This is a genomic window from Bacteroidota bacterium, assembly GCA_019637975.1.
Lineage (GTDB): Bacteria > Bacteroidota > Ignavibacteria > UBA10030 > UBA6906 > CAADGV01.
In genome coordinates this window covers 57,672-115,342 of the sequence record JAHBUR010000009.1, presented here as the reverse complement: position 1 = coordinate 115,342, position 57,671 = coordinate 57,672, and the positions used below count along the sequence as shown (strand labels likewise).

At 51.4% G+C, this 57,671-nt stretch carries 48 protein-coding genes (2 of these 48 cut by a window edge); 38 read left to right on the top strand and 10 right to left on the bottom strand.

The genetic code is table 11. The features are described from left to right. The 5 genes from KF749_06870 to KF749_06850 all read left to right on the top strand — a co-directional run. Positions 1-317: the end of a D-alanine--D-alanine ligase gene (locus tag KF749_06870; GenBank protein MBX2990879.1), read on the top strand. It extends 820 nt beyond the left edge of the window; 317 of the gene's 1,137 nt are visible here — the last part of the coding sequence; the start codon falls outside the window, past its left edge; the stop codon is at positions 315-317. Between the two features lie 254 nt (positions 318-571). Next, the gene (locus KF749_06865) at positions 572-1,708 is read left to right on the top strand and encodes a hypothetical protein (protein MBX2990878.1); all 1,137 of its coding nucleotides are present in this window, start codon (positions 572-574) and stop codon (positions 1,706-1,708) included. A 110-nt stretch (positions 1,709-1,818) separates the two neighbouring features. Continuing rightward, complete coding sequence (locus KF749_06860) at positions 1,819-2,160, top strand: septum formation initiator family protein (protein MBX2990877.1); 342 nt, start codon at positions 1,819-1,821, stop codon at positions 2,158-2,160. 66 nt (positions 2,161-2,226) lie between these two features. Then, entirely contained in the window at positions 2,227-3,549 is a 1,323-nt protein-coding gene (locus KF749_06855) for a replication-associated recombination protein A (GenBank protein ID MBX2990876.1), read from the top strand. Next, positions 3,549-6,209 carry an LPS-assembly protein LptD gene (locus KF749_06850; protein ID MBX2990875.1) on the top strand — a complete coding sequence of 887 codons (2,661 nt, stop codon included), beginning with the start codon at positions 3,549-3,551 and terminating at the stop codon, positions 6,207-6,209. Before KF749_06855 ends, KF749_06850 begins: the two co-directional genes overlap by 1 nt. A 71-nt stretch (positions 6,210-6,280) precedes the next feature. On the opposite strand, the gene aceB is transcribed toward KF749_06850, so the two are convergent. Together aceB and aceA are read right to left on the bottom strand one after the other, a co-directional pair. After that, positions 6,281-7,900, bottom strand: coding sequence for a malate synthase A (aceB, locus tag KF749_06845; protein ID MBX2990874.1), 1,620 nt, complete (start codon positions 7,898-7,900; stop codon positions 6,281-6,283). Positions 7,901-7,984: 84 nt separating this feature from the next. After that, positions 7,985-9,271: an isocitrate lyase gene (gene aceA / locus KF749_06840; GenBank protein ID MBX2990873.1), complete on the bottom strand. Its 1,287-nt coding sequence runs from the start codon at positions 9,269-9,271 to the stop codon at positions 7,985-7,987. A gap of 216 nt (positions 9,272-9,487) precedes the next feature. Here aceA and KF749_06835 point away from each other — a divergent pair, with 216 nt between their 5' ends. Continuing rightward, on the top strand, positions 9,488-10,993 hold the full coding sequence (locus tag KF749_06835) for a helix-turn-helix domain-containing protein (protein ID MBX2990872.1): 1,506 nt from the start codon (positions 9,488-9,490) through the stop codon (positions 10,991-10,993). A gap of 47 nt (positions 10,994-11,040) precedes the next feature. Then, positions 11,041-11,760: a metal-dependent hydrolase gene (locus tag KF749_06830; protein ID MBX2990871.1), complete on the top strand. Its 720-nt coding sequence runs from the start codon at positions 11,041-11,043 to the stop codon at positions 11,758-11,760. Positions 11,761-11,764: 4 nt separating this feature from the next. On the opposite strand, the gene KF749_06825 is transcribed toward KF749_06830, so the two are convergent. Then, entirely contained in the window at positions 11,765-12,157 is a 393-nt protein-coding gene (locus KF749_06825) for a hypothetical protein (protein ID MBX2990870.1), read from the bottom strand. Positions 12,158-12,233: 76 nt separating this feature from the next. On the opposite strand from KF749_06825, the gene KF749_06820 reads away from it, so the two are divergent. Next, positions 12,234-13,412: an MFS transporter gene (locus KF749_06820; protein MBX2990869.1), complete on the top strand. Its 1,179-nt coding sequence runs from the start codon at positions 12,234-12,236 to the stop codon at positions 13,410-13,412. A 132-nt stretch (positions 13,413-13,544) separates the two neighbouring features. Here KF749_06820 and KF749_06815 read toward each other — a convergent pair whose 3' ends face one another. Then, on the bottom strand, positions 13,545-16,043 hold the full coding sequence (locus KF749_06815) for an ATP-dependent Clp protease ATP-binding subunit (GenBank protein MBX2990868.1): 2,499 nt from the start codon (positions 16,041-16,043) through the stop codon (positions 13,545-13,547). A gap of 302 nt (positions 16,044-16,345) precedes the next feature. On the opposite strand from KF749_06815, the gene KF749_06810 reads away from it, so the two are divergent. Further along, positions 16,346-17,569: an SGNH/GDSL hydrolase family protein gene (locus tag KF749_06810; protein MBX2990867.1), complete on the top strand. Its 1,224-nt coding sequence runs from the start codon at positions 16,346-16,348 to the stop codon at positions 17,567-17,569. An 81-nt stretch (positions 17,570-17,650) separates the two neighbouring features. Here the strand turns inward: KF749_06810 and KF749_06805 are convergent, their stop codons facing one another. Next, positions 17,651-18,841, bottom strand: a complete 1,191-nt coding sequence (locus tag KF749_06805) for a sigma-54-dependent Fis family transcriptional regulator (protein ID MBX2990866.1) — start codon at positions 18,839-18,841, stop codon at positions 17,651-17,653. Between the two features lie 616 nt (positions 18,842-19,457). Here KF749_06805 and KF749_06800 point away from each other — a divergent pair. The 11 genes from KF749_06800 to KF749_06750 all read left to right on the top strand — a co-directional run bounded on the left by KF749_06800 (position 19,458) and on the right by KF749_06750 (position 31,598). Then, positions 19,458-22,763: an exodeoxyribonuclease V subunit gamma gene (locus tag KF749_06800; GenBank protein MBX2990865.1), complete on the top strand. Its 3,306-nt coding sequence runs from the start codon at positions 19,458-19,460 to the stop codon at positions 22,761-22,763. Continuing rightward, entirely contained in the window at positions 22,760-22,987 is a 228-nt protein-coding gene (locus KF749_06795) for a hypothetical protein (GenBank protein MBX2990864.1), read from the top strand. The genes KF749_06800 and KF749_06795 overlap by 4 nt, the downstream gene beginning before the upstream one ends. Before the next feature lie 32 nt (positions 22,988-23,019). Beyond that, entirely contained in the window at positions 23,020-24,048 is a 1,029-nt protein-coding gene (locus tag KF749_06790; GenBank protein MBX2990863.1) for a zinc-binding dehydrogenase, read from the top strand. Continuing rightward, a complete protein-coding gene (locus KF749_06785) occupies positions 24,045-24,656 on the top strand; it encodes a methyltransferase domain-containing protein (protein MBX2990862.1) in 612 nt (203 codons plus the stop codon). The genes KF749_06790 and KF749_06785 overlap by 4 nt, the downstream gene beginning before the upstream one ends. Before the next feature lie 14 nt (positions 24,657-24,670). After that, positions 24,671-25,279 (top strand): leucyl/phenylalanyl-tRNA--protein transferase, encoded by a 609-nt coding sequence (gene aat / locus KF749_06780; protein ID MBX2990861.1) that lies wholly within the window; start codon positions 24,671-24,673, stop codon positions 25,277-25,279. A gap of 284 nt (positions 25,280-25,563) precedes the next feature. Continuing rightward, complete coding sequence (locus KF749_06775) at positions 25,564-25,965, top strand: hypothetical protein (protein MBX2990860.1); 402 nt, start codon at positions 25,564-25,566, stop codon at positions 25,963-25,965. A gap of 104 nt (positions 25,966-26,069) precedes the next feature. Beyond that, positions 26,070-26,969 carry a phosphoribosylaminoimidazolesuccinocarboxamide synthase gene (locus KF749_06770; protein ID MBX2990859.1) on the top strand — a complete coding sequence of 300 codons (900 nt, stop codon included), beginning with the start codon at positions 26,070-26,072 and terminating at the stop codon, positions 26,967-26,969. Positions 26,970-27,003: 34 nt separating this feature from the next. Next, positions 27,004-28,254: a DUF4032 domain-containing protein gene (locus tag KF749_06765; GenBank protein ID MBX2990858.1), complete on the top strand. Its 1,251-nt coding sequence runs from the start codon at positions 27,004-27,006 to the stop codon at positions 28,252-28,254. A 4-nt stretch (positions 28,255-28,258) separates the two neighbouring features. Beyond that, positions 28,259-28,558: a DUF971 domain-containing protein gene (locus tag KF749_06760; GenBank protein MBX2990857.1), complete on the top strand. Its 300-nt coding sequence runs from the start codon at positions 28,259-28,261 to the stop codon at positions 28,556-28,558. A 141-nt stretch (positions 28,559-28,699) separates the two neighbouring features. Further along, positions 28,700-30,055 carry an insulinase family protein gene (locus KF749_06755; GenBank protein MBX2990856.1) on the top strand — a complete coding sequence of 452 codons (1,356 nt, stop codon included), beginning with the start codon at positions 28,700-28,702 and terminating at the stop codon, positions 30,053-30,055. Position 30,056: 1 nt separating this feature from the next. Beyond that, complete coding sequence (locus KF749_06750; GenBank protein MBX2990855.1) at positions 30,057-31,598, top strand: insulinase family protein; 1,542 nt, start codon at positions 30,057-30,059, stop codon at positions 31,596-31,598. Positions 31,599-31,688: 90 nt separating this feature from the next. On the opposite strand, the gene KF749_06745 is transcribed toward KF749_06750, so the two are convergent. After that, positions 31,689-31,889, bottom strand: a complete 201-nt coding sequence (locus KF749_06745; protein MBX2990854.1) for a helix-turn-helix transcriptional regulator — start codon at positions 31,887-31,889, stop codon at positions 31,689-31,691. 108 nt (positions 31,890-31,997) lie between these two features. Between KF749_06745 and KF749_06740 the strand changes: the two genes are divergently transcribed. The 7 genes from KF749_06740 (at position 31,998) to KF749_06710 (ending at position 43,263) form a co-directional block, all read left to right on the top strand. Then, positions 31,998-35,543: a UvrD-helicase domain-containing protein gene (locus KF749_06740; GenBank protein MBX2990853.1), complete on the top strand. Its 3,546-nt coding sequence runs from the start codon at positions 31,998-32,000 to the stop codon at positions 35,541-35,543. 185 nt (positions 35,544-35,728) lie between these two features. Then, positions 35,729-38,155: a response regulator gene (locus tag KF749_06735; protein MBX2990852.1), complete on the top strand. Its 2,427-nt coding sequence runs from the start codon at positions 35,729-35,731 to the stop codon at positions 38,153-38,155. Between the two features lie 151 nt (positions 38,156-38,306). Then, positions 38,307-38,927 (top strand): response regulator, encoded by a 621-nt coding sequence (locus tag KF749_06730; GenBank protein MBX2990851.1) that lies wholly within the window; start codon positions 38,307-38,309, stop codon positions 38,925-38,927. Between the two features lie 78 nt (positions 38,928-39,005). Beyond that, on the top strand, positions 39,006-39,236 hold the full coding sequence (locus KF749_06725) for a hypothetical protein (protein MBX2990850.1): 231 nt from the start codon (positions 39,006-39,008) through the stop codon (positions 39,234-39,236). 74 nt (positions 39,237-39,310) lie between these two features. Next, positions 39,311-40,753: a tetratricopeptide repeat protein gene (locus tag KF749_06720; GenBank protein ID MBX2990849.1), complete on the top strand. Its 1,443-nt coding sequence runs from the start codon at positions 39,311-39,313 to the stop codon at positions 40,751-40,753. 84 nt (positions 40,754-40,837) lie between these two features. Next, on the top strand, positions 40,838-42,037 hold the full coding sequence (locus KF749_06715; protein MBX2990848.1) for a multidrug effflux MFS transporter: 1,200 nt from the start codon (positions 40,838-40,840) through the stop codon (positions 42,035-42,037). Positions 42,038-42,384: 347 nt separating this feature from the next. Next, positions 42,385-43,263 carry a restriction endonuclease gene (locus KF749_06710; GenBank protein ID MBX2990847.1) on the top strand — a complete coding sequence of 293 codons (879 nt, stop codon included), beginning with the start codon at positions 42,385-42,387 and terminating at the stop codon, positions 43,261-43,263. Between the two features lie 114 nt (positions 43,264-43,377). Here the strand turns inward: KF749_06710 and KF749_06705 are convergent, their stop codons facing one another. After that, on the bottom strand, positions 43,378-44,037 hold the full coding sequence (locus KF749_06705; GenBank protein MBX2990846.1) for a hypothetical protein: 660 nt from the start codon (positions 44,035-44,037) through the stop codon (positions 43,378-43,380). Between the two features lie 22 nt (positions 44,038-44,059). On the opposite strand from KF749_06705, the gene KF749_06700 reads away from it, so the two are divergent. The 8 genes from KF749_06700 (at position 44,060) to KF749_06665 (ending at position 53,918) form a co-directional block, all read left to right on the top strand. Beyond that, complete coding sequence (locus tag KF749_06700) at positions 44,060-45,559, top strand: hypothetical protein (protein MBX2990845.1); 1,500 nt, start codon at positions 44,060-44,062, stop codon at positions 45,557-45,559. Between the two features lie 100 nt (positions 45,560-45,659). Further along, complete coding sequence (locus KF749_06695; GenBank protein ID MBX2990844.1) at positions 45,660-46,079, top strand: cupin domain-containing protein; 420 nt, start codon at positions 45,660-45,662, stop codon at positions 46,077-46,079. Next, positions 46,066-47,232 carry a pectate lyase gene (pelA, locus tag KF749_06690; GenBank protein ID MBX2990843.1) on the top strand — a complete coding sequence of 389 codons (1,167 nt, stop codon included), beginning with the start codon at positions 46,066-46,068 and terminating at the stop codon, positions 47,230-47,232. Before KF749_06695 ends, pelA begins: the two co-directional genes overlap by 14 nt. Then, positions 47,229-48,197 (top strand): alpha/beta hydrolase, encoded by a 969-nt coding sequence (locus tag KF749_06685; protein ID MBX2990842.1) that lies wholly within the window; start codon positions 47,229-47,231, stop codon positions 48,195-48,197. The genes pelA and KF749_06685 overlap by 4 nt, the downstream gene beginning before the upstream one ends. Positions 48,198-48,218: 21 nt before the next feature. Next, positions 48,219-48,950, top strand: a complete 732-nt coding sequence (locus KF749_06680) for a ThuA domain-containing protein (protein ID MBX2990841.1) — start codon at positions 48,219-48,221, stop codon at positions 48,948-48,950. Continuing rightward, positions 48,922-49,173 (top strand): DUF933 domain-containing protein, encoded by a 252-nt coding sequence (locus KF749_06675; GenBank protein MBX2990840.1) that lies wholly within the window; start codon positions 48,922-48,924, stop codon positions 49,171-49,173. Before KF749_06680 ends, KF749_06675 begins: the two co-directional genes overlap by 29 nt. A 139-nt stretch (positions 49,174-49,312) precedes the next feature. After that, entirely contained in the window at positions 49,313-51,832 is a 2,520-nt protein-coding gene (locus KF749_06670) for a TonB-dependent receptor (protein ID MBX2990839.1), read from the top strand. Between the two features lie 271 nt (positions 51,833-52,103). Continuing rightward, entirely contained in the window at positions 52,104-53,918 is a 1,815-nt protein-coding gene (locus KF749_06665) for a peptidase M14 (GenBank protein ID MBX2990838.1), read from the top strand. 24 nt (positions 53,919-53,942) lie between these two features. On the opposite strand, the gene KF749_06660 is transcribed toward KF749_06665, so the two are convergent. Next, the gene (locus KF749_06660) at positions 53,943-55,118 is read right to left on the bottom strand and encodes a glycosyltransferase family 4 protein (protein MBX2990837.1); all 1,176 of its coding nucleotides are present in this window, start codon (positions 55,116-55,118) and stop codon (positions 53,943-53,945) included. A gap of 274 nt (positions 55,119-55,392) precedes the next feature. Here KF749_06660 and crcB point away from each other — a divergent pair, with 274 nt between their 5' ends. From crcB to arsC, 3 genes are read left to right on the top strand one after another with little or no spacing between them, the layout of a single operon-like run. Further along, positions 55,393-55,764, top strand: a complete 372-nt coding sequence (gene crcB / locus KF749_06655) for a fluoride efflux transporter CrcB (GenBank protein ID MBX2990836.1) — start codon at positions 55,393-55,395, stop codon at positions 55,762-55,764. A 15-nt stretch (positions 55,765-55,779) separates the two neighbouring features. After that, complete coding sequence (locus KF749_06650) at positions 55,780-56,127, top strand: DUF190 domain-containing protein (protein ID MBX2990835.1); 348 nt, start codon at positions 55,780-55,782, stop codon at positions 56,125-56,127. A 17-nt stretch (positions 56,128-56,144) separates the two neighbouring features. Then, entirely contained in the window at positions 56,145-56,495 is a 351-nt protein-coding gene (arsC, locus tag KF749_06645) for an arsenate reductase (glutaredoxin) (protein ID MBX2990834.1), read from the top strand. Between the two features lie 131 nt (positions 56,496-56,626). On the opposite strand, the gene KF749_06640 is transcribed toward arsC, so the two are convergent. Next, positions 56,627-57,013 carry a hypothetical protein gene (locus KF749_06640; protein MBX2990833.1) on the bottom strand — a complete coding sequence of 129 codons (387 nt, stop codon included), beginning with the start codon at positions 57,011-57,013 and terminating at the stop codon, positions 56,627-56,629. A 33-nt stretch (positions 57,014-57,046) separates the two neighbouring features. After that, positions 57,047-57,671, bottom strand: partial view of a T9SS type A sorting domain-containing protein gene (locus tag KF749_06635; GenBank protein ID MBX2990832.1) — the final stretch only. It continues 1,337 nt past the right edge of the window; the window shows 625 of its 1,962 coding nt (coding positions 1,338-1,962); the start codon falls outside the window, past its right edge; its stop codon occupies positions 57,047-57,049.

Here is a 57,671-nt window from a genome sequence, read left to right as displayed (position 1 = left end):
TTCCGGCAAAGATGCCGAAAGAAATTGCAAGACGTCTGCGTCGACTAGCCGTCAATGCGTTTACTGTATTGGATTGTGCCGGGATGGCGCGGGTGGATTTCTTTGTGACGAAAAAAACAAACAACATCTATCTGAACGAAATCAATACCATCCCCGGATTTACGGCCATCAGCATGTATCCGAAACTGTGGGAGGCATCGGGCATCTCTTACTCACAACTTCTTGACCGGCTCATTCAACTTGCACTGGACCGTTACAAAGAAAAGAGCAAAAGCCGGACATCCTACCGTCCGCGTGAAGAGTGGTACATTTCGTAGTTCAAACCGAAATTCATCATAAGTCTGTTCTCTCGCTACTTCGCTCAAGCGGCTGGTGAGTGTTGAATACTGCAACATCCTTTCTCGCTTTCGGTGAGATACACATCACACGACCTTGACACTTAAGTCGACCTTGACTATACTGCATCAGCGTACAACGCAGTAAAAACCGTTCTCATAAAAACGCACGAATATTCATCAGAATGTTCGTGCGTTTTTTTTTCTCATACCAACAATTTTTCAGGGGAGGTAGTATGAAAAATGCTGTTCTCATCTTTGGTGTCTGTTGTACATTGTTGATTGCGGGTTGCAAGAAAGATGGTTCCGGTTCCGAACCGTCAGGAGGCATAAACGTATCGGGTACTGTGCAGGCGTTTGGCGGTCAGGCAATTTCAGGGGCTGCGGTTCAGTGCTACGCGGGCACGGCAGTTGCGGGTTCACCGGCAGCATCGGGAACGAGCAACGCTTCGGGTGTGTGGCAAGTAGCGGTGAATGCCGCGGGACGCTATACCGTCGTGATTTCCGCGGCCGGGCGTCCCACAGCATACATCGATGTTGTTATTCCTTTGGGGCAAACGAGTGTTGCGGCGGGGACAACAATTCTTGCAGCGCAACAGATTACCGGTACCGTGAATGATGCCCAAACAGGATCGGCCATTTCCGGCGCGACAGTCCGATTTTTTGTCGGATCCGGCAACGATACATCCGCGTTTCGGTTCCCTGATCTGACAACAGACTCTCAAGGTCGTTTCACTACTTCACTCACGATCGGCAACTATGTGTATGTGATTCACGCCGCCGGACGTGTGCCGCTGGTTGCAAACCGATCCGTTACGGATACGACTGCAACGCAATTCACGACAACAGTCACGCAACCGGTTCCGCCCGGCCAAATACGGATCGTGCTAAATTGGGGATTGAAGCCCTCCGATCTTGACTCGCATCTGACAGGTGACAGTACTGCAGTCGCGGGAAGACCACGGTACCATGTTTTCTACGGGAACCGTGTTGTCCAGGCGGCGAACGGCGATACCATTGCATTCCTCGATCACGATGATGTCACCTCGTACGGGCCGGAGACAATCACGATTTTCAAGTTCTTCCCCGGAACGTTGCGGTACAAGATTCATGATTACAGCAACCGCAACTCGACAGGCAGTCACTTCATGTCGGACTCCTCAGACGCAACAGTCCGCGTGTACACTTCCGCGGGGCTTGTGCGTGAAGATCGCATCGTGCGCGGAATTGCCGGCAATCAGTGGTACGTGTACGATATCAATGGCACCACTCAAGCGGTATCAGTTATAAACACCATACGGGATGGTGTTTCCAGTCCGACGGATTCATCGTTCAGACCCGTTGCTCTGCCGCCTAAACGGATTGCGCAGTAGCAGTCTTTGCGTCTGATTTGCGGCCGGACCCTATACGGGTTCGGCCGCTTTGTTTATCGGCAGTTCATTCGGTTGCAAACCCCTGAAAATATTGGTACATTGCGTGCGCTATGGACAGTCTTTTCTACCGCAAGAGCAGCAAAAGCTCGAACGTCAAGGCGAAGCTGGTTCGTTTGTTGAAGAACAAGCGGTTTATGGTACGATTCATCCTCGGATCGGCCGTTGTTCTCTACGCGCTGTTGGGAAGTCATGGAGTTGTTCAACGCATCCGTTTACAAAGCCAGAAAGCAGAGCTTGTTTCGAAAATTCAGGCGGCGGAAGAAGAGACAAAGCGCCTGCAATCCGAAGCAAAGGCGCTCGAAGGTGATCCGCGGGCGGTCGAGAAGGTTGCCCGCGAAAAATACGGGATGATCCGCGAAGGAGAAACCGTCTACAAGGTGAACAGAAAATGATGTGAGATTGCGGATTGCAGATTGCGGCCCGTCGTAATCCTGATCGGTAATCTGCGATCGAACCGAATGGAACTCTTCGACTCTACACCTCAATCCAACCCACCATCAACGTATGCCCCGCTTGCCGAACGCGTCCGTCCGCAATCACTGGACGAGTTTGTGGGACAGGAACATCTGTTGGGAGAAGGAAAACCGCTGAGCGTTCTGATTGAAAGCGACCGGCTTCCCTCAATGATCTTCTGGGGTCCGCCGGGCAGCGGCAAAACAACGCTTGCCCGCATAATTGCCGGACATACGCAAGCCGACTTCTATCAACTGAATGCCGTTTCGTCCGGCGTAAAGGATGTTCGCGAGGTTCTGGACAAAGCTGCTGTGAACCGGAAACACTTCCAGCGGAACACCATTCTGTTCATCGATGAGATTCACCGCTTCAACAAAGCACAGCAGGATGCCCTCTTGCATAGCGTCGAAGACGGCCTCATCACGCTGATCGGAGCCACAACGGAGAATCCTTCGTTCGAAGTGATCTCACCGCTTCTCTCTCGCTCGCGCATCTATGTTCTTCAATCCCTCTCGACAGAACATCTCACAATCATCATTGATCATGCTCTGAAAACGGATCACGTATTGAGCAAGCTGGATATTCAGATAGAAAACCGTGACTATCTGATCCATCTTTCGGGCGGGGATGCGCGCATGTTGCTGAACGGACTCGAAACCGCAATCAACCTGACGAAGCCTGATGTTCACAAGCGACGGGTTATCGCCAAGAAGCATATCGAAGAGGCATTTCAACGAAAATTTGTGAAGTACGATAAAGGCGGTGAAGAGCATTACAACATCATCTCCGCCTTCATCAAGAGTGTCAGAGGAAGCGATCCCGATGCTGCCGTGTACTGGCTTGCGCGCATGCTCGAAGGGGGAGAAGATCCGAAATTTATTGCGCGCCGGATGATCGTCCTTGCGTCGGAAGATATCGGGAATGCCGATCCGTATGCCTTGACGCTTGCAACGTCTTGTTTCACGGCAGTTGATTACATCGGAATGCCGGAGGCGCGGATCGTGCTTGCACAGACTGCTGCGTATCTGGCGTCTTGCCTGAAAAGCAACGCATCGTATATGGCCATCAACGAAGCGATGAGTGATGTGAAGACAAAGCCGGATGAACCTGTACCATTGCATTTGCGGAACGCCCCGACCAAGCTCATGAAAGATCTCGACTATGGCGCCGACTACAAGTACAGTCATGATTTTGAGACGCATTTCGTCGAGCAGCAGTATCTGCCGGACGGGTTGAAGAACCGCGTCTACTACCGTCCGACGGAACTCGGCGGCGAGATGAAGATCCGTGAGAGGCTGCTCAGTTGGTGGAAATCGAAGAAACGGTAATGCAGAAGCCGACATCTACAACCATGCTGTTGGTTTTCCTTCTTGCAGGAATGCATGCGCCGGCGTGGGCTCAAATCCCCGATCTGCCGCAAGCAATTCCAGTCTTACCCGACACTACAACCCCATCTTTCCCCGACACGCTATCTCAGCAATCTTCGGACACCACCGGCGTGGATTCGCTGATCGCAGCACAATCTCCTTCAGGCATTGACTCCGTTGTTTCCTACGTTGCGAAGGATTCCATCATCTACTCGCTGCGCAACAGAACGATGTACCTTCACGGCACGAGCAGCATCAGGTACAAGGAAATGGGCATAAAAGCGGAGTACATTGATGTGAATTGGAATACCTCCGTGCTGAATGCGCAAGGTGTTCCCGACGCGTCGGATACGTCGAAAACTGGCATTCGCGGCGCTCCGGATTTGATTGATGGAAATGAAACATATCGCGGGCAAAAAATCTCCTACAACTTCAAAACGAAGAAAGGGAAAATTGACGTCGGCAAGACGGAGCTTGAAGGCGGATATTACCGCGGCGAGGAGATCAAAAAGATAGGAACGGATGTTCTCTTTGTGGCCGACGGCAAGTACACGACATGCGACGCCGATCATCCGCATTACTACTTCGGCAGTCCGGAAATGAAAATTTCGCTGAAGCAGAACATCGTTGCCCGGCCGATCTATTTGTATGTGTCGGATGTGCCTGTCTTTGCGCTGCCGTTCGGCATTTTTCCGACGGAGCGAGGAAGGCGCTCGGGCATCATCGGGCCGGCGTACGGCGAAAGCAATCGCGGACGCTATTTGCTCCATCTCGGCTACTATTGGGCAATCAACGATTATCTGGATTGGAGCGTGACGGGCGACGGCTACACGAAGGGAAGCTGGGTGTTGTATTCCAATTTCCGGTACGCATTGCGATACAATTTCTCCGGCGGTATCAATGCTTCGTACGCCAAAACAATCTCAGGCGAGCGGGGCGATCCCAACTATTCCAATCAGAGAGTGTTCAACATTCATGTCGGGCATAACCAGGAATTCAATCCGACAACACGGCTTGTCGTCGACTTCACGTTCACGAGCGGATCATCGTATTATCAAAACGTCAGTTACAGGTTGGATGATCTTTTGCGTCAGGAAATATACTCGAATGCCACCCTTTCCAAATCATGGGAGGGAACGCCGAACAGTCTCACGTTGAATGTGAGCAGAAGGCAGAACCTCACTGCACAGCCGGGTCAGTTGGAAATCAGCGATGCGTTACCGAACCTGAGTTTCAATCGGGGACAAAGTTTTCCGTTCCGTTCAAAGAGCAGTTCAGGCGGTTCATCTTCTGCATGGTACGACCTGATTGGCTACACGTACGGCGGACAACTGCTGAATACGCGCAATCAGTACAAGGCCGACACGCTCGGTGTTGAACGCGTTGAAGAGCGGCGCGGAGTTCAGCACAACGTTACCATCAACGCTTCGCCGAAACTCGGCTATTTCACTATTACTCCTTTCTTCAACTACACGGAGAAATGGTACGAGAAGGGGACACGCCGCGAACTGGAGACAACCATCGGCGAGCCGGATACAAGCGGCAATCGTGATACAACATACCGTGTCATTGATACGGAATTCAGGAGATTCAAAGCCGTTCGGGTTTTCAGTATGGGAATTAGTGCAGGAACGAAATTCTACGGCATCGTCCAACCAAATATTCTTGGCATCAAGGGCATACGGCATCAAGTAAAGCCATCGCTCAGTTATACGTACCAGCCTGATTTCTCGAAACCGTCATTCGGGTATTTTGGAACATACGTTGACCAATTTGGACGTGTGCAGAAATACGGATTCTATGATCGCGAAGTGTTCGGCGGGGCGCCCGGTGAAGAACGGCAGGCGATCGGGCTTCGCATCGAAAATGTGATTGAAATGAAAACAGAATCGTCCGATTCAGCGGGGCAGGAGAACAAGTTCCAGCTTCTTAATTTTGATGTCTCAACAGGTTACAACTTTGCCAGAGACAGCTTGAAGTTCGACCCGATTAGTATTGGTTACCGGACAAATATCGGAACGTTGTTGAATATCAGCGGCAGTACGAGCTTTAATCTCTACAAATTCGAGCCCGATCCGTTGGATCCGAGAATCGGTCGGCGTGTCAATAAATTCCTCGTGAAAGAGACGGGGCAATTGGCACAACTCACGAATTTTAATATCAGTCTTTCGACGTCGTTGAGTGGAGAAAAAAAGAAATCGACAGCCGGCCCGGTACTTTCCGCGGCTGATTCATTGCGTCAGCAAAGCGGCACTCGCCAGCTGTATGATGATCCAGTGCCGGATTTTAGTATTCCGTGGAGGCTTGATCTTTCTTATAACTTTTCGCAATCCCAAGAGGATCCGCGCAACAAATTTCGCAGCTCGAATCTGTCCGCGTCGCTCAGTTTCAGTCTTACTGAGAATTGGAAGATCTCGGCCAGTACGAATTATGATCTGGTGAATAGAATTTTCGCCGCGCCGCAGGTGAGTGTCTACCGCGACTTGCATTGCTGGGAGATGACGTTCAACTGGGTGCCGACAGGCCCCAACCGGAATTACAGACTGGAGATTCGCCTGAAGGCTCCGCAGTTGCAGGACATCAAGGTGACGAAGCAGGAGAGTGCCCGGAACATTTTCTGATCTATTCTGCCACTGAGACGCGGAGACACAGAGTTCTTTTTCGCGTGTACTCTATGCCATCGTGGCTTTCTCTAGTCCAGGTACTTGTACGCTTCAAGTGTGAGGAAGTCGGCGAAACGATCCCGCGTGACAAGCTGATCAAAAAGCATTCGGGCAATGTCAAAGTGGGATGCGGCGAATGCCTCCTGCCCGATTGCTTCTTCGATCTTCTTCAACTCCTCGTCACGCAGCGTTTGGTACATAAACTCATTGACAAGTCTGCCGTCAGCAAGTTGCGCTCTTTCATGATGCAGCCACTGCCACACTTGCGAGCGGGAGATTTCTGCTGTTGCCGCGTCTTCCATCAAATTGAAAATCCCTGCCGCACCAACGCCTCTCAACCACGATTCGATGTATTGCAGTCCGACATTGATGTTGTTGCGCAACCCTGTTTCGGTTATTGTTGCATTCGGAACTGTGAAGTTGAGCAACTCCCCCGCAGTAACGTTCACATCCTCGCGCATCCGGTGTTTTTGATGGGGGGATGCGCCGAGAATCGCATCGAACGGTTTTCGGGCAACGGGAACGAGATCGGGATGGGCAACCCAGGTTCCATCGAAACCATCGTTTGACTCACGTATTTTGTCCTCAGTGACCTTTGCGAGCGCGATGTCGTTGATTTTTGGGTCTTTTCTGCTTGGAATGAACGCCGCCATTCCGCCGATTGCGTGAGCTCCTCGCTTGTGACAAGTCTTGACAAGCAACTCTGTGTAGGCACGCATGAATGGCACCGTCATGGTCAGTTGTGATCGGTCGGGCAAAAGAAAGTCAGGGTTATTTCTAAATTTTTTGATAACGCTGAACATGTAATCCCAACGCCCTGCATTCAAGCCGACAATATGATTGCGCAACTCGTACAGAATCTCCTCCATTTCAAAGGCTGCGAGAATTGTCTCGATCAACACCGTCACCTTGATTGTACCCTGCGGAATGTCGAGCTCGTGTTGAGCGAACTCGAACACGCTGTTCCATAAATGTGCTTCGTGATGGTTTTCGAGTTTGGGAAGGTAAAAGTACGGGCCCGTTCCGCGATCAAGAAGATTTTGCGCTTGATGGAAGAAATACATCCCGAAATCAAACAACGAAGCCGACATTGGTTTGCCGTCGACAAGAACGTGCTTCTCTTCGAGATGCCAGCCTCGGGGCCGGACCATCAGTGTCGCAACGTGATCGTTCAGTTTGTATTTTCTTCCGTCCGGACTTGTAAATGTTATGGAACGATCGATCGCATCCCGCAAGTTGCGGTGGCCGTTCATGATATTTTCCCACGTTGGAGAGTTCGCATCTTCGAAATCAGCCATGAAGACACTAGCGCCTGAATTCAGAGCGTTAATCATCATTTTGCGCTCGACCGGCCCCGTAATTTCAACACGACGATCCTGGAGATCATCGGGAATGGTTCCAACGCGCCACACACTGTTTTCCCTGACAGCGCGTGTTGCCGGCAGGAAGTCAGGCCGATTACCGGCATCGATTTGTGCCTGACGGTCTTTTCGAGCTGCGAGAATTTGTGTCCGGGCAGGTCTGAATTCACGTTCCAATGTGACAACAAATTCCAATGCCTCGGGAGTCAGAATATCCGGGTATTCGTTCACCGATGTTCCAAGTAACGTGATTGCGTCAACGGCTGGGCCTGCGATAACTTCGTGCATAGTCTTCGATTCCTCTGCATAATTCCAAGTGGTATGAAATTGCGAGGGCATTCAATGCCCTCCGCCATTCTTCCAAAGAGAGTTCTACCGCCCTACTGTTGTCGCGTAGAACTGCGCCCGTTCGGTTGACCCTGCAAGCGCCGTCGTTGAGGATGTTCCGCCGGAGACAATCTGCGTGACAAGATCGAAGTACCCCGTTCCCACTTCACGCTGGTGCTTCGTTGCAGTGTAACCCACTGCTTCGCTGGCAAATTCTTCCTGCTGAAGTTCGGAATACGCTGCCATTCCTCGCCCTTTGTAGTCGTGGGCCAGTGTGAACATGCTGTGGTTGAGAGCATGAAATCCGGCCAGCGTGACGAACTGGAACTTGTATCCCATTTCGCCCAACTTATCCTGGAACTGTGCAATCGTTTCAGGATCGAGTTTCTTTGCCCAGTTAAATGAGGGTGAGCAGTTGTACGCGAGTAGCTTGCCGGGGAACCGTGCGTGAACGGCATCGGCAAATTCTTTTGCTTCGCCAAGATCGGGATGCGATGTTTCACACCAGATGAGATCGGCATACGGGGCGTAGGAGATGGCTCTGTCAATTGCCGCTTCAATCCCGCTTCTGACGCGGAAGAAACCCTCTGCTGTTCGTTCTCCAGTAACAAACTTGTGATCGCGGGGATCAATATCACTCGTCAGAAGATTGGCGCTGTCCGCATCGGTGCGGGCTACGATGAGTGTCGGTACGTTCATCACGTCGGCAGCGAGACGGGCCGCTGTGAGCGTGCGGATGAACTGGCTCGTCGGGACAAGAACCTTGCCGCCGAGATGTCCGCATTTCTTTTCCGATGCGAGTTGATCCTCGAAGTGAACGCCCGCTGCACCTGCCTCAATCATCGCCTTCATCAACTCAAACGCATTTAATGGTCCGCCAAACCCCGCCTCGGCATCCGCAACGATCGGAGCAAGCCAGTGAATACCGTTTAATCCTTCGGAGGAATGGATTTGATCGGCACGGAGCAGCGTGTGATTAATTTTTCTGACAACTTCGGGAACGCTGTTGGCGGGGTACAAACTCTGATCGGGATACATCTGTCCGGCGAGGTTAGCGTCGGCAGCTACCTGCCAGCCGCTGAGGTAAATTGCCTTGAGACCTGCACGCACTTGCTGCATTGCTTGATTGCCCGTCAACGCGCCAAGAGCCTTGACATAGGGTTCGGTATGCAGCAAATTCCACAATCGTTTCGCTCCAAGTTCCGCGAGCGTGTATTTGATGTCGACCGTCCCTCGAAGCTTTTGCACATCGTGTTCAGAGTATGGGCGGGTAACTCCGTCCCATCGATGGTTCATTGATCCCAGTGTTTGAACGTCCTCGAAGGTGGGCATGGCTCGGTCTCCCTTGAAATGATTGTGGATATGTGAAAGAACAAACTGGGAACAATATAGCTTGGCGAAATTCGTTTGTCAAGCGAAAATTCGCTTTAACATAAGTTTCGCTATTAGATGATGTTTTAGGTCACTCATTGTTTCGCTAATAGAGAAGAGATTTTGGCAGAAAAGGCTTATATTGGAACCGAACCCTGTTCCTTTTTGCGCAAAACAATGAATATCGACGCTGAGAACCTCCGGTTGATTTTGGGTGTGAAGATCAAACAGCTTCGCGCCGAGCAGGACCTTTCCCTGTCCGAGCTTGCTGCAAAGTCCGGGCTGTCGGTTTCTTATTTGAGCGAGATCGAGAAGGGAAAGAAGTACCCCACTCCGGACAAGATCATCCAGATTGCAAATGCCATCGGCGTTTCATTCGACGAGCTTGTTTCGGCGAAGATGTCCGCCTCGCTTGATCCTCTAACAATATTTCTGAAATCTCCCCTTATCAAGGAATTTCCCTTCGAGCTATTCGGCATTCAGCCGCGTGATCTTGTCGGCCTCATTACAGAGTCACCGCAGGAAGCCGGCGCATTCATTCAGACGTTGCTGGAGATCGGGCAGAACTACGACATGAGTGTCGAGCAGTTTCTGTTTGCTGCTCTCCGTTCATACCAGAAGTTGCATTCCAACTATTTCGAGGAGTTGGAAACAGCGGCCGAGGAGTTTGCACGCAAGCACAAACTGAAGATTGAGCAACCGGTCCGGGAGGATCAGCTTTTCGGCATTTTGAAAGATGAGTTCGGGTACGAGATGGGCGAGATTCCGTTTCGCGAATATCCCGAGTTGAAGAAGTTCCGTTCCATCTCCACCAAAGGCAAGACGCCGAAGCTGTTTCTTAACGACCGACTGCTTCCCTCACAACGGGCATTCTTGCTTGCCCGCGAGATCGGCTTCCGCACTCTCGGTTTGAAAGAGCATCCGATTACGTCAACGTGGTTAGAGGTGGGTTCTTTCGCGGAAGTGCTGAACAACTACAAGGCGTCGTACTTCGCAGGAGCGTTGTTCATCAACCGCATTGTTCTCCGGAAGGAACTTGACCTGCTGTTCAAGCGGACGACCTGGAACGGCAATGCGTTTTTGAATATCATGCGTCGTTTCGAGGCAACGCCTGAGATGTTCCTCTATCGTCTCAGTCAAATCATCCCGACCTTCTTCGGAATGCAGGAGATGTTCTATCTCCGTTTCAACAATGAGGTGGGCAGCAAGGACTTTGTGCTGACGAAAGAGTTGAATATGTCCCGCGTCGTTGTGCCGCACGCCATCGGGTTGAATGAGCATTATTGCCGCAGGTGGCTTTCGATTACCCTTCTGCAGCAGCTTGCCGAAATGCCGGGACGTACGCTCAAAGAGTCGACGATTACGGGCGTTCAGCGGTCACGTTTCATGGACGGGGATGCGGAGTTCTTCGTCATCTCGGTGGCGCGGCCGCTTGCGTTAACGGAGAATACCAATTCCAGTATCAGTCTGGGATTCCTGCTGAACGACAATTTCAAGAACACCGTCGGTTTCTGGAATGATTCCTCCATTCCCGTTGTCGAGGTGAATGAGACATGCGAGCGGTGTTCTCTTCCGAAGGCGGCGTGCAAGGAACGGGCTGTGCCGCCCCTTATCCATCGTAAACATCAACTGCAGAAGGAGCGGGAAGCATCCCTTCAACGCTTCTTGAAAAGCGTCGAGTAGCGGTGCTCCCCCGGTCTTTCTCATAACATAGAAAGGGTAGTACCGATATGACATCAACAAAAAAATCCGTTCAGATTACCTGGCTGGGGCATTCGGCGTTCAGATGTGAATCGCCTTCGGGAAAGACCATCTTGATTGATCCCTGGCTCGAGAACCCCAAAGCCCCTGCCGGAGCGAAAGACATCCCGCACGTCGATCTTATTCTTATCACGCATGGCCATTCCGATCATATCGGCAACGCCGTTGAGATTGCGAAGCGGACGAATGCACCTGTTGTCGGCATCTTCGAAGTCTATCTCTACCTCACATCCCTCGGCGTAACAAATGCCATCGGGATGAATAAGGGAGGCACGGTAGATGTCGGCGGCATCAAGGTCACAATGGTGGACGCCAAACACAGTTGCGATATTGATGTGGACGGAAAGATCGTTGCAGGCGGCGGTGAGGCGGCAGGGTTTGTGATTCAGTTCGAGAACAAACTTGTCCTTTATCATGCCGGCGATACCGCATTGTTTGGCGATATGAAGTTCATCGGCAAGCTCTACCAACCTGATATTGCCTTGCTTCCTATCGGCGATTTGTACACGATGGGTCCTCGTGAAGCGGCGATTGCCTGCGATCTCATCAAACCGAAGTATGTCATCGGCATGCATTACGGGACGTTTCCGGCGCTGACAGGAACCCCGCAGTTGTTGAGGCGACATCTACACACAAAAATGAAGAAGCGACTCGTCGAGTTGGAGCCGGGTTCGCCAGCGCAGTTTTGACGGGTTATTTTCCCACACATCCGCCGTAGAAAACGCCAAGACGGAAGACTTCGAACCGGAATACACTATTCAGCACTGAAGGGTCGTCGGCAAAATGCGTCCGCGCCTCCTCTTCTGAAGCAGCTTGAACAACAAGAAGTCCCTTATCAGAGTATCGTGCCCCAATCACAATCGTTCCCGATGTTCGGAGCTTTGACAGCAATTGAGAATGTTCTTTGAAAAACGCCTGTTCGTTCGGTTGCTTGGCAGAATCCCAGGCAGTCCCCGTTGTGTACTGAACCGCATAGTAGTTCTTCTTCACAGCCGGCGATGTCGTGTCCTGCGTCTGCGCGTATGCCTGAGTTCCGGTCAACAGAATAATCAGAATCGACCAATGAGAAGTCCTGTTGCATCGCATAAAAGCCTCGTATGTTTATCGTGGATGAATTGAGTTCAATCTATCAATACCGTGTTCTTCATACAAGAGCGATGTCGTGAACCCTTGGCGCGGCATAGGCGATTTGCCGAAGCAAATGTGGCTGATGTCGTTTGCCGTGTTCATCAACCGGGCCGGCATGATGGTGCTGCCGTTTCTTGTTCTCTATCTGAACAGAACGATCGGCTACACGGTCAAAGAAGCCGGATTTGTGGTTGCCAGTTACGGCATTGCAGCGCTTGTCACGGCGTCGTTTGCCGGAAAACTCAGCGACCGCTTCGGGCCGCTGCAGGTGATGCGCTACTCGCTCGGATTGAGCGGGCTTCTGCTTTTCCTTCTTCCCTTGGCGCACACCTTCGCTGCAATCGTTGTTGCGGTTGTGGTGTGGTCGGCTATCAGCGAGGCATTTCGTCCGGCGGCGTTGGCGTTTATTGCCGACATCACTCCGCCGGAACAGCGCAAAGCCGCGTTTGCGCTCAATCGTCTCGCCATCAATTTAGGCATGAGTATCGGTCCGGCCGTCGGCGGATTTCTGTTCGTCGTTTCCTATCGGGCGTTGTTCTGGGCCGACGGGCTGACCGCACTTGCCGCGTCGGCGTTGTTGTTCATGCCCTCGTGGAAGCCGTTTCTTACAACTCATCATGCGGCACGGCAAGCGACCGCACAGGCAAAAGCGACACTCCCCGCATTCAAAGACATGCGCTTGCTCTTCTTTTTGCTTGCGAGTCTGCCGGTGCTGGTTATCTTCTTTCAGCATGAAGCAGCGGTGCCGTTGTTCCTCGTACGCGACCTGCATCTTCCCGAATCCGATTTCGGGTTGATGTTTACGATCAATACCGTGTTGATTATTCTCCTTGAAGTGCCGCTGAACCTTGCAACAGCGCATCGCCCGCATCGGGAGATGCTTTCGATTGGTGCTGTGCTTGTCGGAGTCGGGTTCGGAGCGATGGTGTTCATCAGCGAATTTTGGGGATTGGCGGCGACGGTGGTGGTATGGACATTCGGAGAGATGATTTTTCTCCCGACTTCAGCAACGTACATGTCCGAGATAGCGCCCGCGGAACGGCGCGGCGAGTACATGGGATTGTATCAGATGATGTTCAGCCTTGCATTCGCACTCAGCGCATTGGTCGGCACGGCAATCCTCGATCAGTTCGGAGCAACAACATTATGGACGGCAACACTTGTTGCAGGGTTGGTTTCTGCGGGGATGATGTGGGGGGTGAAGGGAGAGTGAAAACAGCTTGTGGATCTCATCTCAGATATGCTGACAACGCGAAGGATATATCCATACTTCCGTCTGAAAAACACGAAGTCCCGTGAGAGACGATCTCACGGGACTTTTTATGAACGCAGAATCATACAACGACTATGACACGTCCGCCGGTTTCTCTTCTTCTTCCTCCGGCGTATCCACTTCACCGGCAGTGACGACGGAGAACTTTAGCTCGTCGGCCTTCTTGTTCACTTTTGCCCGCAGCACTGTTCCTTCGGGGTATTTGCCCTTCAGCAGTTCCTCGGCAATCGGATCTTCGAGGTACTTCTGCAATGCGCGTCGCAGAGGGCGTGCACCGAACGCCGGATCGTAGCCTTTGTCCGCGAGAAATTCCTTCGCCGGTTTTGTCAATTCAATCGTGATACCCATTGTCGCAATGCGCTTCATCAAATCGCGCATCTGAATATCAACTATTTGCATGATATGCTCTTTCGTCAACGATCCGAAGATAATCGTGTCATCGATGCGGTTCAGAAATTCCGGATTGAACACCCGCTTCAGCGCATCTTCGATTGTTGATTTGATCGATTCCGCCGTGTGTTTTGCCGAGTCTGTACCGAAGCCGAACCCGCCGCTTTTCTTGAGATCACGCGTACCGATGTTCGACGTCATGATGATGATTGTGTTCTTGAAATCCACGCGGCGTCCGAGGCTGTCGGTCAGAATTCCGTCGTCGAACACCTGCAAGAGAATATTGAACACATCAGGATGCGCTTTCTCAATTTCATCAAGCAGAACAACCGAGTAAGGTTTGCGGCGTACCTTTTCCGTAAGCTGGCCACCTTCTTCGTATCCGACATATCCGGGCGGGGCGCCGACGAGGCGTGAGACGCTGAACTTTTCCATGTACTCGCTCATGTCAATGCGGATCAGAGACTCTTCCGAATCGAACAAATAGCGGGCTAACGCCTTTGCCATTTCGGTCTTGCCGACTCCCGTCGGTCCGAGGAAGATGAACGAGCCAATCGGCCGGCTCGGGTCTTTCAGACCGGCACGTGTACGGCGGATTGCTTTCGTCAGCTTGATCAGGGCCTCGTCCTGTCCAACCACCTGATCCTTCAACGCAACATCCATCTTCAGTAATTTTTCGGATTCAGATTGAGCGACCTTGTTCACCGGAATGCTGGTCATCATCGAAACAACGTCGGCGATTTCCTGCTCGGTCACTTCATGAACCGTATCTTGCGCCTTCAGCTCCCACTCGCGCTTCGCAATTTCGAGATCGCTTAACAATCTCTTCTCCAAATCACGCAGTCGTGCGGCTTCTTCAAAGTTCTGGTTTTTGACAACCTGATTCTTTGATTGTTTGATTTTCTCTACTTCTCCTTCAAGGTCAAGAATTTCCTTCGGCACATGAATATTGGCGAGATGAACACGCGAACCCGATTCATCCATTACATCAATTGCCTTGTCGGGCAAATACCTGTCGGTGATGTAGCGGTCACTCAGCTTTACAGAAGACTCGATGGCCTTCGGGCTGTAGCGAACTCCGTGATGCTCTTCGTATTTGTGTTTGATGTTGGTGAGAATCTGGATTGTCTCTTCAACGGTCGTCGGGTCGACCATGATTTTCTGGAAGCGACGGTCAAGGGCGCCGTCTTTTTCGATGTACTGCCGGTATTCGTCGAGCGTTGTTGCGCCGATACATTGCAGTTCGCCTCGTGAAAGGGCCGGCTTGAACATGTTGGAGGCATCCAGCGAGCCCGATGCGCCGCCTGCTCCTACGATCGTATGCAACTCGTCGATGAACAGGATGACATCCTTCGCCTTCTCCAACTCATTCATCACGGCCTTCATCCGTTCTTCAAACTGGCCGCGATATTTCGTTCCGGCGACAAGTGCCGCAAGGTCAAGCGTGACGACCCGTTTGTTGTGCAGAACGCGTGAAACCTTCTTCTGAACAATGCGCATTGCGAGGCCTTCGGCGATTGCCGTTTTGCCGACGCCCGGCTCGCCGATAAGCACAGGGTTGTTCTTTTTGCGGCGGCTCAGCACTTGCGCAACGCGTTCAATTTCCTTCTCTCGTCCGACAATCGGATCGAGCTTGTCTTCGGCGGCCATCTTCGTCAGGTCGTGGCCGAAGTTGTCGAGAACAGGAGTCTTGGATTTCTCGGGCTTCTTTTCTTGTTGTGAACCGTGAGGCGGACTGCTGGGCTTGCCGCTGATGATATTGTCGAGTTCTCCGCGAACCACATCGTAATGGATATTGAATTGATGAAGGATTTGCGCCGCGATGTTGTCATCATCTCTCAAAAGAGAAAGGAGGAGATGTTCCGTTCCTATTACATCCGACTTGTAGAGCTTCGCTTCGAGGTAAGTAATTTTCAGAACTTTTTCCGCCTGCTTCGTCAGAGGGATATTTCCGATGGTAAGTGTGCCGCCCGACGTGCGGACTGTATCCTCAATCGCCTTCTTTAGCTTGTAGAGGTCCACGCCGAGGTTGCGGAGTATCTTTACCGCAATACCTTCTCCCTCTCGAATCACACCGAGCAGGAGGTGCTCGGTACCGATGTAGTCATGCCCCAACCTCAATGCCTCTTCGCGGCTAAGCCTTATGACGTCCTGCACACGGTTCGAAAAATTGCCTTCCATCCTTTTCCTTTGCTCTTCTGAAAAGTGGATTTATTCTGGTACTGAAACCCCTATCTCAACTGTAATCGTCAGATTTGCTAACGCAGCTTAGTATGACATTGGTTCCGAATCACAAATTCGGTGATTTGCCACGAGAAATATAGGTAAATGAGCAGGGTAAGTCAATTACGAATATTTTGAGATTCTAACGTATATCCGGCTCTGTTTGACGTGTGTCCTTTGTTTTCTTCCACAAAGCGGGTATATTTGGCAGAAATTTTTTCTGAAGTGACATATTCATAATCAGGGGAAGAACGGACAGTATGAGTGATCTGCAAAACGGGGGAAATGGCGCCTTCTCGAAGAAATCCGGCTCCAAGCTCCGTGAGTTTGGCAAGGGGATACTTCTCACAGCCGTTTCCATAGTTGTGTGCTTAGGTTTGCTTGAGGTTGTGGTTCGATTCGCTGAACCGAAAGAGGTAATGAGGTACTTCTATTCACAAGATGACGATATTCTCCACCACAAATTCAAACCGAATGCCACCGGGCGCTACAAAACCAACGAATTTGACACTGATTACAACATCAATTCTCTTGGCTTACGGGACAAGGAGTACAGCGTCCGGAAACCGGATAATACATATCGCATTTTGATGTTAGGAGATTCGTACACGGAAGGTGACGGCGTACACAGTCATGAAACGTTTTCGAAGCTTCTTGAAGATAGACTGAAGAAGCTTGCCGGCCCGATGACGTATGAAGTAATAAACGCGGGCGTGGGGAGTTATTCTCCCTTGCTGGAATACCTCTACTTGAAGCATTACGGCCTTCAACTCGATCCCGATCTCGTTATTCTCAACTTCGACTTGTCGGATGTGTATGACGATTATGTGTACACGAAAACCGCCCGTTTTGATGAGAAAGGAATTCCATTGGGCGTAAGTCCATCCGGCGAGCCCGACGGCCTGTTGACAGGCCCGCTTGCCGTCATCAAAGATTGGTTCAAGCATAATATCCGGCTCTATAACTTCATCCGCATCCGCATCACCCCGCAGCTTGAAATGGCCAAAAGACAAGGGGATTTCAACGGGGATATTTTCCGCGACAAGTATGCTATGCTCAGGGAAACGTATGTTGACAGCAGCAAGAACTGGGAGTTGACGCATAAGTATCTTCTGCTCATTCGTGACGAGCTTCGTGTGAAAGGGATTGATTTTTGGATGACCGTGTATCCCTACGGATTACAGGTTCACCCGAAAGAATGGAAGTCGGGGAGGGAGTATTGGCAATTCCGGCAGGATACGGTGTACTCTACGTGGCCGCAGGATCAGCTCGAACAATGGGCATCCGGCAACGGCATCAAAGCAATCAACATGTGTCCCGATTTCCGGGAGAGATCGAAAACGGTGTTTCCTCTGTTTCTTGACAACAACGGGCACTGGGTTGCAGCCGGGCATGAAGTAGTGGCGGAAGTCTTGTATCGTAACGTTGAACAATTCTTGAGCGAACGTGGAGGACCCCCGGCAACTCAAATGCCATCGTTCTGAATCGGGAGACTGCCGGGCTGAACAACAAAGGCTCCGTTTGTTCAACGGAGCCTTTTCTGTTTTACAATCGAGGTAGCGGACTTACTTCCCTTCAAGCCGCCAATCGAAGCTGTGCAACTTGTTGTGCAGGGTCTTCCTGCTGACACCGAGAATTCGGGCGGCTTTTGCTTTGTTGTTGCCCACCGAAGCGAGTGTTTCAAGGATGAGCTTCTTCTCCGCCTCTTCCACAGAACTGCCAATCGGGATGCTGATGTGCATGATTTCGTTCTGCGTTTTGAGGATTTTCTCCGGGAGATCGAGAACGGAAATTACTTCTCCCGGACAAATGACGACGGCGCGTTCAATGGCATTGCGCAGCTCCCGGATATTCCCCGGCCAGTGATAGGATTGCAGCATCTCGAGGTAGTCGCTGGCAAATCCGCGGATCTCCTTGCCGTACTTCAGGCCGAACAACTTCAGGAAATGATGAGACAATGGAACGATATCCTGCTTGCGGCTGCGAAGTGGAGGCAACTCCATTTCAACAACACTCAAGCGGTAATACAAGTCGGAGCGCAAAATTCCCTGATCCAAGGCGCTTGATACCTCGCGGTTTGTCGCGGCAATGACGCGTACATCCACTTTCAATTCTGTTCTTCCGCCCAGTCGCCTGAACGACTGCTCTTCGATTGCCCGCAGGAGTTTTGCCTGCGTTGCTGTGCTCATTTCACCTATTTCGTCGAGAAAGAGCGTACCTTCATTCGCCAGTTCAAAGCATCCGGGTTTCAGACTGAGGGCACCGGTGAACGCTCCTTTTTCGTGACCAAAAAGCTCGTTTTCCAGAATGTCCTTCGGAAGGGCTGCACAGTTGATGGCGATAAACGGTTTTGATGCACGCTTGCTTTTTGAGTGCAGAGCCTTCGCCACAAGTTCTTTCCCGGTTCCGCTTTCTCCCCAAACAAACACGTTGGCATCAGACGGGGCGACGGTGTTGATTGTTTGTTTCAGAAGGCTGATGGACGGGCTTTCGCCTACAATTTCCTCGAAGCTGATGAGGGCTCTGTTCCGTTCTTCGGACCGTCGCTGGGTCTTCTCTTTGACAAACTCGGCGAGCGCATCCTCTGTGGATTGCACAAGCCGCAACGGTTCGAGGGGAGTCACGAGCACGTCGAATGCTCCGGCTTTCATCAGCTTTACTGCGCTGTTAACGTCGGCACGTTCTGAAAGCACAATCACTTTGGTAAGCTGCTGCCGATCGGTAAGGTGCTTGAGAAGTCTTGTGTCGTCAACCATAGGATGGGATGCCGGCACGAAAATGAGTCCGTACTCCGCCGCTTGAATATGTTCGAAAACGTCACCGGAGTCGGGGAGCAGAGTGATGGGATACTCGACCCCGTTTGCATGAGTCGTGAGGGTTTGGGCATATTCTCTTAGCTCGTTGGCGAAGAGGATGGCCGGTCGATTCTTCAGAGAAGCCAGGATGAACTCCTTGGGGGATTAGAACAATTCTCAATCGGGGAAAACACTACCTTTTCGAATCAGGTAAGTATTCCGTGAACAAACTAAACAGAGCGAGTAAAAAAGTTACAATAGCTATTCGAAGTATACTCTATTGCAGCCCTTCTTCTGATGACACACGTCACAAATCAGCCCACCCCCTTTCTTCAAAGATCCAAAAACGACTACGTGTCTAGCCGGAATGCTTGTTTGTATTTGAAATTCCAGTGTTGTTGAGTCAAATATACATGTTACGGTTGCCGAAATGCAAGATGGGATTCAGTATCCTTGAAGATTGTTTCCAATGTCCGTTCCGCACGCTATTCATTGCGCGTTCAGCGTTTTTTTTGTACTCTATGCTTCAAACTCGGTTCATCTTCCATTTCCTATTACCTGAGTCGCGACAGACGTCATGCCCATAACACTCAAGCAGAAGAGCAAACCTTCACTCCAACAGCCGGGCCTGTTTTCCGCTATTGATTCGGTCGAGCACACTCTTCTGGTGGTTCCCACAAAGCGCAGGAGCCGGCATCTTGTCAGGGAAATGCTGTCAGGTGGGGGAAAAACGGTGGCCCAAGTACCGATCTTTACGCTGGAATCCCTTGCATTCAGGCTTTTCGAGGCTGCTTTCGAGAATCTCCGTGTTGTTGCGGACCCGATTCAAACCCTGTTGTTTGGGCAGGCAATTGTGGCTTCCCGGGGCACCTTGCGCTACTTTCACCTGAGGGATCGGGGGAATGTACTTCCGCGCGGCACGCTGGACAAGGTTATTCAAGTAATTCGTCATCTTAAAGAATACGGGATATATCCCGAAAACCTCGCGGAAGAGTTGGTATCGGAAGAGGAGGGTGATCAGCCGAAACTTCGCGACATTATCACAATCTACTCCACGTACGAATCCTTGCTTTCCAATCTCGCTGCAGTCGATCCTGAAGGCGTCTTCAAAACCCTGCACCACACCTGCCCACAGCCAAAGTTCGAAAACGCGTTCCGCGATGTTTTCCCCGATGTGCAGAGCGTGTCCATCGTCGGATTTGATGAGTTCACGGAACCCGAACTCGGCTTCATCCAGAAACTCTCCTCAATGGATGTGGAGGTAACACTCGTGTTCGATTTCCAACCGGGCAATGAAGCCCTGTTCGGACATCTGGAACAGAATTACAGAAGGTTTCTCGACATGAAGTTCGCGGCAGAACGCAATACAGGCAGCGGCACTCTTATTCTGAACAGGCCGCAAGTGAGCGACCATGTCGCGCAGACACTCCGGAATGTTGCAGCAAACATGTTTCGACGTGATGGAGAGATTGAAAGAGAGCGATGCGCCGATCATGTAACCGTGGTGAAGGCCAAGGATCGTATTGCCGAAGTTGAGTTCATCTGCAGGCTGATCAAGCAACTCGTGGCCGAAAAGCCTGCATTGGATCTCAGCCGGGTGTGTGTCGCGATGTATATGCCGCAGCTGTATACTCACATCATGCGTGAGCAATTCACGAGATACGGCATTCCTGTGAACATAACCGATCGGAACCGATTGGCGCAATCCCCGGTCGTCATTGCCATTGTCGGGTTGCTGGAAGTTGCAGTGCGGGGATTCCGTCGTGAAGATGTTCTCGGAACCGTCGGCTCAACGTACTTTGAATGCATGAACAACGGTACATCTGTCGATTCCTCTAATTTGATGAAGACAGCGCGGGAGTTACGTATTGTGGGCGGGGCACGCTCATGGCTTTCCAGAATCGATCGACAAATTCAGAAAGTCCGGCAAACTCATCTGATCTCTCTCGAAGAAGAGGAGCAGAAACGCGCGAAGCGCGACATCAACAAGCTTGAACAGGCCAAACAGGATATTCAATGGCTTGAATCCCTGTTGGCAGATATTCTTCCGGATCAGACTCCGGCGCAGTTCTTCATGTCCTTGCAGCATCTTCTTGAGACGCTTCATCTTTCGCAACGCATCGTGGCGATAGGCGTGAAGAATCGCCCCGAACTTGTGGAACAGGATGCACGGGCATTCGCCAAGTTCATCGATGTTGTTGAGCAGACAATGCATGTGCTGGAGTATCAGGCCGGAAAAGACCAACGCTATTCTCTCCGCTTCTATGTCGAACAGTTGAAGATTGCCCTTTCACAGGAACGCTACAACGTTCGTGAACAGTTCGGCCGGGGAGTTCTCGTCACATCAATTGACGAAACACGGGGGCTTCCGCTCGATGTCATGATCGTCGCGGGGTTGGTGGATGGCGAGTTCCCTTCCGTCTATCAGTCGGAATTGTTTTTCGGAAACAAGCGCCTCGCTGAGCGCGAGCAGCGGCACACATGGGAAAACCGGTACTTGTTCTATCAGGCGATCACAAACTGGTCGGAACATCTGTACTTGACATACCCCGAGCAGGAAGTCGAGCGCGATCTTGTACGCTCGGGTTTTATTGATGCCGTGCTGGCCATAGCCGAAGTCGAGCAGTGGGAATATCCGGGAAATGTACCGTTTGAATATACTATTCACTCGGCGGACGATTATTTACGGCATCACGGACGTGCCTTGCTTTCCGAAGAAAAGAGAAAGGAGGATGATGTTCCCGAAATCCTTCGTGATAAGGTGAAGGTTGTCGAGAAGGCTTTGCTTGTAGAATCGAATCGCGTGCAGACTCATAATCTCCCCGAATTCGAGGGGATGATCTTGAACGATATTTCGGAGGAAGCCAAAGAGAGTCTGATGCAGTTGAAGCATCGCGTGTACTCCGTCAGCCAGCTTGAATCGTACGGCAAGTGCCCGTACCAGTTCTTTGTCCGGCGTATTCTGCGGTTGAACAGTGTTGAGGATGTTGAGGAAGAGTTCTCTCCGCTGGACAAGGGTTCTGTTCTCCATGACATACTCTTCGAATTTTATGTTGAACGGAGAGACCAGAAGCTTCCCTCACTTGTTGGCTGCTCGGACACGGAATTCTCCGATGCCCACAAAATGTTGCTCGCAATTGCGGAACGCAAGCTTGATGAAATCGATATTCCCGACGCGTTCTGGGAGTTGGAAAAGGAACTCATTCTCGGCAACAAAAGTACCGGGGGGGAAGGCACGCTGCGCGAGTTTCTTGAACACGAGCGGAAGAGAAACTCCCCTCTGCAGCCGGGGTTCTTCGAAGTCGGGTTCGGGCCGCAACCGGGCTCGCGAAACCGCATCGACACGCAACTCTTTTCGGATGAGCCGGTTGTTGCCGGCAATATTCAGCTCAGCGGGAAGGTGGATCGTGTTGAAATCGGGGATGAAGCTTTCGTGATTGTTGACTACAAATCCGGCAACGTGCAGGCACGACTCGACGATGTTCGGTCGGGCATCAGCTTGCAGCTTCCGATTTATCTCTATACCATTGAACAGATGCTTGCAGCGCAATTCCGCAGGGAAATTACACCGGCTGGCGGTTTGTATTACAAATTACGCAGTCCCGTTGAGTTGAAGGTCGGCGTCGGCAGCGGCGAGCACAAGACCGAGTTGGAGGTAGCCCGGTCCAATGCCAATCTTCTTCCTTCAGACGCGGAACTCAAAGAACTCATAGCGCAGGCAATCAATCTGGTAAACTCGTTTGTGGATGAGATGACGCAGGGGAAATTTCCCCTCACATCTCACGACAAGATCGACAAGGTCTGTACCTATTGCGATTACAAGACAATCTGCCGCATACAAACAATCCAGCGTGTAGCACAGCCTGATCCGGAGAAAGAATGACACATATAGAACAACGGAAGGTCATCAACGAGTTGAGAGATTTTGAACGCAAGATGAACCGTAACGAGCAGGAGGATTTCCGTATGTTTGTCAAGCGTGACAAAGATGACGAGGATCTCGACGATCTCTCAAAAAAGAAACTCCTTGCGATGCACGAAAAATACGTTCTCAACAAACCCAAAAGGACTATCAAGTCGCCGTTTGGCGATTATTACGAGCAATAACCTCCCTGTGAGGCCGGATTGCTGAAGGAGGAATGATGAAGGCTGCATTTGTCACAAAATACGGGGGACCGGAAGTTCTGGAAATCCGGGAAACGGCGATACCGCGTCCGTTACCCGACCAGATCTTGATTCAAGTGAAGGCAGTCGGGCTCAATTTCGCAGACGTGATGGGACGTTTTGGCGTGTATCCCGGAACCCCGCCACCGCCATTCATTCTCGGGCTTGAATTTTCGGGTGAAGTTGTTGAAGTGGGGGCAAATGTAACCGAGTTCAAAGGGGGAGAGCGAGTGATGGGCTACAGCCGTCACGGAAGTCATGCCGAGTATGTTTGCGTGGGCGAAAAACTTGCAACGCGCTTGCCTGCATCTATGGGGTACGAAGAGGGCGCGGCGTTTCTGGTTGTGTACCTGACGGCGTATCATGGTATTGTCCGGCTTGCGAACATCAGGCGCGGAGAGAAGCTTCTTGTGCACGCCGCCGCCGGAGGTGCAGGGCTGGCGACGTTGCAATTGGGCAGGCATCTCGGGGCCGAGATATTCGGCACCGCGGGAACGGAAGCAAAGCTTGAATTAGCGCGCAACAACGGCGCGCATCATGCCATCAATTACAACACAATTGATTTTGCCGAGGAGATCAAGCGTATTACCGGAGGCTATGGGGTTGATGTGGTGATGGATGCAGTGGGCGGGCTTGTGTACGACAAAAGCTGGAATCTGCTTGCCGGGATGGGTCGCTACATTCTGTACGGACTCGCGGCCGTTGCCGGCAAGGGGGCACTCAACAAATTGAAGGCCGCCACCGTCATGTCGGTTATGAAGCCGATTTTTCCCGTTCAACTCATGAGCGCCAATAAATCCATCTTCGGTTTCAACCTTGGCACGTTGAAAGGAAAGGAATCGTACTTCAAAGAAGCAGCCCTTGAGTTGTTGAAGCTGTACGACTTGGGCGTACTGAAGCCTCTCATAGGAAAGATCTTTCCGTTCAAGGATATTGTGGAAGCTCATCGGGCCCTGCAAACCCGCCAAACTGTCGGCAAGGTTGTTGTGCTGATGGGTGCATGATGACCGACGAAACAGGAGTGGATGAACCTCACTATTGGGATATACGGTATCGCAACAACCAGGATAGTTGGGATATGGGAACTCCCACTCCGGTGTTTGTGGATTTGCTTGAGTCCGGTCGATTCGAACCGGGGAAGACGCTTGTCCTGGGTTGCGGCAAGGGGTATGATGCAGTTCTTTTTGCTCAACACGGCTTTCCGGTTACTGCAATTGATTTTTCCCCCGAAGCCATAAAACACACACGCTCGCTTGCGGAGGAAAAACATGTTGCCCTCGAATTGGTGCAGGAAGATATTTTTGACTACTCGCTGGGAATTTCCGGAGAGTTCGATTACGTTGTTGAGTATGTAACGTTCTGCGCGATTGATCCTTCGCGAAGACCGGAGTTTGCTTCAGTTGTTCCTTCTCTCATGAAACCGGCAGGGAGATTTATCGGGCTGTTCTTCCCGCTCGACAACCGTTCGGGAGGTCCGCCGTTTTCCGTTTCGATGGACGAGGTTAACAGGCTGTTCGGGAAGAAACTTGAATTGATATCGGTAGAAGCGCCGGAAAGATCGGTGAGCCCTCGAAGAGGCAAGGAAATACTCACAATTTGGCGGAAGCTGTAATTGACGGTGTTCTCATGACAGGCCTGAACATCAACGAACCCTCGCTTGACCCCGAGTTTCTCATTGTCGCCTACTGCAACGGCTACTTCCCTATGGCGACTTCACGCAACGGGCCTATTGAGTGGTTTTCGCCCGATCCCCGGACAATCATTCCTCTGGATGATTTCAAGGTGTCAAGAAGCCTGAAACAGGACATTCGGAAGAAAGAGTTCGAAATCCGGATCGACACGGCATTTGAAGAAGTAATGCGTTATTGCTCCGACCGCGAAGACACCTGGATTTCGGAGGAAATCATTGCCGCGTATACCAAGTTGAACGATGCAGGATTTGCGCATAGCGTCGAGACATGGTTCAGAGGTTCATTGGTTGGAGGACTTTACGGCGTTGCCATTCGAGGCGCGTTCTTCGGCGAATCGATGTTTTCCCTCTTGAAAAACGCGTCAAAAGTTGCACTGTTTCATCTCGTTGAGAGAATGAAAGCCGGCAAGTTCATCTTGCTTGATTCACAGTACATGACGGAACATCTTCGAAGTCTCGGTGCCATCGAAATTCCGCGAAGCACATATCTCAACCTGCTATCGAAGGCGTTGGCAATCGAAACCAAGTTCTCGGATTGGAAGTAGATTTTTTTGAAACTTTTTTAGGCTTTCCTCAGTCACTTAAAGAAAATAGTGAGCGAGCTAACGTATTTGTATACAGAGATTGTGCATATTCGTTTCGGGCAGGGAGCAGAATAAACGGGTTGAGAAATGCCGAATTGCCGTTGACGCAGCGCACTTTTCGCAGATAATTTTGAGTTCGCCGAGTTGACACAACGTCAATTTGTAGCTATATTGCTCCCGCAATCAAGCAATAAGAAACAATGCCCACCAACCCCCTTTTACAACAACCTTGGAGAATTGACCGCATGGTCCCTGCACGTGGTTCTCAGAAATTCGAGCGTGTCACCATCACGCTTTTGCCCACCGCTGACGAACGAAGCTTCAAACATGTTCCCTCAACATTCAGCAAAACGAACCGCACGTACGGCTGGCGGCATTTTGAGAAAATTGACTACATGATCGTTCCAAAGAAGATTTCCAGTAACGAAATCAAGATTGATATATTTGTCGATCCGCAATCGAAGAAGAAACTCCAGCCGACTGACATTCAGAAGGCAGTTACAGATTTCGTCAAGGCAAAGATCCACTCGGAGTGGTCGGGGTTGAAGCTGGGCAACATCAGCCGGGCAACGGTGGCGTCGCCTCCCGATCAGAGCTTCCACCGGGGCACGATCGAAGAAATTTTGGGCGCAAATCTCGAAGCGTAGCGGCAATGAGTCGCGATTCCAATGCACCGAGGTTGTTTTCCTCGGTGCATTTTTGTTTTTTGGAGCAACACAAACGTGCATCCATCCCCTAATCGAGAGACACAATGGCCTACCCGGTTATTACCCAGACTTCGTCTGAAAGGTTCAAGCCGACGAAACAAGGAAAAGTACGCGATCTGTATGATCTCAGCGACTCACTTCTCATTGTTGCAACCGACAGGATTTCAGCGTTTGACGTGATTCTCCCTGACGGGATTCCCAACAAGGGAAGAGTTCTTACACAGATTTCGGCATTTTGGTTCCGGCATCTTTCCGCTGTTGTCGGCAATCATATTATTACGACAAAGGTGACCGAATTTCCCGAGCCGTTCCGCTCGGCGCCGGAAATCTTCGGCGGCCGAAGCATGCTGACGAAGAAGCTGAAGCCGATTGAAGTCGAATGTGTCGTTCGCGGCTACATTTCCGGCTCGGGATGGAGTGAATACAAGAAGTCCAAATCCATTTGCGGAATAACTCTCCCCGACGGGTTAAGAGAATCGGACAAACTCAGCGAGCCGATCTTCACGCCAACAACAAAAGCCCCCATCGGCACGCACGACGAGAACATCTCGTTTGACGATGTTGTGAACCTTGTCGGAAAAGAGCTTGCAACGAAATTGCGCGACCTGACAATAGGACTGTACACAAAAGGGGCGGAGTACGCGGCAGGCAAAGGCATCATCATCGCCGACACAAAATTTGAGTTCGGTTTGGATGAGAACGGCGAGGTTGTATGGATTGATGAAGCCTTGACGCCCGACTCTTCGCGCTTCTGGCCGATGGATCGCTACAAGCCCGGCAGCGCCCAACCAAGTTTCGACAAGCAGTTTGTCCGCGACTACCTTCTCTCCATTCAGTGGAATAAACAACCGCCTCCGCCGAAGCTTCCCGAAGAGATTATCCGCACAACAAGCAGAAAATACGAAGAGGCGTTGAAACTTCTCACGGGCAAGCCGGTGGCGTGACGTGCACGTTGTCATGTAACGGACGAGGGTCGATATGATTGCCTCTCCTTCAAAGCTCGACGGGAATCTGCAGTTCTTTGTTCCCGGCGAATCCCTGCCGGTACTCTTCAACCTCCCCTGGCAAGAGTCCCTTGAACAATGGGAGGAACACGGCATCAGACTTCTCGAAGTGAAAAGCGGGCTCTCGCGTCACGTTGTGCGCTTTGTAGAATCGAACAGCCATCGGTATGCCATCAAGGAAACGTCGCTGGAAAGCGCCAGGCGGGAATATGCAACGTATATCCGGCTTCGCGAAATGGAAATTCATACTCTGTGGCCTGTCGGCTTCGTAGCGAGGAATGACGGTACAACAATCATCGAGACGAAAGTCGGACGGTTGCCGCAAGAACGCCATACCGGCTTTCTCATTACGGAGTTAATGGAGAAAGTAGTCCCGGATTCGTTCCTGTTCAGGAGAGGCTTCTCAAAGGAAAGCAGAAGAAGAATCTGGGATGCCGTAATTCGATTGTTTGTAGAAATGCACTCTCAAGGTGTGTACTGGGGTGATGCGTCGCTTGCCAACATGTTGATCAACTTCAGCAACGAGGCCGAGCCCGAACTTGGCCCTCGCACTCGATTGCGCGCCGTACTTGCCGATGCCGAAACAGTCGAAATCCACCGCTCGATTACCGATTCACTGCGCCATGCTGATGTTGAGTTCTTTCTTGAGTCGATGCAATGGACTGAAGCGGACTTGCGCGCAAGCGGCATTGTGCGTGACGCCGTCATGACCGACGAAGACTATCGGTTCATTCTCGACTCATATCACAAACGGTACGCGGTTGAGCAGGAAATGCGGTCGTTCGAGCTGATGACGCACATTGATGTTGACAAACTGCTTGGTGATTTCGACGTGAAGGGGTATGCGAAGGTATTATTGAAACATATCAGTGAACACAAATGGTACGTCAGCGAACGGCTCGGCCGTGAAGTACCGCTTGTTGATGCGGCAGAAGAGTGGTACAGGGATGTGTTTCAGCCTGTATGCAAAGTGTTTCTGCAGTACGATGTCGCCGATTTTTTTCCGGAGAAAACAGCGGCAAGTCTCTACGTCGAAATTATGGAACACAAATATCTTCTCAGCGAAAAGGCGGGTAAGGATGTCGGATTGATCGTGGCTGCACGTGATTTTGTGAAGAACAAGGCAACACGAAAACTGCCGCAGCCAATTCTTCGTTCCATCATCAGGGAGTTGAGGGCATTATTCAAACGTCTTCCTCCTGCTTTGCAGCTGATCTATTCCTGACAATATGCAGCCCAAACAGATCAAACGCACATCTCCCAACGAAATCACATTTATCTGGGATGACGATCGTGAATCGATATTCACGACTGATTTTTTGCGCGGGCATTGTCCGTGTGCAACGTGCCTCCATGAACAGGAGGAAAACCGGCGTCAGGGTCTGTTCAGTCTGCCCATTGCCAATCAAACTGAGTTGCGTTCTCTCGAACTTTCCGGACGCAACGCTATTGTCATCACGTGGGGCGACGGGCACAAGACGGGAATTTATACGTGGGAGTATCTGAGAAATCTTGACGGCCTGCAGTGAGTGTCGACAGACATGCAACTTTTCGGTACAATTTCGTACAAGTATGAGGTTTTTACTACACTCTCCATCGTTCACTAGATATCTGATGCGTTTTGTGTGAAGGAGCATTTCTACCAACAAATCACTTAATAAGGAGGTTACATGAGCAAGAACATGCTCGCATTCGCGCTCGTGCCGCTTGTTGTTGCGGCAATGATCGCGGGTCCGCCGGATGTGAAGAAGGACGCTAAAGTCTTTCCGTATCCGATTCATCAAACGATGCTGGATAACGGGCTGAACATCATTTCTATTCCGTTTGACAGCCCCGGCATTATTGCGTATTACACAGTGGTTCGGGCCGGGTCGCGCAACGAAATCGAGCCCGGGCTCTCCGGTTTTGCGCATTTCTTCGAGCATATGATGTTTCGCGGAACGGACAAATATAACAAAGACGCGTTTAACAACGTTCTCAAATCCATTGGTGCCGACAATAATGCGTTCACGAACAACGATGCAACGGTGTATCACACACTCGCAAGCGCCGACGCGTTGGAAACGATCATGGATGTCGAATCTGACAGGTTCATGAATCTGAAATACACGGAAGAAGATTTCAAAACCGAGGCAGGGGCAATTCTCGGTGAGTACAATAAGAACTATTCAAGTCCGTTTCTTTCCATCTTCGAGAAGTTGTACGACAACGCTTACCAGCATCACACGTACAAGCACACAACAATGGGCTTCCTGAAAGATATTCAGGACATGCCGAACCAATACGAGTACAGCCTGAAGTTCTTCGACAGATGGTACAGGCCCGAGTACTGCGCGATTCTCGTCGTTGGCGACGTCAAGCACGACAAGTTTGTTACGCTGGCAAAGAAATACTATGGAGGCTGGAAGCGCGGAAGTTATGTGTTGGAAGTACCGCAGGAACCTCCGCAGACTCAAGAGAAGTACTTTGAATTGAAATGGAAAGCGCAGACTCTGCCGATTCTAGCCATCGGGTACCACGGTCCGGCGTTCAGCGACAAGCACATTGATATGCCTGCGATAGACCTGCTTTCGCAGTACGTGTTTTCGCAGCAATCGGAACTGTTCCGGAAGCTTGTTGTTGAAGAGCAGGCAGTCGAGTTTGTGCAGGGCGGGCAGGGGGATTCACGCGACCCCGGCATGTTCAACATCTTTACCCGAATCAAAGATCCGAAGAATATTGATATGGTGAAGAAGGAGATCTTTGCGGCAATTGAAAAGGCGAAGACAACGCCCATCTCGGCCAAGCAACTGTCCGATATCAAATCATTCCTGAAATATAGCTATGCGATGGGTCAGGATAATGCGAACTCGATTGCCAACAGCATCGCCCACTACATTTCGATGACCGGCGACCCGGAAAGCGTCAACCGTGTGTATGCCTTGTACGACAAAGTAACGCCGGATGACTTGATGATGGTGGCGAACAAATATTTCGGCGCCAACAACCGCACGATTGTTCTGCTGACACAGGAAGGAGCGAACTGACATGAGATCACTTACACTCGGTATCATTTTCGGCGTGCTGCTCTCGACAACGGCGGTTGCCAAAACACCCATCAAAGTAACCGAAATCCGGAGTCAGAATTCCCCGCTGATTACGTTCCGTATTATCCTTCGGGCAGGCTCCATCAACGACTGGAAGGGTAAGGAAGGCATCAACGCCTTAACCGCGTTCATGATTGCACAGGGCGGGACTAAGGATTTGAAATATCAGGAAGTGGTTGCGACGATGTATCCCTGGGCTGCCAATGTCAACGTCCAGCCGGAAAACGAAATCACGACATTTGTTGGTCAGGTTCATCGCGATCATCTCGATGCATATTACAAGTTGTTCTCCGATTTGTTGCTAAGTCCGCGGTTCGATCCGGATGACTTCACGCGGAACAAGGATCTCCTGTTGAGTTATCTTGAAAAGAACCTTCGCGGAACAGATGATGAAAACCTGGGCAAAGAGGCTTTTCTGATTTCTCTCTTCAAAGACCATCCGTATGGAACGGCCGGCGCAACAGTGCAGGGCTTGACATCCATTACGCTCGACGATGTCAAAGCGTATTACAAGAATATGTATACGACGGGAAGAATCTGGATCGGAATTGCCGGCGGCTATCCGGCGTCGCTTGTTGCCACAATGAGAAGCGATTTCAGTAAGCTTCCCGAGGGCAAGTTCGAGCCGGTACAGCTTCCCGCCCCCCGCAAGATCGAGGGGCTGGAAATCGACTTTGTCCAGAAGCCCGCCCGCGGAACTGCAATTTCCATGGGGCATCCGTTGCCGATAACTCGCAAGGACAAGGACTTCTACGCCCTGATGGTTGCTAACTCGTACCTCGGCGAACATCGAACGTTCAACGGCGTTCTGATGAACCGCTTGCGCGGAGACAGGGGATTGAACTACGGCGACTACTCGTACATCGAGCGTTTCACGGGCGGAACTTCCGGCACAACATTCCCGAATGTCAACACGCCGCTTCGGCAACAATACTTCAGTGTGTGGCTGCGACCGGTACAGCCCGAAAATGCACATTTTGCCGTACGTGCAGCGATGTATGAACTGGAGAAATTCGTTGACAAGGGGCTTTCGGAAAAGGACTTCGAGGCGACACGCAAATTCGTGACGAACTATTCAAAACTCTGGGCACAAACACTTGACCGGAGACTCGGATACAAAATGGATTCCGAGTTCTACGGCACGGAGTATTTCATAGATCGGATTGAGAAAGAGCTGAAGACACTGAAGGTTTCAGACGTCAACACTGCCATCAAGAAGTACATCGATCCGAAGAACATGAAGGTAGCCATCGTGGCGAACGACGCTCAAGACTTGATGGAAAAGATGGCGAAGAACGAGCCGTCGCCTATAACGTATGCATCGCCGGTTTCCGAACGAATTCTTGAAGAAGACAAAGTCATTGCCATGCTTCCGCTCGGCATCAACAAGACGAAATCACGCGTTGTTCCTGTCGGGGAATTGTTTGAGAACGAGAGCCCGGGAAGAGTGTTGGAAAGAAAGGACGTAGAAAGGTTCCGGTAGCTCGTATCAATCAATGCGGGATGAATCCGCAGGTGTACACAGTTGACAAAGGTGGGTCGCACGGCCCACCTTATGTGTTTAATGCGCGTTTCACTTCTCATCCGTATCAACGAAAATCTGCTCAACGGGTTTCCGAATCAATGCGCCGATTTCCAGCGCCAGCGGCAGGCTCGGATCATACTTCTCTCTCTCGATTGCAGTGATGGTTTGACGTGAAGCGCCGGGCCGCTCGCCGAGTTCCTCCTGTGAGAATCCCTTTGCTTCTCTGAACATTTTCAGTTTATTTCTCATGCATAGCGCTTCCGAGCGAGGGCGACCGATGCAACATAGACGAACACGAGCATCGTCCCACGACTTGACAACGAAGTATGCTTGTCATCCCGACCACACGAACCGATCATGCTGACACAATCTCAGGAAAGAGCCCTCACGACTTCACACCATCTCTCCGTTACCGCGAATGCCGGTTCAGGCAAGACGCTTGTGTTGGTGGAGCGGTACATCGACATTCTCGTCTCGGGCAAAGCACGAGTGAAAGAAGTTGTTGCGATTACGTTCACGGAAAAGGCCGCTGGCGAGCTTAAGCGCAAAATCGCAGACGGTATCGGCAAGAGAATTGCGTCATCGCCTGATCGCCAAACAAGAAATACGCTGGAAGAAATTCGTGAGCAACTCTCCGGTGCCGTTGTTGATACGATCCATTCATTCTGCTCGAAAATCCTGCGTGAATACCCCGTTGAAGCAGGTGTTGACGCTGCGTTTACGGTGTTGGAAGTGGTCGACCAGCAGGTGCTGCTTGAGGCCGCGATCAAAGAAACATTTGACAGTATCTTGAAAGAAGGGGAATCCCATGCCGGACGTCAGCGGTTGTTTGAGGTACTGCGTGCTCTCGGAAAATTCAAAGTGTTGGACATTGTTCACACTCTCGCGCTCAAGCGCGAACAAGTGGAGCGGTGGATACTCCCCGGAGGATTGTACGAGCGGACAGACGACGATGTGCTGGCATTCTGGCGTTCGTATTTGTCTGCATTTGTGAAGCATGAATTCGAGGATCCGCTCGTATTACGTGACCTTCAAGCGCTGGTCAATGCTGCAACGCCGAACTCGATGATGAGCCTGCGTCCGCGCTTCAGCACATTCAAACACGCCACGGCACTTCACGAACGGTTGCAGTTGTTCGCGGAACTGCTCGAAGCAATGCTCACTCAGAAGGGTGAGTTGCGGAAAAAAGTATTCGGTGACAACAGCAACATCGGTGAGCAAGCGGAACGATTGAGGAAGAAGTTCAAATCACTGTCACCTCTCATCGATTTTGTAACACACGGTGACGACTCGGTTCACCGGATACTTCTGCAGCACTCGCGTGTATTGCTGGAATTGTATCAGAATGCGGTTGAACACTACGAGGGAGCAAAGCTCGAAAACGCCTACCTGGATTTCGAGGATCTCCAAATCCGGACCAAGAACCTTCTGCGCGACGAGAGGATTCGTCGCAAGCTTTCTCAACGCTACAGATTCATCATGGTTGATGAATATCAGGATACGAACACCCTTCAGTACGAAATTCTCCTGCCGTTGATGGACAACCTGTCGGGTGGCAATCTGTTCATAGTAGGAGATCCGAAACAGTCGATTTACGGTTTCCGTAACGCCGATGTGGCGGTATTCAATCAGACGAAAAGGGAAATTGAAGAGAGTGCCGGCCATCCGGCATCGGTTGTGCTGGCGGACAGCTTCCGGTTGCTGCGTGATATTGCCGCCTTCGTCAACCTTATGTTCGAACCGTTGATGAAGGGGGAGAACGGCAAATACGAAGTCTCGTATGAACCGCTGGTCCAGGGGCGGCAAAACAAGGCTCCGGGAAGAGTTGAACTGATTGTGCGTGAGCCCTCGATCGATGAAGAGGAGAATAAAATATCGGAAGGGGAGTTGATTGCGAGACGCATCATTCAGTTGCGATCCGAACCCTGTCAGGTATTTTCGAAAGAGGAGAACTCCCGTTCCGCCGGTTTCAGTGATTTTGCGATTCTTCTGCGCAGCCGGACGGGTCTTTCCGATCTTGAAGATGCGCTGATTCGCCACGGCATTCCCTATCTTGTCAGCAGCGGAGTCGGATATTTTCAGACGCAGGGCATCTATGACTTCTACAACTATTTCCGGTTTCTGTTGAACACGGATGATGACGTGGCTCTTGCCGGAATTCTTCGATCTCCCTTCTACAATGTTTCTGATGCCGAGTTGTACGAACTTTCGCTGGATAGACGCGGAGGAAGTTTCTGGAACCTGATTGCTTCGGGCAAAGGCAAGGCGAAACAGTTCACATCGGTTGTCCGGGCTGTCTCAATTCTCGCTGAGCATACGACTGTTGCAACGCGGCTTCCCGTTCCCGAAATAGTCAACCGCATTGTAAACGATACCGCCTATGCAGGTTTTGTTGCAGGAACACCGCGCGCCGAGCAGACATTTGCCAATCTTGAAAAGCTCAAACGTTTTGCACGAAGCTACGAACAACAGGGCTTCACGACGCTGTACGATTTTGTCGGAAGGCTGAAACGATTGATCGAACAGGAGGAAAAGGAAGGCCAGGCGTCCGTTGATGTGCTGGCCGATGCCGTGAGAATCATGACTATTCACGCTGCGAAAGGCCTCGAATTTCCCATAGTCATTGTGCCGGGCCTTGATCGGACATTTCGCTACGACAATGAGCCGTTTCTTGATGACGAGTTGGGACTGGGCTTCACGCAGCAGGCAAAAACCGGCGATGACCGCATTGTGCCGATTGCGGAATTTCTGAAGAGAAACTCCCGTGCGAAAATGATCGCGGAAGAAAAACGGATTTTCTACGTTGCATGCACCCGTGCACGGGATATGCTGATCCTGTCCGGGGCTGTGGAAGGTAACCGTTCCACAGACCATTACATGAACTGGCTGCTGAACGGGATCGGGGTAGGGGATGTTGTTCCGAAGCGAAAGATCTCTTTTGATCGGGTAACGGAATACCTGCATGCAACAGCTAACGGTTTCAAACGATCTTCACAAAGGCACAAACTTGACATTCATGTTCTGAGGCCCGCGGATTTGGCGCGGCAAAGCGCAGCCGGATTTGCCCGCCCGGCTCCGGCAAAAGCGGAACGGCTGATGATTGACCCGTTGCCGCCGGGAGTTCAGGGTGAGATTTTTTCAGCAAGCAAAATCCGGACGTACGTCGATTGTCCGTCGAAGTACTACTTACGTTATGTTGCCGGACTTCCTGCTGCACCGACGCGATTGTACACTGATCAGAGTGACGAGGAACTTGATACCGAGATTCCCGCCGACTTGCGCGGCCGGGCGTTCCATCATCTCATGCAGTACATTGACGACATGGGCACAGATAAGAAGTCGGCAGTGACATTGTTGAAAGACTTCATTGCGCGCGACTCGTATTCCATCCTCTCCGAACCGTCAATCGAACTTGAGTCGCTGGCGGAAACCGCGCTCAAAGTTATCGGCACAGACTTCTGGAATTCGGTGAAGAGCGGGGCGGAGACCCGTACGGAGTTCACCATCATGGCGGCGTTCGGCAAGGACTTTCTTGTCGGGACTCTTGATCGCATTTTCCGCGACTCGCAGGGCATATGGCACGTTCTCGATTACAAGACTGATTCTCTTTCCAACCACACAGTTCAGCAGAAAGCGGCGCAGTACGAACCACAAGTGAAATTCTACTCGCTGCTTGTCAGCAGGCATTCTTCCTCCTCCAAAGTTCACGCGCATCTTCTTTTCGCTGAACGCCCGGAGGCACCCGTTGACTTCTCATACGGCGAATTTGCCCTTGCTGAATTCGAGAATGAACTGTCGTCCATCATTCAAAAAATCCACGCAAGAGAGTTCACTCCTGATGGAAGAATTCCGTGCTCCGGTTGCCCGTTTCTTCCAAATGGCTGTTCCGCACTTTTTTCGTGACCATCTTCTAAAGTAGTTATGCTCCCTTCGAGATCGGATACCTCAGTTGAATTAGTAGACTCTCTTATAAAATAAGAAGTTACCTGCCTCAACCAAATAAACTGCTTGCATTTCTTGTTTGTTTTCCCTATTTATTTCAAAGACTTAGCGTGTTCCGACTTCTTACACAGAATTTGGGGAAATTCATGCTTGACTACAGTCAGTATGAGAATATTCTTGAGAGCATTAGCGGTGGTTTCTTTGCACTGGACAACGAATACAGAATTACATACTGGAACCAAGCTGCGGAAAACGGAACTGGGCTGAAGTCCGAAGAAGTGTTGGGCAAGAATGTGTACGAGATTTTTCCGAATGCCAAGGGGGCGTTGCTCGGCGATAAGTACCAGTTAGCAATGGACACGAAAACGTTTCAGAGTCTTGAAACCGCCTACAAAGACGACAGGTTTGAGGCGTGGTACGATATCCGGATCTATCCGGCTGCAAACGGCCTCTCGGTTTTTTTCCAGGATATTACCGAGAAGAAACGTGATCAGCGTCAAAAGGAGACGTTGGTCGAAATCTCGAAAGCAATCAACTCGTCCAAGCATCTCGACGAATTGTGCGTACAGGCCGCCGAAAAGATCGCCCTTCTGTTTGAAATCCCTGCCAAGTTCGTATGCATTTATCTCTATGACTCCAACGGACAGGAAGTTCGGCTCGTCGCGCCCGCGCTATTCGACATGGAGTTTTCACAGGAAATGGTTCACCAGCGGGTTGGCGAGGATGCGTACTTCCTTCCGGCGCGTGCAGCATTTCAGAAGCATATAATCGTCACGGATGAAATCGGCGAAAGCACAACCGCCGACCTTTTTGCGCGTGAAATGAATGAACTGCAACTCAAGACGCTGATTGTTACGCCTCTCATTGTGCAGGATGAAGTGCAGGGCGTGCTGGAAGTGCTGACGATCAAGGATCAGAAGTTCGTGAGCGGAGAATTGGAACTGCTTTCGGTGGTTGCGAACGAACTTGCAAGCGGCATGAGCCGCAAGCGCCTCATTGATGAACTTCGCTCGAAGAACGTAGCTCTCGAAAACCAGACGCAGAAAACACAGGAAGCAAGCGACACGCTGAAGAAGTTTCTTGCCACGTTCAGTCATGAACTCCGTTCGCCGTTGAACTCCATTATCGGCTTTTCCGATCTGCTGGCAACACAGTTCGAGGGGCTTTCGCCGGAAGCCGTTCAGGATTTCATGAAGAATATCAATGCCAGCGGCAAGCATCTTCAGCAGATAATTAACGATATTCTCGATTTGTCGAAGATCGAGGCCGGCAAAATGGAGTTGCACATTGCCAGCTACCCCGTCAATTATTTCGAGGAAAGCGTGCGGCGTGTGCTTGCAGCAGCCATTGTGGAAAAGGGTATCCGGCTCGATTTTACCCTTTCTCCTGAATTCGAGGAAATTGTTGTCGATCAGACACGCTTCAGGCAGATTCTCATCAATCTTGTTTCCAACGCAATCAAGTTCAGTCGCAAAAATGGTTCTGTTGCGGTCTCGTCTGAGCGTGTGGGAAATGATCTGCAGTTTGAAGTACGTGACGAGGGAACGGGCATCAAGCCTGAGGAAGTCGCCGGATTGTTCAAGCCGTTCAAGCAGGCGGCAAGCGGAAAAGCGCTGAACCGGCAGGGCATCGGGTTGGGCCTGGCCATCACGAAGAAGCTGATTGAACTGCACGGGGGCAAAATCTGGATCGAGAGTGAGTATGGAAAAGGAACAAGCGTTCGCTTCCGCATTCCGCTGGTGATTGATGCAACCTCCGAGCAACTGAAGCAGGCCGAGATGTTGATGGATGCGCTCAATCGTGAGAACCGCCCGTCGGAAAGCGGTGAGAAACCCCTTGCGCTGATTGTGGAAGATTCGGCCCAGGCAAGCGAACTTCTCCGCATTCACATTGAGGCGGCGGGCTATCGCGTCGAAGTTGCCCACGACGGTGTTGAAGCAATCGAGAAGGCAAAGCGCCTGCATCCCAATATTATCACGCTCGACCTGATGCTGCCTGTGAAAGACGGCTGGCAGGTAATGAAGGAGTTGAAACGGCATCCGCTGTGCAAGCATATCCCGATTATCATCGTTTCTATTGTTGATGAGAAGAATCTCGGATTCAGTCTCGGGGCCGTGGATTATTTCGTGAAACCGGTGAACAAGGAAGATCTTCTCTCCGCAATGGACCGGGTTCGCCTTCACACAGCAGCGGATTCGCAAGTCCCGAAAGTCCTCGTAATTGATGACGATCGGGCGGCGACTGATTTGATTGAAGTGATTCTCGAAAGTGAAGGCTATCATGTGTTGAAGGCATTTCACGGGAAAGAAGGTTTGCAGATTGCCGCGAAAGAACGCCCCGATGTCATCATTCTCGATCTTATCATGCCCGAAATGTCGGGTCTTAATGTCGCGTACCAACTACGGCAGATTCCTGCAACGCGTTCCATTCCCATTATCGTCCTTACGTCGATGGATATCGACCAGGAAACCCGCGAGCAACTGGGGAGTTATGTTTCGGGTTTGATGAGCAAATCGCAATTCACGAAGAAGGATCTCCTCCGTGAAATCGGCGGCATCGAATCTGTCCGCTAAGGTTCCTCCGAAGGCACGTTCGCATGCCCGGTGATCGGGGTCTCATTTCCATCGCCTTTCCTCAAACCGGCCCGTGATTGGATTGACATCGCTGCCAATCCTCACTATATTGAATGCGTAAATCACGCAAATCACTTCTATCGAGCATCGGATGTCTTCAAAGGTAACTTACAGAAAGCCGTTGGGGGTTGGTCAGGTTGCGTCCATTTGTACCGTAAGCAAAAAAACCGTTCTGAATTGGATTTATGAAGGAGCCCTCAAGGCGTTTACAACCTATGGTGGCCACTATCGTGTTTGGCCGGTAAACCTCAAGAAGTTCCTTGATACGTCCGGAATGGACATCCCGTTTGAGTACATTGACGAGACGTCAACCAACGTTCTGATTATTGATGACGAGAAGCCGTATGCTCAAATGTTGAAAAGTGTCATTTCAGCAGAGTTGCCAAGTGTTGAAATTACCACAACCGATGACGGCTTTGAGGGACTTCTTCTTATCGGAGAGAAGAAACCCCACCTTCTCATTCTTGACGTAAAAATGCCGAAAATTGACGGGTTCCGGATACTCGAACTTCTGAAATCGCGCAAATCCCAATACAACATGAAAATCATGGTGATTTCAGGATTTCTGAATCCTGACTTCAAAGAAGAACTGGCAAAGACTTGTGCCGACGCCGTCGTTGACAAGCTTTCAGATATCAGTGAATTGGTAAAAGCGGTTGCGGCCCTGATCAGATCGGATGCCATGTCGCTTCAGGAAGAACTCGTCCGCTAAGTTCAACTATTCAGCCCGGTGCGTATGACACCTTCACAACAAACAGAATTGGAAGAGTTGCAGGGACAGGTGACAAACATGAAGTCGGGAATCCGTGAAATTGCCCACGAGATCAACAACCCGTTGGGCGTCTTGCGGATGGCTGCCTATTTGCTTGAAACGACAACTCCCGACAACGAAAAGCGCCTGCATTACGTCAACTTGATCAACACAAGCATTGACAGGATAGAAACCGGGCTCAAGCGTTTGAGGGCCCTTCGGGATAATCCCTCAATGCCTATTCCCTCTGCCCTTGACAAGAAACCATAGCCGGGTCTTTTCGTATAAGAACCTGTGTCGGACATAGAGGATGGATTTCGGATCCCCTTTAGTTTGAGTTACTTATGAGAACATATTCCCGTTCAGCAGCCTGGTTGGTGATATTCTTGCTCTCCTCCTGCACCGAATCGCCAAAGCTGACCACGAACTCCCCCGAAGCATTGAAATGGTACAGCGAGGGTGTTCATCAGTTCGAGAATTTCTATTACGTGGAAGCGAAGAACTCGTTTGATCAGGCACTCCGGCTGGATTCCAACTTCGCGATGGCCTCGGCACGTCTTGCGTACCTGCATGTTCGCAACGGCAATGAATCGGATGCAAGAGCTGAAATAGCGCGGGCGCTTCATGCATCGGTGAACGCGACAAAACGGGAACGATTGTTCATCCGCCTGCTCGACCACATCATACATTTCCGAAATGCCGAAGCAGCGGCGGTAGCTGATACCCTGATCGAGCGCTACCCGAAGGATGCGGAGATATTCGTTCTCCGGGGCAATCTGTGTGAATTGAACAAGCGTCACGACAGGGCGCTGGAATTGTACCAGCGGGCTGTTCGAACAGATACATCATACGGTCCGGCGGCTATGTCGCTCGGCTACGCATATTCGGGCCAGGGGGATTTTGACCGTGCAATTCAGGAGATGGAACGGTATATACGTCTCTCGCCGAATGCGGCCGATCCGCGGGCAAGCTTTGCCGACGTGTTGCTTCGAGCAGGACGGTATGAGGAAGCGCTCGAACAATACAAACGCTCGCTGGAGTTGAAGCCCGACTATTGGTACTCCATTAATCGCGTCGGTGATGTGTACATGGTTATGGGAAAACTGAAGGATGCTGAACAGCAGTTCAATCTTGCTTTGACAAAGATGGTTCTGAACAACCAGATTCGCGCTTCCCATCTTGCAACAAAGGCCATTTTGCAGATGCGCCGCGGCGAATACAACGACGCAGTACGTCTATGCGAACAATCTCTTGCACTCGATTCGCTGAACATCCGGGCAGCATACATCAAGGTCAGGGCGTTTGCACGACTCGGCAAGTTCGACGAAGCGGAACGGTATATTGACTTCATTAGATACGAAATCACACGGAGAAATCTCGGCGAGTCGATGGCAATGCTTGAATTTCACGCATTGCGCGCGCAATTGTACCGCTATCAGGGGCAGGTGGAAGAAGCGATCGCGGCATGTGACAGCGCAATGGAGTACGGTTCCGAACTTACGCGGGCCGATATCTATCACGAGCTTGCGGAAATTCATTTGACGGAGAAGGACTACGAATCAGCACTGGATGCGTTGGAAGAGGCCCTGCGCTACAACACCAACGCTCCAAGTTCCCTGCTTACGCTTGCCAAAGTGTACAAGGCTCTCGGAGATAAACAAATGGTCCAGGAAATTGCGGGGCGCTTGTATGATCTGTGGAAGAATGCGGACCCCGATTTTCAGCCTCTTCTCGAGCTGAAAAAGCTGATTTCTGGGGGCAGTCCACAGCAGGTATCCGTTTCGTAGAACTTCTTCCTTCAGTGCCTGTAAAACCGCAGGGAGCGCAACAATCTCTGCGGTTTTCGCTTTTCAGCCTGAATGTCCGGTATGATGAACCGCAAACAGCATAACATCCTCATCCTCGTTCTTGGCTCTCTCACGGCCATCGGCCCGTTTTCCATCGACATGTACCTGCCGGGGTTTCCCGCGATTGCACAGGACTTGCGCACCGACATCTCACACGTAGCGCTGACACTGACCAGCTACTTCATCGGCATCTCCATCGGACAACTTGCGTACGGCCCGCTGCTCGACCGGTACGGAAGGAAGAAGCCTCTTATTGCCGGGATGTTCATCTACATTGTTGCCGCCATCGGCTGCAGCCTTGCACCGACCGTTGAAGCGTTGGTGGTGCTGCGCTTTCTTCTCGCCATCGGCAGTTGTGTGGGGATTGTCGCGGCGAGGGCAATCGTGCGGGACTTGTTTCCACTGAATGAAATTGCCCGCATTTTCTCCACACTCATGCTCATTCTCGGCGTGTCGCCGATTATCGCGCCGACCGTCGGCGCGTACGTTGCCGCCGTTTGGAGTTGGCGCATCATCTTTGTTATTCTTGCCGCAATAGCAGCGCTGATTCTTCTCGTCGTTGTGCGCTACCTGCCGGAGAGCCGTGCCGGCGACACATCGCTCTCACTTCATCCCTTCAAGATTGTGCGCGAGTATGCAGGCATCATGAAGAATCCGACATTCATTGCGTACGGCTTTGCCAGTGCGGCGGCTTCGGGCGGATTGTTCGCCTATATCTCCGACGCGCCGTTTGTGTTCATGAACCTCTTCGGCTTTAGCGAGCAGCAGTTCGCGTGGGTGTTCGGACTGAGCGCGTGCGGCGTGATCGGCGCAAGCCAGGTGAACAGGTTCGTTCTTCGGAAACGGGGAAGCAGGGAAATTGCATTGGTTGCCGCGACAGCACAGACTGTCGTCAGCGCGCTGTTTGTTGCGGGAGTTCTGGCGGGCGTTCCACCGTGGGCTGTTATGCTGATGATCTTCGGCTATCTCGTGGGACAAGGTTTCCTCGGCCCGAACACAACGGCGATTGCCATCGAGCCGTTCACACGCAACGCAGGCACCGCCTCCGCTCTCATGGGCAGCATGCAGATGGCCGCCGGAGCAATCGGCTCATCACTCGTCAGCGTTTTTCACACCGGCACCGCCATGCCGATGGCGGGGATGCTGCTGCTTTCGGCGGTGGTGAGTTTGGGGATGCAGGCGGGGAGTAGGGTTGGTGAGAAGAGGGCTGTCAGGATTCTATAGGATGCTATGGTAATTTGCTAGGGGCGAGACTTATGGGAGTTCGGGGGGCAATTACTAATAATTACTAATCCTTCACAAATTAGTGGTTAGTGTTCGGCTCAGCCTTTTACACTTTGTCCCCCACGAAAAGCTGCGGAAGCGGCTGAAGATTTGATCCCCAAGAGAAGTTTGGCGGTCGTGGGTTCGGGATTGCAGGCGGGGAATATAGCAAGACAGCAAGTCTCATAAAAATTGAGAGCCGTTACGCAGAGATGCGAATTGTCGATTCATTGCGTATCTTGTGTCATTGAAATATAATGTGCTTGATATAGATCCGTTTTCGTAGAACAACGTTCTCAGGAGTTGTAATGGCACGAAAGAAATCTCTGGTTCCAACGTATGACCAGTTCATCAAGCCTGTGATTCAAGCATTGATTAGCCTGGGCGGATCGGGCTCGAACGAAGAGATCAATAACAAGGTTTACGAGATTGTGGGCCTTAGCGATGAGATTCTACAAATACCGCACGGGAAAGAGGAAACGAAAACGGAGGTTGAATACAGACTATACTGGACGCGAACTTATCTTAAGAAGGCCGGCCTCATAGACAATTCCGAAAGAGGGATATGGTCATTGACAATGCCCGACACGGATATTGATAATGTTGACCCAAGCGAGGTTGTCAAGATCGTTCGAATGCAATTAGCAAAGGAATCAGAGAAAGCAGACAAGACCAAGAGCGCCGGAGGATCGGTTGAGAAGCTTATAGAACCATCTGACAATGAGATTGAGTGGAAGCAACGCTTACTGAGCACCCTGTACGAAATCTCTCCAAGCTCATTTGAGCGTCTTTCACAACGAATCCTTCGTGAAAGCGGATTTGTCCAAGTTGAAGTTACTGGTAAAGCAGGCGATGGTGGTATTGACGGGAAAGGGATTGTAAGAGTAGGCGGATTCCTGAGTTTTCATGTCATATTCCAGTGTAAGCGGTACAAATACTCCATCGGGCCAAATCTAATTCGGGATTTCCGTGGTGCGATGCAAGGTCGTGCTGACAAAGGGCTATTCATTACTACAGGTTCTTTCACGAGAGAAGCTATGAAGGAGGCGACTCGGGATGGCGCTCCCCCGATTGACCTCGTTGATGGAGAACTCCTGTGTGACAAGCTCAAAGAACTGAAGTTAGGAGTGGTAACGAAGCAGATTGAAAACGTGGAAATCGATGATAGTTGGTTCAAGAAAGTGTAATTATCTCAGCCATTGAGGACTCTTTAAAACAAAACCCCGCTTCATTAGTGGGATTTTACATCAATACACAATAGGACATGCCGGAGGCATATCCCTACTCATAGATGGCTTACTTCACTCCACATACACCCACACTTCCGTATCATCCTTGTGGTCTTTGATGTACACGGCTCCTCCCTCTTTTGCGAGGAATGGGAGCCAGGACTTCCAGTCAAGGTTGGCGGTGACGGAAACTTTGTCTTCGCCAGCGAGCTCAATGTCGAGTTCGGGGAGGGCGATGCGGAACTTCTGTTCGCCGGCCTTGCGGGTTTCAAGGACGAGCCGGTTGTTGTTTCCCTTCCCGCCGGGAGTGGTCAGCGGCTTCATGGACATCGTTACTTCCGAGCCGCGTTCGCCGCGAGCGGTAATCGATTGCTCACGGCCATCCAGCACAGACTGCAACATTTCTCTTGTGATAGGCCCTCCGTCGCTCTGCTTCATGAAGTTGATGTGAGGTTCTCTCGTGTCAAGGAGTTTTCGGGCTATCGCCTCTGTCACCGCGATTGATGTTTGCTTGTGGTCTCCTTTCACGTCGATCCAGAGTGCCTTTTGCGATGCGCAGGAGATGGAGAGCAGACACAGCAATACCATGCCTATTGCCTGTAAAGTTTTCATGTTGGCCTTTTGGAAATGAACATGCGGGTTTGTTGCATAATAGTACGGGTTGAAACGGGAAAGTTGCGGCGGGTGGATTTTCAATTCTGCATCTTTCTCGCTATCTTCATGCTGATTCAAATCTCAACACCTCTATCGGTCGATGTCTCCAGCACAAATCTCCTCCGGGAATACAGTCCCGCGCCAGTTGAAGCGTCTGGCCGCATTCATAACAACAATCGCGGCCGTATATCTTGTACTCTTGATACCCGATCCCGAGCCGGCACCGCCGAAACCCGCCGCCCGGAAAGCATTTGCGTGGAATCAGGACCATTACTGGTCTGCACTGGAATCGAGTTACGTAGCTGCACGCAAGCTCGGTTGCGAGAATCTTGACAGTCTGATTCATGCGGGTATCGGGCAGAGCTCAAGTGTGACAAATACTCTTCATGAAACAGCGCTTCCGGCGGAGGATACGCTGCTCGATGCAATTGAGCGCAACATCTTCACTCTTGCTCCGATGGTTGCCGCGTGCCCGCAATACCTGAACGACTATGCCGCCGCCATTATTGCAACGCGAACGGCCGTGAAAGAACAGTCACGCAACTGGGACATGCAAGCGCAACCGGTGCGTGACAGGCTCTACCGGTTGTTGTACGGAAGCAGGGCAGCGATGGAGGAAGTGATACTTCAGGCGTCGCCCTCCTCATTGCCGCCGGGTGTTGTGTGTTATGATGAGCCATCGGCAACTCCCTCGGCGGAGATCTTCAGTGTACGTGTTCACAGCGGGGATATCCTCGTTTCACGGGGCGGAGCCGCAACGTCGGCATTTATTGCGCGGGGCAATGATTATCCCGGCAACTTCTCGCATGTTGCGCTTGTGCATGTTGATTCTTCCGGACACGCATCCATCATTGAGGCTCATATCGAGAAAGGAGTCGCTGTCGCAAGCATAGATGAATATTTACGCGATACAAAACTCCGGGTGATGGTGCTTCGGCTGCGAGCCGATCTTCTTGCAGACCCGATGCAACCGCACAACGCGGCGGCATTTGCCTTGCAGGACGCCCGGACGAGACGGATTCCGTACGATTTCAAAATGAACTTCCGCGACAACTCGGAGTTCTTCTGTTCAGAAGTTGCATCGCATGCATACAAGCAAGTTGGCATTCCGTTGTGGATGGGACTTTCGAGCATCTCGACGGCGGGTGTTTCATCATGGCTTGCTGCATTTGGCGTCGAACATTTCGAGACGCAGGAGCCTGCCGATCTTGAATACGACCCGCAGCTCCGCGTCGTTGCCGAATGGCGTGACCCTGAAGTATTGCTCAAAGATCACATCGACAACGCCGTGATTGATGTGATGTTGGAGGGAGCGGAAAAAGGAGAACGACTGGAGTACGATTGGTATTTGCTACCGGTAGTACGCGTCGTAAAAGCCTACAGCGTTGCCCTGAATGCATTCGGCGGTGTCGGACCTGTGCCTGAAGGGATGAGCTCAACAGCAGCGCTGCGCAACAAGAAGTTCACCGAACGGCACGCCCGCATGACTGCAATGGTATCGGAACGCGTGCGGCAATTCGAAAAGGAACTCGGCTATGTTCCGCCATTTTGGGAATTGGTGAGGTTTGCGCGGGAAGCAAAGAGCAAGGCTGATTCTTAGTTCACGTTCCTCGTTTCTTGCCGCAATAGGGAAAAGCATTGTCTCCCGTGCATCTCTTTGGTAACTTGAGGGTACTGAGAAACTATCCCGAAGGATGATCATGAAAATATTCATTGTCGTGTTGATCGTTGTCGTGGCCATTTTTCGCTCGGAACCACAAACGCCACCCGGAAAATCCTACACAATCAACAACTGCGTCAACATCTTCGATCCGGCAAAAGTTGAGTCGACGAAAGTCGGTTATCAATACTGGTTTGCGGACAAGAAGTTTCTGGATGGACGGACGCTGAAGATGAGTGTGGTTAAGCCGCATGAAGCAACGCATCCTCCCCATAAACATGCTGAAGACGAGTTCTTTTTTGTGTTGGAGGGAACTGCTGAATTCTATCTCGACGGCAAAACGAAAATTGCGGGGCCGTATGCGAGTTTCTACTGTCCGTCAAACAGCGAGCACGGCATCCGGAATATAGGCGACACGGAATTGAAGTATCTCGTGATCAAGAAGTATGAAGGGAAGTAAATACGATATACTGATGCTTCTATTCTTGCTGCTCGTGCTGTCAAGTTGCTCGACGGCGCAACAGCGAAATGATGCCGCCGATCTCAGCCGCTTCTGGGAAACTTCCCATCAGTGGTACGACATCAATGATGATGACAAGATCATCACACCTCTGCCCGACAAACCCCGATACCTATCGTCCGAGATAGCGAAAATAGCGGACAATGTTCTTCTCTTCCAGAAATCTAACGGCGGCTGGCCGAAGAACTACGACATGCGGGCAATTCTCACGGATGAGCAGAGAGAAGCTGTTGAGAAGTCGAGAAACGAAACCAATACGACATTTGACAACGGGGCCACCTACACGCAGGTTGAGTACCTGGCGAAGGTGTTCTCACTGACCCAAAATGACCGGTACAAGGATGGTTGCCTGCGCGGGATTGATTTCATCCTCACGGCTCAATATGACAACGGCGGCTGGCCGCAATTCCACCCCGACACACGGGGCTACAGGAAGTACATCACCTTCAACGACGGCGCGATGATTGGCGTGATGAATCTGTTGCGAGAGATTGTCAATCATGAGCCGGAGTATGCTTTCGTTGACGAGGTTCGGCGCAGCAGAGTTCGTAACGCATTCGGGAAGGGCATCGACTGTATTCTGAAATGCCAGATTGAAGAAGATGGCGTGAAGTCGGTGTGGTGTCAGCAGCATGATGATGTTGATTTCCGGCCTCAAGCTGCCCGGTCGTTCGAGCCGGCAGCCATCTGTAATCAGGAAAGCGCCGAGATCATCTTGTTTCTCATGAAGCTCACAGAGCCGGGCCCTGCTGTAACAGCGGCCGTGCAAAGCGCCGTCGAATGGTTCAGGAAATCCGTGATCCACGGATTACGTGTTCAAACCGTGTCCGCCCCCGCAACTGAGTTCATCTATCGGAAGTCAAGCGACGACCGCATTGCCGTTGCCGATTCGTCCGCCCCGCCGATTTGGCCACGGTTCTCTGAATTGAACACACACAGGCCTCTTTTCTGCAACAGAGACGGCAAGCCGGTCTATTCTCTTGCCGAGGTCGAGCGTGAGAGAAGAGTCGGCTACGCCTGGTACACCCACGAGCCGCAGAAAGTTCTCGACAGGTTTCCGGAATGGTTCAAACGGGCGAGCGAAACCAAGTGAATCGGTTGAGTAGAGTTCCTGTTCTTTTGTTGTTTGCTGCAGTGCCCCTCGCGGCACAGACTGAAACTCCCCGCGACACATCCTACACAATCTACTCAACGTGGATGAAGTTGAGAGAAGAATATCCTCACATTACTCCGGTTGAGTTTCGTGGACAAGACGGGGTTCGAGTTGATGAAAACATCATCTATGCTTCATACGGCAACCGCCGGCTGCATCTTGACATCTTCCGGCCGGACGATGACGTCGTTCACCCGGTTGTGCTGATGATTCACGGAGGCGGCTGGCGTTCGGGAAACAAAGAGATGGAACATGCCATGGCGGGCTATTTCGCAATGCGGGGTTTTGCTGCTGTTCCGGTTGAATACCGACTCTCAACAGAAGCGCAGTATCCCGCCGCGGTTCACGATCTTAAAGCGGCAATTCGCTGGCTGAGAGTGAATGCGTCGGCGCAGAATATCGATCCCGCCAAAATTTTCTTGTACGGAAATTCGGCCGGCGGTACCCTCGCGGCATTGTTAGGTACAACGGGAGATGTTCTTGAGTTCGACGGCGAAGGGAGCAATCCGGGCGTTCCGACTTCTGTTCAGGCGATTGTCGATGTTGACGGGATACTCGACTTCACGCATCCCGCCGAAAGCGGAAAGGATACCGGTTCGGCCCAACCTTCCGCCGGGGCGCTATTTTTCGGGGCGACCTACAGGGAGAAGCCGGAACTGTGGCGTGAGGCTTCCCCGCTGAATCATGTTTCGCACAATACTCCGCCGGTTTTGTTTCTCAACAGTTCCGTCGCCCGGTTTCACGCAGGACGGGATGAGATGATTGAGAGGCTGAACGGGTTCGGCATCTACTCCGAAGTTCATACAATCCCCGGCACGCCCCATTCGTTCTGGATGTTTCACCCGTGGTTTGAAGAGACGGCCGAGCGGGCTGTTTCATTTCTTAATGCTATCTTGAAAAAGTAGGCTCAGAAAAGAGAGTGTATTATGAGGACGATTGTTCTATTCCGGCACATCAACATATTGCTGGTTGCGTTATGCGTGGCGCTGTTTGACCTGTATGCACAACCGAAGCGTGTGCTTATCGTGACGGGAGGGAAGGATTTTGAAAAGGAGGCGTTCTTCGAAATGTTCAGCGGCATTGAGCATGACACGATTTCAAAGCCCGCGGCGTTTGCGCGCTTTGCAGAAGTCGGTTTTGATTCACGCTATGCCGCGGTGGTCTTTTTTGACACGTACCAACCGATCTCGCAGCCGGAAAAGGAAGCATTTCTGGGGCTTTTCAAAGCGGGTGTCGGCTGCGTATTTCTGCATCATGCCCTCGTGTCACATCAGGAGTGGGATGAGTACGAGAAGATTATCGGGGGGAAATACCATCACCAACCCTACATGCACGAAGGAAAGAAATACGGACCATCCACCTACAAACACGATCAGGATTTCACGGTGAAGATACCGGATCGAAATCACCCCGTTACACGCGATGTTCAGGATTTCTCCATACACGACGAAACCTACCTCAACTTCTCGGTTCGGAGCGAGGTTACGCCGTTGTTAACATCCGATAATTGTGAAACTGGAGAATATATCGGATGGGCTCACAAGTATGTGAGATCGAAGATCGTCTATCTGCAGCCCGGGCACGACAGATTCGCATTCGAGAATCCATCGTATCGACGCTTGGTTCGTAATGCCATTGATTGGGTCTCCAAGGAATAACTACCGCGGAGCGGACCGTCCGAAGGAGGTACATGCCCGGCCTGTCCCGGAAACTCAGCGGGTGAGAGGCAGCCGGGACCTTCCCCTCGGACTTTCGGAAGGGTTCTTTCTGGCGGAAATCATGAAGTTTGACCATCTCGGCCGCCTTGGCTCGGTGCCGGCAGTCAGGGAAAACGGCTTAATGCGGATAGAGGGGTGGGATTGTCGCGTAACCAACAGATAGGTGTCAATTTCCCCTTTGATGTTTGATTATTATACACAACTGACGTATCTTCAACCCAGCATCTCATGCCCGCATTCCCGCAGGCATAATCCGTCGAAAGACGGATCTAACCAATCCCCAACATACTTCAGGAGTACCTATGAAGCTCGCAAAGCTACTATTTGTCGCTGGCGGCATCTTTCTGCTGGTGGCAAGCACTGCTGCCGTAGCGTTTGCCCAAACCGGAACGATCAACGGAAGGGTCACGGATCAGCGTACCGGCGATCCGCTTCCGTTTGTGAATATTGTGGTGAAAGGAACGAACACGGGAGCCGCAACGGACGTCGACGGCAAGTATGAGATTACCAATCTCGTTCCCGGCACGTACGCGCTCGTGGTACGCCTCGTCGGGTTTGAAACGCTGGAAATCTCGGGAGTTCTGGTCGCAGCAGGCGGAACCGCTACCCGCAACATTCGATTAACAGAAACCTCGGTACAAATGTCCGAAATGACGGTGTTCGGTGCCTCCCGCAAGGCGGAACGTATTGTTGAAGCGCCCGCCGCTATTTCAACTGTTGCACCAAAAGAAATAGAAATGAAGGCAGGTTCCGGCCAATTGCCCAGATTGTTAGAGGGGGAGCCCGGCGTGGATATCGTCCAAAGTGGTGTCCAGGATTTCAATATCAACACAAGGGGATTCAACAGCTCCCTCAATCGCCGCTTACTTGTTTTGATGGATGGACGTGATTTGGCAGTCGCATTTCTTGGATCGCAGGAATGGTATAGCCTACCGGTTCCACTTGAAGATATCGGCAGGCTGGAACTTGTCAGGGGCCCCGGTTCTGCATTGTACGGGCCGAATGCATTCAATGGCGTCATCAACATTTCGACTCCGGCCCCGAAGGATATAGCGGGTTCGAAGCTCAGCTATTCAATGGGCGAATTGGGAACCCTGCGCGGCGATTTCCGCCAGGCGGCCGTTATTGACGAAAACTGGAGCTACAAGGCAAACGTTGGCCGCGTACAAAGCGACACATGGACGCGATCACGGGTTGGGCCGGGGCCGTTCGAGTATCCGGGGCTTGCACCTGAAGCACGGCGGCTGAATGCGGGGGACGTGTCATCCCATTATTTCTCAGGGCGTGTTGACTATACTATGGATGAAAATGTCGCGACCGCTGAAGGGGGATTTTCAGAGGTGCAGAATGAGGTGCTGATAACAGGCATCGGCCGTGTACAGGTGACGAAAGCCCACAAACCCTGGGGACGAATCAACTTCAGCAGCCCGAACCTGAATGTCATGGCGTGGGTGCAGGGGCGAAAGAGCGTCGAGCCCCAATATTCACTTGCCTCGGGTGCTCCGCTTACCGAACGTTCCGGCATTGTCAACGGCGAAATCCAGTACAATTTCGATGCGCTCGATGACGCTTTGCGCGTTGTCCTCGGTGCTTCACACCGCTATTATCATGTGAACACCAGAGGAACGTTGATGCTGCAACAGCGGGATGATAACACAAGCGGCATTTTCGGGCAGCTTGAGTACACGCCCGTCGAGGGAATCAAGTTCGTGGGCGCTGCACGCTGGGATCGCAGTACGCTTCACGAGAGTCAGTTCTCGCCCAAAGCGGGCATCGTTTGGTCGCCTTCCCCCGATCATTCATTCCGCGGTACATTCAACAAGGCATTCCAGGTTCCGAACTACTCGGAGTTTTTCCTTCGTGTCGACGCCGCAGCCCCTTCAACAAGTCCGAGAACGCTCGAAGCCGGACTCGAAGGCTACTATGCTGCGGTAAAAGCTTCGCTCCCGGCTCAGTTTGTTGATCCTTTGAACCTTCCCACCAATCTGCCGTGGAATTTTAACCAGGCGACACGAGTTTATGCGCTCGGCAACAAAGATCTCAAAGTCGAAAAAATCAACGGGTTTGAAATTGGCTACAAAGGTGTCTTCTTCGACAAGAAGGTGTTTGTTACGGTTGACGGATATTACAACCGCGCCGAGGACTTCATTACCGACTTGTTACCCGGCGTGAATGCGAATTATCCCCGGTACAGTCTGATGGATGGCGGCACGAACGTTCCCAAAAATCTTGATGATTTGAATGCGCTGTACAACCAGCTCGGACTTCCTGCGGCCCACCCGTTGCGACAAAATCTCGCAGTGCTTCGCGCCGGATACAATCAACTTGCGGCGCAGCTCGGGCCGCTTCTTGCGACAGTTGAAAACGGCGAGCGGGCGGGCGTTGTGTCGTACACCAACGCAGGCAAAGTCGATGAAACCGGCGTGGAAGTCGGCGTCAACTATTACATCGACGACGAAGTCATGATCAGCGGCAACTGGACGTGGTATGACTTCAAAGTGAAGGAACAACAGGCGGGCGATATACTTCTGCCGAACGCGCCGAAACACAAGTTCGCCGCGGCGTTCAACTGGACACGTACAGATGGCATCGACATGTCGATTCAGATGCGCAACGTGCAGCCGTTTACCTGGTCGGCCGGTGTTTTCTCAGGGAAAATTCCTGCGTACACGATTGTAAACGGTTCAGTCGGCTACCGGCTCTCAAAGAATTACCGGGTCGGTATTACCGTAAGCAACATGTTCGATAACCGTGTCTACCAACTGTTTGGCGGTTCCATTATCGGACGGCAGGCGATCGGAACAATCACGGCTACATTCTAACCCTTCGGGCGTTTGTTTCACGGGGCATATCGAAGTTCTCGACATGCCCCGTTTTTTATTGAGGTAAAGAGATGGACAACGCTTCAACTCGGTGTGACGATCCGCGGACTTCTCCTGTCAAGATTGTGAGTTGGCGGGGAGGAGAACACTGGTATATCGGGCGAACGCAATTTCTGCGACTTGAAGAGGCTATTCGCGCATGCGAACGCAGGGGATTGACGTACGAAGTGGTTGAAGATTCTCACTATTTCTACAAACACGAAGGAGATTGATGGAATTACGGATTGTGAATTTCGGATTCCGGATTGGACTGCTTGTCGCAGGGATCTGTATTCTGATGTCAGGCGAAGCGTTCGCGCAATCAGCCGGTACGGACGCATGGGAGACCTACTTCGAGAAAAGCGGCGGCAAACGAACTCCGCCCTATGCCGAGACGATTGAGTACTGCAAACGTCTTGCATCGGCTTCACCGTGGGTGAAGTACACGTCGTTCGGAAAAAGCCCGCAAGGGAGGGAACTGCCTCTTGTTGTCCTTTCCAAGGGAAAGATTTTCGATCCTGCCAAAGCGCGGGCGAGCGGCAAGGCGATCATTCTCATTCAAAGCGGCATTCACTCGGGCGAGATTGACGGCAAAGACGCGAGCCTGATGTTGATGCGTGACATTGCCATTACCAAGAAGTATGGAAGCCTGCTTGACAATACGATTCTTCTCTTCGTGCCCATATTCAGTGTCGATGCCCATGAACGTTCGGGCCCGTACAATCGCATCAATCAGAACGGACCGGAGGAAATGGGATGGCGTGTCAATGCACAGAATCTCAATCTTAACCGCGACTATCTGAAGGCCGACACGCCTGAAATGCGGGCCATGCTCCGGCTGTTCTCTGCCTGGCTCCCCGATTTGTATGTTGATTGTCACGTAACGGACGGCATTGATTGTCAGTACGACATCACGTACGCGATTGAAACGGCGCAAAATATCGACCCGAGCGTGGCGCAATGGATTAACCAGAAACTCCTTCCCGAATCGCTGCCGAAGGTCGAAGCTGCCGGGCACAAGATTTTCTATTACGTGTTCCCCCGCGAGGATAATGATCTAAGCAAAGGCCTGACGGCGGGTGCCGCTCCGCCACGGTTTTCCACAGGCTACGGCGCTCTGCATAACCGCCCAACAATGCTGATTGAAACGCATATGTTGAAGCCCTACAAAGTCAGGGTGGAGGCGACGTACCATTTCCTCAAGGCAATGATTGAATGTGTGAACGCTGATGCGAAAGCGCTTCGCCATGTCGTTCAGGAAGCCGACCGGGCGGTAATCAATGCGGGAAGCAATGCTGCAACAATGCTTCCGTTGACATTCGGCCTGTCGGAAAAAAGTGAAATGAGGAAGTTCCTCGGAATCAAATCCAGAATGGAACCGAGCCCGGTTTCCGGCGGCATGCGACGGGTTTATACAGGAGAGGCGGAGGAAATCGTGGTTCCGTTCTTCTCGGATGTGACTGTAACGGATTCGGTCCGGGTTCCGTACGCGTATCTCATTCCTGCGGAGTGGAAATTTGTTGATGAGATTCTAACGCTGCACGGTGTTAACGTTAAGCGGATTACGCACCCGACGGCTGTGGAGGTTGAGTCATACAGATTCTCGGATGTGAAGTTCCGTGAGCGTCCTTACGAGGGAAGGCAGGGGGCGACGTTCAAAACGGAGACAATCAAAGAGGCCAGATCCTATCCGCAAGGAACACTCATCGTTCGAACGAACCAGCGTACGGCGAAAGTGGCAATGCACTTGTTGGAACCGCGCGGTCCCGACTCGTTTGTCGCGTGGGGCTTCTTCAACACCATCTTCGAGCAAAAAGAATATGCCGAGTCGTATGTAATGGAAGAAGTTGCCGCAACGATGTTGGCGGAAGACTCAGCATTGAAGCAGGAATTTGAACACAAAGTCCAAAGTGACACAAGCTTTGCGAGAAATCCCCGGGCACGGTTGAATTGGCTTTATCTCCGTTCAAAGTGGGTCGATCCGTGGCTCCATAAGTATCCTGTCGGGAGGGTCGTTGACGAAACAGAGTTTTTGAAGCTGAAGTGACTGCTGGCTTCCGCGAATGGCGGGTTATGATCGCTCGACATTCTCCTTTTGTCGCGGTTTCAGATAAGAGGGCAATTCAAGCAGTTCGTAGTAGATCTCTTCGATGCGTGTGATGTGTTTCTGTTGATCAAACATCTCTTCTACACGGCGTCGTCCGGCTCTTCCCATCGAAAGGCGCAATTCGGGATCGGCGCCGAGCCGTTCTATTGCGTCGGCAAGCTGCTGTGCATTTCGGGGATTCACGTATATACCGGTTTCTCCATCCACCACAATATCCAGTACTCCGTCGCAGTTTGTGGAAACGACGGGCCTCTCGAGAGCCATCGCTTCAATCAACGCTACACCGAATGCTTCGGCATGTGACGGAAATGCGAAAATATCGAACGCCGCCATCAGGTCGGGCACATCCTTTCTGAAGCCCGTGAACGTAAGAACACCATCGAGCTTCAGGGCACGGCTCATTGACCGGATGCGTTGCTCGTAGGCTTGCTCGCCGTAGCTCGCCTCGCCGACAACCAGGAAGCGGATATTGCCGTACTTGTTGTTCAGAGCGGAAGCCGCTTCAAGAAACTCCTCGTGCCCTTTCCCCGGCGAAAATCTTCCGACAAATCCCACAACAAGCGTCTCGTCATCAATGCCGAATTCACGCCTGATGCGATGCTTGCTGACACGGCTTGGAGAGAACGCTTCCGTGTCAACCGCGTCGTGCAGTGTTATGACACGCTCCGGCGGAACGGGCGTTGTCTCAATCACATTCTTGCGAATGACTTCGGAAATGGCAAGTACTCTGGCAATGTTCGCGTACGTGAACTGATGCAGCAGATCTTTCTTCTGCACATACGAACCGACCCGTTTGCTGAGAATGATCGGGCATCGCTCGCCCGAAATCCTCCTGGCGGGCACAATCGTCGCAATATCCTTTGAATGCTGGCAGTGAATAATATCAATACCTTCCCGCCTGACCAGCCGGGCGAGTTTTGCAACAATCAGCGGGTGAATGTAGCCGCGAATCTTCAGCGGCACAACGTTGATGTCAGCGGAGCGGCCCGCTTCTTCAAGCCGGCTGCCGTGAATGCATGCAAGCCACACACGGTGGGTGCGGGACTTCAGTTGCTTTGATATTTCGAGCGCCTGCAATTCCAATCCGCCCCACGAGGCGGAAAAGCAGGTCTGCAGAACATTCAGAGGTTGATGGATCATCTGTCAGGTGAGCAGTAGTGTATCCAACATACTGAAAACGGCTGCAAGGAACAACCCGAAATGAAGTGACCGGTCAACGCTAATGACACGGATCAGACGGGTGTACGCTGATGTGTTGTGAGGCACTAAAAAACAGCAAATCGCAAAATTATTCTGCAGTTCTCTCTACAAAAACGTCTCAATATCCGTTCACTCTGCGTCATAGGCGTTCCAACTCCCATAAGCTGAGAACCAAGACGTTGCGTCTTTTCAACTTCTTCAGTAAAATATTGACATGAATTATCTACTTGTTTTTCTCGGAGGCGGTATAGGCGCCACGGCACGCTACTGGCTGCAGGGACTCGTGTATCGCTTCGCTTCCGCCGGATTTCCGTACGGGACTCTCGCCGTTAACATCCTCGGTTCGTTCGTCATCGGCGTTGTGATGACATTGTTCGGCGAACGGTTCATCGTCAGCCCGTCAGTTCGGGTGTTTCTCACGATGGGAATTTTAGGCGGCTTCACAACTTTTTCGACATTCAGCTACGAAACCATGGCATTGTTGCGCGACGGGAGTTACACATTGGGCTTCCTGAACGTGCTTGCGAGTGTCGGAATTTGTCTTTTCTCAACCTGGTCGGGAATCACAGTGGCCAAACTGCTGTAAGAAAGCGAGACTGTAATGAAACTTGAAGGCGAAGGCAAACTGCTCAGAATCTTCCTCGGCGAGTCGGACAAGATTGACGGCAAGCCGCTGTACGAGGCCCTTGTTGTCGCGGCGAAAGAACAGGGACTTGCCGGGGCAACCGTTCTGCGGGGCGTTCAGGGTTTCGGCGCTGCAAGCCGCATTCATACGGCGAAAATTTTGCGTCTCTCCGAAGATCTTCCGATTGTGGTCGAGATTGTTGATACGGAAGAGAAAATTCGGGTGTTCATGCCGGTTGTTGACGACTTGTTCCTGCGCAGCGGCTCCGGCGGAATGGTGACACTCGAACGGGCGGAAGTGATAAGATATACGCAAGGGAAGTAAGAGGGCGTCACTGACCAATGTCGAAACTCACCATCTACCAAAAACCAACCTGCACAACCTGTCGTCAAACGATGGCGATTCTGAAAGAAGCGGGAGTTGATTTCGAGGAAGTCAACTACTATATCGACCCGATTCCGAAGAAGAGGCTGAAAGAACTGATTGCGAAGATCGAGATCACACCCCGCGAACTGCTTCGCACAAAAGAACCCGTCTACAAGGAATTGAATCTTGCCGGAAAGAAAGCCTCTGACGCCGAATTGATCGACTTGATGGCAAAGCATCCCGATCTGATTCAGCGTCCGATTGTTGAGAACGGAAGCAAAGCCATTCTTGCCCGTCCCGCTGAGAAGATTCGAGAGATTCTGTAGAGCTGAGTCCTAATTTCGAAATCCTACAATCCCGCGCAATATCGAAATCCGAATAGTCAAAGCCGCTACGCTGAATTGCCGGTTGCGGGTATTTGAATTCGTATTTGTTCAGGATTTCGATAGTCGGATTTTTACAGAGTTGTGACGTTATTCTTCATTCGTGTTGAAAGGAACAAGAGAATACCTGCAAGAATCGGCGGGAAAGCCATTGTCAACTCCACGAAGATAATGGTGGAAAGCGGAAAGTGATGCATCATGGCAGGATAGCCGATAAGCACGAAGACGCCGATCAAAAGAAAGACGAACACGCCGTGGTTCGGCCATCGCCACGCAAGTAACGCGATGCCTAGAAAAACAAGGCCGGGAAAGAGAATGTGCATAATGATGCCGGAGAGTTGGAGGTTCTCGCCGACCCCTGATGCGATGCCAAAAAACAACCAGAACCCTGCCCACAACAATCCTAAAATTCTCGCCGCGTAAAGCAGCATACGTGATTTGTCGATTGGTGCTTTCATCATATCTCTTTCTATCGTCTTGGAATATAAACACGTTCAACGAATGACAACTGCCTTCCGCGTTCGGAACGTCTGTCCGGCCTGGAGCCTGTAATAATAGACCCCGCTTGGAAGTCCGTCCGCGTCGAACGTTGTACTGTGAAATCCCGGATACACGGTTTCGTTTACCAGCGTCCGAACGTTTTGACCGAGAATGTTGAACACGGCAAGTGTAACGAACGCTGCACGTGGTACTTCGTACTCGATTCGAGTCGAACCATTGAACGGATTGGGATAGTTCGGTCGCAAACGGAAATCAACCGGAATCGCAGGGCCGGATTGTATGTCGCGCAATATCCAGTTGTCAGGGTCAAGCTCGACGTTTGAGGGTTTGTGAGAAAGAATGACAGAAAACTGCTGGGGGTTTGCAATGTTGAAAAACGTTACTGTTGTATCCCAATCGCCAGCCGAAAATCTGAAATCAACAGGCATTGTGAAAAATGCCGGATTGGCAGTGCCGGTTGATTGAGAGAGATTCACGGCCACCTCATACGCATTGGAACGCTGCAGGGAAGACCAAGAGAAGCCATACGTCGGGTACTTCTCGCCGTACAGCCATTGCTGGAAAAACCAGCCGAGCGATTGTTGCGAAACGGTTTCACAGACCTGCTGAAAATCCTCT

Coding starts and splice junctions, on each gene's coding strand:
- KF749_06865 (MBX2990878.1), top strand. CDS start 572: ATGAAAAATGCTGTTCTCATCTTTGGTGTCTGTTGTACATTGTTGATT.
- KF749_06860 (MBX2990877.1), top strand. CDS start 1,819: ATGGACAGTCTTTTCTACCGCAAGAGCAGCAAAAGCTCGAACGTCAAG.
- KF749_06855 (MBX2990876.1), top strand. CDS start 2,227: ATGGAACTCTTCGACTCTACACCTCAATCCAACCCACCATCAACGTAT.
- KF749_06850 (MBX2990875.1), top strand. CDS start 3,549: ATGCAGAAGCCGACATCTACAACCATGCTGTTGGTTTTCCTTCTTGCA.
- aceB (MBX2990874.1), bottom strand. CDS start 7,900: ATGCACGAAGTTATCGCAGGCCCAGCCGTTGACGCAATCACGTTACTT.
- aceA (MBX2990873.1), bottom strand. CDS start 9,271: ATGCCCACCTTCGAGGACGTTCAAACACTGGGATCAATGAACCATCGA.
- KF749_06835 (MBX2990872.1), top strand. CDS start 9,488: ATGAATATCGACGCTGAGAACCTCCGGTTGATTTTGGGTGTGAAGATC.
- KF749_06830 (MBX2990871.1), top strand. CDS start 11,041: ATGACATCAACAAAAAAATCCGTTCAGATTACCTGGCTGGGGCATTCG.
- KF749_06825 (MBX2990870.1), bottom strand. CDS start 12,157: ATGCGATGCAACAGGACTTCTCATTGGTCGATTCTGATTATTCTGTTG.
- KF749_06815 (MBX2990868.1), bottom strand. CDS start 16,043: ATGGAAGGCAATTTTTCGAACCGTGTGCAGGACGTCATAAGGCTTAGC.
- KF749_06810 (MBX2990867.1), top strand. CDS start 16,346: ATGAGTGATCTGCAAAACGGGGGAAATGGCGCCTTCTCGAAGAAATCC.
- KF749_06805 (MBX2990866.1), bottom strand. CDS start 18,841: ATGGTTGACGACACAAGACTTCTCAAGCACCTTACCGATCGGCAGCAG.
- KF749_06800 (MBX2990865.1), top strand. CDS start 19,458: ATGCCCATAACACTCAAGCAGAAGAGCAAACCTTCACTCCAACAGCCG.
- KF749_06795 (MBX2990864.1), top strand. CDS start 22,760: ATGACACATATAGAACAACGGAAGGTCATCAACGAGTTGAGAGATTTT.
- KF749_06790 (MBX2990863.1), top strand. CDS start 23,020: ATGATGAAGGCTGCATTTGTCACAAAATACGGGGGACCGGAAGTTCTG.
- KF749_06785 (MBX2990862.1), top strand. CDS start 24,045: ATGATGACCGACGAAACAGGAGTGGATGAACCTCACTATTGGGATATA.
- aat (MBX2990861.1), top strand. CDS start 24,671: ATGACAGGCCTGAACATCAACGAACCCTCGCTTGACCCCGAGTTTCTC.
- KF749_06775 (MBX2990860.1), top strand. CDS start 25,564: ATGGTCCCTGCACGTGGTTCTCAGAAATTCGAGCGTGTCACCATCACG.
- KF749_06770 (MBX2990859.1), top strand. CDS start 26,070: ATGGCCTACCCGGTTATTACCCAGACTTCGTCTGAAAGGTTCAAGCCG.
- KF749_06765 (MBX2990858.1), top strand. CDS start 27,004: ATGATTGCCTCTCCTTCAAAGCTCGACGGGAATCTGCAGTTCTTTGTT.
- KF749_06760 (MBX2990857.1), top strand. CDS start 28,259: ATGCAGCCCAAACAGATCAAACGCACATCTCCCAACGAAATCACATTT.
- KF749_06755 (MBX2990856.1), top strand. CDS start 28,700: ATGAGCAAGAACATGCTCGCATTCGCGCTCGTGCCGCTTGTTGTTGCG.
- KF749_06750 (MBX2990855.1), top strand. CDS start 30,057: ATGAGATCACTTACACTCGGTATCATTTTCGGCGTGCTGCTCTCGACA.
- KF749_06745 (MBX2990854.1), bottom strand. CDS start 31,889: ATGAGAAATAAACTGAAAATGTTCAGAGAAGCAAAGGGATTCTCACAG.
- KF749_06740 (MBX2990853.1), top strand. CDS start 31,998: ATGCTGACACAATCTCAGGAAAGAGCCCTCACGACTTCACACCATCTC.
- KF749_06735 (MBX2990852.1), top strand. CDS start 35,729: ATGCTTGACTACAGTCAGTATGAGAATATTCTTGAGAGCATTAGCGGT.
- KF749_06730 (MBX2990851.1), top strand. CDS start 38,307: ATGTCTTCAAAGGTAACTTACAGAAAGCCGTTGGGGGTTGGTCAGGTT.
- KF749_06725 (MBX2990850.1), top strand. CDS start 39,006: ATGAAGTCGGGAATCCGTGAAATTGCCCACGAGATCAACAACCCGTTG.
- KF749_06720 (MBX2990849.1), top strand. CDS start 39,311: ATGAGAACATATTCCCGTTCAGCAGCCTGGTTGGTGATATTCTTGCTC.
- KF749_06715 (MBX2990848.1), top strand. CDS start 40,838: ATGAACCGCAAACAGCATAACATCCTCATCCTCGTTCTTGGCTCTCTC.
- KF749_06710 (MBX2990847.1), top strand. CDS start 42,385: ATGGCACGAAAGAAATCTCTGGTTCCAACGTATGACCAGTTCATCAAG.
- KF749_06700 (MBX2990845.1), top strand. CDS start 44,060: ATGTCTCCAGCACAAATCTCCTCCGGGAATACAGTCCCGCGCCAGTTG.
- KF749_06695 (MBX2990844.1), top strand. CDS start 45,660: ATGAAAATATTCATTGTCGTGTTGATCGTTGTCGTGGCCATTTTTCGC.
- pelA (MBX2990843.1), top strand. CDS start 46,066: ATGAAGGGAAGTAAATACGATATACTGATGCTTCTATTCTTGCTGCTC.
- KF749_06680 (MBX2990841.1), top strand. CDS start 48,219: ATGAGGACGATTGTTCTATTCCGGCACATCAACATATTGCTGGTTGCG.
- KF749_06675 (MBX2990840.1), top strand. CDS start 48,922: ATGCCATTGATTGGGTCTCCAAGGAATAACTACCGCGGAGCGGACCGT.
- KF749_06670 (MBX2990839.1), top strand. CDS start 49,313: ATGAAGCTCGCAAAGCTACTATTTGTCGCTGGCGGCATCTTTCTGCTG.
- KF749_06665 (MBX2990838.1), top strand. CDS start 52,104: ATGGAATTACGGATTGTGAATTTCGGATTCCGGATTGGACTGCTTGTC.
- KF749_06660 (MBX2990837.1), bottom strand. CDS start 55,118: ATGATCCATCAACCTCTGAATGTTCTGCAGACCTGCTTTTCCGCCTCG.
- crcB (MBX2990836.1), top strand. CDS start 55,393: ATGAATTATCTACTTGTTTTTCTCGGAGGCGGTATAGGCGCCACGGCA.
- KF749_06650 (MBX2990835.1), top strand. CDS start 55,780: ATGAAACTTGAAGGCGAAGGCAAACTGCTCAGAATCTTCCTCGGCGAG.
- arsC (MBX2990834.1), top strand. CDS start 56,145: ATGTCGAAACTCACCATCTACCAAAAACCAACCTGCACAACCTGTCGT.
- KF749_06640 (MBX2990833.1), bottom strand. CDS start 57,013: ATGATGAAAGCACCAATCGACAAATCACGTATGCTGCTTTACGCGGCG.